This window comes from Nonomuraea deserti (assembly GCF_004348685.1).
In the GTDB taxonomy this organism is placed as follows: Bacteria; Actinomycetota; Actinomycetes; order Streptosporangiales; family Streptosporangiaceae; genus Nonomuraea; species Nonomuraea deserti.
In genome coordinates this window covers 1-45,339 of the sequence record NZ_SMKO01000065.1, presented here as the reverse complement: position 1 = coordinate 45,339, position 45,339 = coordinate 1, and the positions used below count along the sequence as shown (strand labels likewise).

Sequence of the window (45,339 nt, the reverse complement as noted above, 5' to 3'; positions counted from 1 at the left end):
GCCCTCGGGGAGCGCCACGGAGGCGGCGGTGATGGGCAGCGGCGCGCCGCCGAACGCGTTGGAGAAGCGCACCCGCAGCCGCGACCCGCCCGCCGACACCCGTACGCTCTGCCGCAGCGTGCTGCCGGCCAGCACCAGGCCGTCCTTCGTGTACGGCGGGGGCGGCATGTTACCGGGCTCGGTGAGCTGCGGCATGGCCGTCCACGTGCTGACCCAGCGCCCGGGAGAAATGTTTCTCGACGACACCGAACGTTTCTATCGGATCCGTGCCTGCCGGGCGAAAGCATGATCGGGAAGCTACTTTTACCCGGGCTTGCGGATCAAGTGATGGGCCGGTCGGCGCACCGCGCCTATGGTCGCGTCCATGGACACTCCAGAGACCGGCGAACGGGAGGCGATCCTGGGGGCGGCGATCCGGCTGTTCGCCGCCCTCAGCTACGACGCGACGTCGATGGGGCAGGTGGCAGAGGCCGCCGGGGTGGACGTGGCCACAGCGACCCGCTATTTCCCCACCAAGAGAGGGCTCTACCTGGAGGTCATGGAGGACGCCCAGCGGGCGCTCGCCGCCGCGGTCGAGCCGCCGGCCCGCGACGCGCAGACCGGTCCGCCGGGACGGAGCCTGGAGGCGCTGCACCGCTTCGTCGACGCCTACATCGACCTCTGCGCCGAACATCCCGAGATCCCCGCCTTGTGGACGCACCGCTGGATGTCGGACGCCAGCGACATCGACCACCTCGAAGCGCACAGCCTCCAGCCGCTGACCCAGCAGTTCGTCGACGGCTTCGCCACGCTCGCGGAGCCGGCCGAGGCCGATCCGTCGATGATCACGTACACGATCGTGTGGTGCATCCACGGCTTCACGCTGAGCGGGATCCTCGACGGGACCGGGCACCGGGTCGGCATGAGCGATCCCGCGCTGCTGCGGCGCTTCCGCGCTCACATGCACCAGCTGCTCGACCGCGCCCTGCGCCGGCCGGATTGACGACCGGCCAGGTCCGGGACATGATCATCCGCATGGCTGATTCCGGGGACGCCCTGAGCGAGCGGGCCGAGCAGGCGATGCGACTGGCGGTCTCGGCCGGGCGGCGGCTGGGGCTGCGCGCGCTCGAGCCGCGCGTGCTGCACGACGTGTTCAACGTGCTGGTGCACCTCGCGCCCGACCCCGTGGTGGTCCGCGTGCCGACCCTGGCCCTGGCGCCCGCCGCGGAGCAGGCCGGCCGGCAGCGGCGGGAGCTGGCCGTGGCGGGCTGGCTGGCGGACCGGGGCGCTCCCGTGGTGCCGCCGAGCCCTCTGGTGCCGCGCGAGCCGGTGGAGTGCGGCGGGATGTCCCTCACCTTCTGGCAGTACGTGGACGAGCGCGACCCCATCGCCACCGCTCCCCCGGACGAACTGGAGGACAGGTTCGTGGAGCAGACCGGATGGGTGGCCGAGCTGCACCGGTTCATGGCCGGCTACCCCGGCGAGCTGCCGGTGCTGGCACCGCTGGTGCCGGGCACGGCGCTGTCGCTGGCCGAGCTGCGCAGGAGGCCCGGCATCCTGACCACGGCGGACCTGGACCGGGCCGAGCGGGAGAACGCCGTGGTCGAGGCCCTGGCCCGTGACCTGCCCGGTTCGTTTCCCGGTGCCCGCCTGCAGGCCGTGCACGGCGACTCGCCGCCGTACAACGTGCTGCTGACGGCCGGGGGACACCTGTTCAGCGACTTCGAGGACGTCACGCTGGGGCCGGTCGAGTGGGACCTGGCCGGTGCGGGGCCGCGCGCGGTGGAGGCGTACGAGCGGGCGGGCGGCGGGCCGGTGAACCGCTCGCTGCTGGCGTTCATGGAGGGAGCCCGGCTGCTCCAGGCGGTGGCGGCCCTGGCTCTGGCCGGGCGGATGCCGGAGCTGACCGCCATGCTGGAGCCCCTGGTCATCCAGTGGCGGGCCCAGCCGCCGCTGGAGCTGCCGTCCTCCTAGCGGGGCGCCTGGAGCGAGCTGGTGATATGCCAGATCGTAACCATCCCCTCACACTCAAAAGTGTATTCTGCCCGTATGTGGCGTTTTGTCCGATTGTCACCCTCCTCGCTCATGAGCGAGGCGTGGTGAGGCCATGCACGGCGAGCACCTCCCTGGCCTGGGCGGGACGAGCGAATCGTCCCGCTTCGACAACCTGCTGATCGAGGCCGTCAGCGCCGCGGGGGCGCACATCGGCATGGCCTACGTGCTGGACAAGGGCGGCCACGTCCTCGAGATGGAGTCGGCCGTGGGCATACCAGGCTCGATCGCCAAGGCGTGGGCGAGGATCAGGGTCAAGACGGACTGTTCCATGCCGATCGCCGTGTCGGTACGCGATCAGCGGCTCATCTGGGTCGGCGGCAGGGAGGAGCTGGCCCGCGCGTTCCCGGCCGCGGCGCTGGCCCTGCCGTACCACTTCGCGGCCGTTACCACCCCCGTCTGCTCGGGCGGCGCCGTGTGGGGCGGGCTCGTGCTGCTGTGGCCGTCGGGACGCGCCTCCGGGCTCACCCCGCGCCAGCGCGACGTCATCGACCACGCCTGCAACGAGATCGGGGACCTGCTCCGGCAGGCCGCCGAACAAGGCCGCCCCATCACCCCGCGACCCCAGCCCCGGCTCCTGGACCCGCGTCCCTTCACCGACCCGGACCGGCGCGCCCGCGGGCTCGCGCTGGACTGCCTCAACCGCCTGCCGGAGGGATACTGCTGCCTCGACACCGAGGGACGGGTGAGCCTCGTCAGCGCCCCGGCCGCCGAGCTGCTCGCACGGAGCCCGTCCGAGCTGCTCGGGCGGCCGCTGTGGGAGTCGCTGCCGTGGCTGAACGACCCCGCGTACGAGGACCGCTACCGGGCCGCGGTCGTCAGCCGCCAGACCACCCACTTCACCGTCCGCGGCCCCGGCGCGCGGCAGTTGACCTTCCGCCTCTATCCGGGCCTGACGGGCATCACCGTGCGCGTCGCGCCCGCCAGGGCCGCCCGCGGCGTCGAGCCGAGCCTCGTCGCCGGCCCGGTCGTGAGCTCGGTGACCGGGCCGGTCGTGGACCCAATAGCCGGCCCGGCGGCCGGCCCGGTCGTGGGCCCCATGGTGGACGCTGCCCGGCAGCCGCGCGTGATGGCGCTGCACGAGATGCTGCACCTGGCGACCGCGCTGGCCCGTGCCGTGACCGCGCAGGAGGTGGTCGACCTCGTCGCCGACCACGTCATGCCCGTCTACGGCGCCCAGGCTCTGGCGATCCTCACCTGGCAGGACAACCGGATGCGCGTGGCCGCGTCGCGCGGCTACAGCCAGGAGGCCGTCGAGCGGTACGACAGCCGCCCCGTCATCCACCAGACCGGCCCGCCTGACCACTACGAAGCCAACGGACCGGCGTTCTTCGGCACGTGGGACGAGCTCCGCCGGCATCGTCCCAACTCCATCCGCGCCGACGACATGAACGCCTGGGCGTTCCTGCCGCTCGCCACCTCGGGCCGGCCCTTCGGCACGTGCGTGCTCGCCTACGCCCGCCCGCACCGCTTCAGCGGCGAGGAGCGGGCCACGCTCACGGCACTCGGCGGGCTGATCGCGCAGGCGTTCGAGCGCGCCCGGCTCTACGACAACAAGCACCAGCTCGCCCAATGCCTGCAGGCGAGCCTGCTGCCGCACCAGCTGCCAGAGATCCCCGGCCTGGAGGTGGCCGCCCGGTACGTGCCCGCCCTGCCCGGCATGGACATCGGCGGCGACTTCTACGACCTCATCCGCCTGAGCCCCACCATGGCGGCGGCCGTCATCGGCGACGTCCAGGGGCACGACATGAACGCCGCCGCCCTCATGGGCCAGGTGCGCACCGCCATCCACGCCCATGCGTCCGCCGGGGCGCCTCCCGGCGAGGTGCTCGCGCACACCAACCGGCTGCTCGCCGAGCTGTCCCCCGACCGGTTCACCAGCTGCCTCTATCTCAGCATCGACCTGGAGGAGCGCACCGCGTGCCTGAGCAGCGCCGGGCACTTCCCGCCGCTGCTCAGCCGTCCCGGCGCCGCCACGCAGGTCATCGACGTCTCCCCCGGGCCTCTGCTCGGCGTCGACCCCGACGCCAAGTACGCCGCCACGGACCTGGTCCTGGATCCCGGCTCTATCCTGACCCTCTACACCGACGGCCTGATCGAGGTGCCCGGCCTCGACCTGGGCGACGCCATCACCGGGCTGGCCCGCCGCTTCGCCCCCTCGCGGGGCCGGCCGCTGTGCGACCTCGCGGCGGACCTCATCGACACGGCCGCCGCCGACCAGCGCACGGACGACATCGCCGTACTGCTCCTGCGCGACACCGGCGCCCCGTGACGGCCATCGGAGCCCTCTGCCAAAACACTGCGTGACCGATCTTTCACTCGATACATTCTTCTGGTGCGTTCCCTGCGACGGCCCTTCCGCCGGTGGGTGAGGGCGGCGGTCATGGCCCGGCTCGGCATGAGGGTCGCCGGACGCTACCGCCTCGACAGAAACCTCTCGCGCGGGCGGATCGGCGAGGTCTGGCTGGCACACGATCTCGAGCTGGGCCGGGACGTCGTGCTCAAGCGGCTCGCGGCGGCCGGCGCCGCCGGCTTCGACCGGCTGTGGGCCGAGGGGCGGGCGCTGGCCCGCTTCAGCCATCCGCACGTCGTCACCATCCACGACCGCGTGCGGAGCAAGCGCCGCGGCGCGGCGTCGTGGCTGGTGATGGAGTACGTGCCGGGCGGGAGCCTCGACGGCAGGCCGCCGATGTCCCCGAGCCTGGCGGCCCGCCTGGGCGCCGAGATCGCCGGCGCGGTGGCCGCCCTGCACGCCGAGGGCATCGTGCACTGCGACATCAAGCCGGGCAACATCGTGGTCACGGGCGACGGGGCCGCCAAGCTGGCCGACTTCGGCGCGGCGTACCGGGTCGGCGACGTGGAGACGATCACCCCCAACGGCCCGAGCGGCTTCACCCCCGCCTACGCGGCCCCCGAGGTCATGCGGGGCCGGCCGGTCCCCGAGTCGGACGTCTTCTCGCTCGGGGCCACGGTCTACGCGCTCATCGCCGGCGAGGCGCCCCGCCGGGGTGCTCCGCCGCAGCAGGAGACGTACCCGCCGGAGGGCGAGCCGCGCGGGTGGGACGACACGGACGCCTACGTCGCCGCCCGCGAGGCGGCGCGGGCCTCGATCCTGCTGGAGGCGGACGTCGGCCCGCTGGCCGGAGCCCTGTCGGCGATGACGCGGCCCGACCCGGCGGACCGGCCGGACGCGGCCGGGGCGCGGCGGCTGCTGGAACAGGTGGCCGGAGCGCACGAGCCGGTCCCCGGGCCCGTGGACGCCGACGGGGCGGAGCCGGGCAGCCCGCCCGGTCCCCGACGCCGGTGGCGGCCGGCCGTGGCGGCGAGCGCGGCCGCCCTCGTCCTCATCGCCGTCGCCGCGTGGCTGTACTTCCCCCGCGACCGCCCTCCCGCGACCGCCGCGCCCTCGCCGGTGCGCCAGGCCGACCTCCGCGCCGCCGACCCCTGCGCGCTGCTCGACCCCGCGTCACTTCGCGGTTTCGGCCGCGCGGAGCTCGACCGCCAGTACGGGAACTTCGACAGGTGCGACGTCATCGTCCATCCGCCCGGCGACGACACCGAGGTCGACGTCCTGGTGGACTTCGACCTGGATCCGCCGCCCGAAGGGATCGCCCCGGCGCGGACCGTGGGCATGGTCTCGGTCGTCGAGAACCCGGAGGAGAGCGACGCGTGCTACCGGACGCTCGTGCTGTCCGGCATCCTCGACAGCACCGTCAGGGTCATCGCGAAGCGGTACGACCCGGGCAGGGCGTCGTTGTGCGCCATCGCCGACGCCGCCACCGCCACCGCGGTCCGCGCCTTCAACGGGGGACCGCTCGAGCAGCGTTCCCCGCCCTCGAACTCGCTGATCCATCAGGACGCCTGCACGCTGCTCACCGCGAAGGCGCTCGCGGTCGTCCCCGGCGTCGACGCCGCCGATCCGGATCCCGGCTTCGGCAACTGGGACTGCGACTGGGAGAGCACCACCAGTCACATGGACGTGAGCCTCCGGTTCGACCAGGGCCGGCCGCCCAGCGCGGAGGACGGCACGTCGACCCGGCTGAACGGCTACCGCGCCTTCCTCGTTCCCGAGGGCGAGGGCGACGGCACCTGCCTGGTCCAGGTGGTCTACCGCTTCTACCGTGCCCTGCCGGGCGGGCAGGGCGCCGAGACGGTGCGCCTCCTGGTCAAGGGGGCCCATTCCATGGACCGGCTCTGCAAGGTGGCGACCGATCTGGCCCGCGCCGCCACAGTCCGGCTTCCGCGCGCCTGAAACCGTCCGGCGGAAAAGGCCGCGAATAATGCGTGGCGCGTGCCGGGCGTCCTGGTTATCGTGTTTCACGTGAAAGGCGGAAAATCCGCCGATCAGCAGGCCACGACATCGCCGGAGGAGGAGCCATGGGTCGCGCAGCCGCCGCGAAATGGCCGCAACGCCAGGCCGGTCAGGCCGTGGTCCGGCGTGCTCCTGGGTGATTGCAGCAAGCTTCGCTCACGAGCCGCCTGGACATCCAGGTGGCTTTTTCTTTTCGCAGGACACGGGCTGATGGTGAAAAGGCATCATTTCTGCCTTGCAAGCAGAAGTTCAGGGTTCGAGTCCCTGTCGGTCCACCGTTCTCCTTTCCATGCCAGATCGTCTAACAGGTAGGACGCCCGGCTCTGAACCGGGTAGGTGCACGTTCGAATCGTGCTCTGGCAGCTTCGCGAGGACCCCGCCGTCCTCGCCACACCGCTCGCGCCCGGCTGGTCGGGCACCGGCCTTTTAAGCCGGATTGGCAGGGTTCGAGCCCCTGGGGCGGTACGTCACACGCCTCCGCTACCATGGCCGTCCTCGATCACGTGAGGAGGCGCCGTGGCGGAGCTCCGCGTGTTGTGCGTGCACGCGCACCCGGACGACGAGGCGATCTGGACGGGCGGCACCCTGGCCAGGTACGCCGAAGAGGGCGCCGTCACCGCGGTCGTGACGTGCACCTGGGCCGAGGGCACCCAGCGGGCCGGCGAGCTGGAGCGCTCCCTCGCCATCCTCGGCGCCGGCGAGCCGCTGCTGCTCGGCTACGCCGACGCGCGCAAGCCCGAGTCCGCGCCCGGGGCGCCGCGCTTCGTGGACGTGCCGCTCGACGAGACGGTGGGGCGGCTGGTCGAGCACATCAGGCGCCTGCGCCCCGACGTCGTGCTCACCTACGACGGCTACGGCGTCTACGGCCATCCCGACCACGTGCACGCCCACCGCGTCACCATGGCCGCCGTTGAGGCGGCCGGCTACGACCAGCTCCACCGCGACGCGGGCGAGCCCTGGCGGCCGCGCGCGCTCTACCTGGCGACCATCCCGCGATCCGTCGTGCTGTCGCACTGGCGGACCGTCTTCGGCGCCGATCCCGACCCGGCGCAGACGCTGCCCGGCGTGCCCGACGACCAGATCACCACCCACCTCGACGTCTCGCGATGGGGCGAGCGCAAGTGGGCCGCGATGCACGCGCACGAGTCGGAGGTCGGGCGCGGCGCGTCGATGACCATGCTGACCGCGCTGCCCGAGCCGGCCCGGGCCCTGATGTTGGCGAACGAGTGGTACCGCCGCGTCCCTCTCACCGGCGGGTCTCCCTTCGGCGGATCTCCCACCGGCGGATCTCCCACCGGCGGATCTCCCACCGGCGGATCTCCCACCGGCGGATCTCTTACCGGCGGTTCCCTCGCCAGCGGCTCCTCTGCCGGCGACGTGGAGACCGCCCTCGGGTGACGCGCGTCGTCCCGGCGGCCGGGCGGCGGCGTGCCGCTCACGGCCGTGGGCGGAGTTCGCCGTTCATGGGGCCTCCAGCCCGGCGGAGCCGGACGGCTCCCGCGCGGAGGACACGACGTCGGCCAGGGTGATCTCACCGAGCAGGACCTCCTCGTGGCTCTGCAGCCGGGCCCAGATCCCGGCCAGCGGCGCCGCGGCCTGCGGGAAGGGCCTGGCGGCCTGCTCGACGCCCTCGGTCACGCGGATCACGTCGGCCAGGGCGATGACCTCGGCCGGGCGGGCGAGGTCATCGCCCGCCCGGCCGAGGCCGGGCGGGCGAGCCAGTATCCGCCGTCGGGGCCGCGCTGACTGTGGATGAGGCCGGCCCTGCGCAGCTGGAGCAGGATGTTGTCGCAGAAGCGGCGGGGGATTCCCTGGGAGCCGGCGATCCGTTCCGCGTGGACGGGGCCGTCCGCCGCGCGAGGGCGAGCATGGCGCCGAGTGCGTACTGGGTGCGCGCAGAGATTCTCATAGGCGTGTCAGCGCCGCGGGCCCGGCCCTCGGACGAGGGCCGGGCCCGGATGCGCGGGCCTCAGGCGGAGGCCGTCTCCTCCTCCGTGTCCCCGCTCTTGCGCCGCGGCTCGCTCTCGATCGCCTCGACCGACTCGTTGACCTTGTCACGACGGTATTCGCGGACCGAGTAGGCGATCGCCGCCGCCCAGATGACGGCGATGACCACGTAGGCGACCGTCTGCACGGAGCTGGAGGCGTCGATCCAGTCGCTGCGCAGGAGGGTCCGGGCGTTCGTCAGGACGATGATCCCGCCGACGGAGGAGCCGAGCACGCGGGGCGGGATGTGGCGGACCAGCCAGGCGGCGATGGGCGCGGCGATGACGCCGCCGATCAGCAGCACCACCACCCAGGAGAAGGTGATGTTCTCCGAGCCGAGGCCGACGAAGAAGCCGGCGCTGGCGGCGATGGCGACCAGGAACTCGCTGGCGTCGATGGAGCCGATCACTTTACGCGGGGCCAGGCGGCCGCTGGCCAGGATCGCCGGCGTACCGACCGGCCCCCAGCCGCCACCACCGGTGGAGTCGACGAAGCCGGCCAGCAACCCGAGCGGCGCCAGGAACCTCTTGCGCAGCGGCTTGCCCAGGTTGCCACGCGGCAGCCCCAGGGCGGTGAAGCGGACCAGAATGTAGGCGCCCAGCACCAGCAGGATGATCGACATGACCGGCGCGGCGACCTCGGTCGACAGGCTGGACAGGAACGTCGCCCCGGCGAAGGCGCCGACGGCTCCAGGGACACCGATCTTCGCGACGACCTTCCAGTCGACGTTGCCGAAGCGCCAGTGGGACAGGCCCGAGACGAGCGTGGTGCCGATCTCGGCCAGGTGCACGGTGGCGGAGGCTGCGGCCGCGTTGGTGCCGATGGCGAGCAGCAGCGTGGTCGAGGTGACACCGTAGGCCATGCCCAGGCTGCCGTCGACGAGCTGGGCCGCGAAGCCGACCAGCCCGAGCAGGATTAGCGCTCGCACGATCCCCTCTTTCCCTATCATTCCTACTATACAAGTAGGATTAGTGTCTACGAGGTTCAGGATCGCGTCAAGATGTGACAGGTCAGCGACCCGACAGCACGGCCGGGTCACCTGCGCGGCCGGCCGGACGGCCGCGCAGGTGAGCGGACGGAGCGGGCGCCGGAGCCCGCTACGCGGGTGAAGGGATCTCGGGGCGAGCGCCGGAGGCCAGGCGGTGGCCGCGATGCGAGACGGCCGCGCGCCACTCGTCCGGTGTCACGACGAAGCGGCCGTCCCGGACCGCCGCGAGCGCCGCGTCCGCGATGACCGCCGGGTCCTCGCCTTCGGGCGACATGGCCGTCCGTACGAGCGCGGGGCAGAGCAGCGTCACCCCGACCGGCGTGCCCTCCAGCGCCAGCGCGGCCTGCTCGGCCAGGGTTACCACGGCGTGTTTCGAGGCGGCGTAGGCCCCGCCGCCGGGGAACGTCACCAGCCCCGCCAGCGACGCCGTGACCAGGATGTGCGCCGGCCGCCCCGCCGCGAGCAGCCTGGGGACGAAGGCGCGCAGGCCGTTGCGCACTCCGCCCACGTTGACGGCGAACACCCTGCCCCAGTCGTCGTCGCTCGCCTCCCACGGCGTTCCCAGGTCCTGGCCGACGATGCCCGCGTTCAGGCACACCAGGTCGGCGCCGGGCGCGGCGGCGGCGAGCGCCTCCATCGCCGCTGGATCGGCGACGTCGGTGGGCACGGCGTCGGCTTCCAGCTCGGCGGAGGCGGCGGCGAGCCCGGCCGCGTCGACGTCGGCGAGCACGACGTGCGCCCCTGCCGCGCGCAGGCCGGCGGCCAGGGCCCTGCCGATGCCGCCCGCGGCACCCGTGACGACAGCGTGGGTGATGTTCATGACCTTCTCTCGAAGTTGCTCGTGATGCTCATGGCCTTCCCGCCGGCCCGGCGGTGACCAGGCACGTGGACCTCACGCGCCCCGCCACGACCGGGCACGTGAGGCTCACGGCTCTCGCACCGGCCGGAGCAGGAAGGTGACGAAACCGAGGACGTCGCGGTAGCCGCGGAGCCACGCGGCGCGGTGCTCGCGGGCCGTCGCCAGGGCGGCGTCACCGTCGGCGCCGGGGTGGTCGAGCGCCCAGTCGGTCAGCGAGCCGGTCCAGGACCATTCGTACTCGTCCCACTCCGCGCGCGTGCTGGTGTGGGCGTGGACGGTGGCGTAGCCGGCGTGCTCGGCCCGCTCCACCGTGCCCGCGAGGTCGGCGTACTCGTCGAGGCCCGCGTCCAGCAGGGTCAGGGTCTCCGGCGAGGGCGTCGTCTCCCAGAAGCCCTCCCCGAGGAGAGCCCGCCCGGCGGGACGCAGGTGGCGGCGCACGGCCCGCAGCGACTCCGTCAGGCCGCCGAAGGCGTGGGTGGAGCCGACGCACAGGACGAGGTCGTACGGCTCGGGGTCGGTGAAGTCGGCGGCGGTGGTGTGGTGCAGGCGGAGCCGGTCGGACACGCCGCGGGCCGCGGCGTGCTCGGCGGCGCCGGCGAGCGCGGCCTCGGAGACGTCCACCCCGTCGGCCGTCGCCTTCGGATGGAGCTCCAGAGCTCTGATGATCCATCCGGCCTCGCCGCAGCCGAGGTCGAGGATGCGCGCGTCCGCCGGCAGCCGCGCCCGCCGGAGCAGGCGTTCGAGGGCGTCGTCGCTGATGGGGGCGGCGATGGGGTGGTCACGATGGGCGAGGTGGCTGAGCAGTTGTCGATTCATCCCGGAGGATTATGCCGGAGCCCTCCGGCGACCCGCGCGCCCTTTTCAGGTGATGTCCCTGCGCAACGAGACCGCGACGGCGGCGAGCGCGGCCAGCGCCGCGTAGCCCACGAGGACGGCGCCGCCCAGCGGGGCGGGCAGCAGGGCGCCTGCCGCCCCGCCGGTCTGGGCGGCGACGGCGTCGGCCAGGTAGGTGAAGCCGGTCAGGGCGGCGGTGGCCCCGCCGGGCAGGTAGGGGTAGAGCGTGTTGACCCCGGGGACGAGCATCAGCGCGGTCTCCACGACGTAGAAGTACGAGCCGAGCACGACGAGCGCGGCCACCTGGTTGCGGAGCAGGGCGCCGAAGCCCACGCCGAGCAGCGTGTAGACGCCCATGGTCACCGCGATCCTGGCCAGCAGCCCGAGCACCTCGCCTGCGGGCAGCCCCAGGGTGACACCCTTGGCGGCGGCGGCCGTGAAGAGCCCCGCGGCGGCCACGGCCGCGGTGATCGCCCCGTAGGCCAGGCCGGCCGCCGTGAACGTGACGATCTTGGCGACCAGCGGGGTCCATCGCCGGGGCGCGTACAGCACCGTGGTCGTGATGGTGCGGTGGCGGTATTCGGCCGCCACCGCCGACGTGCCCAGCAGCGCGGGCACGAACGCGAGCAGCCCGAGCAGGCCGAGCACCACGCGCGTGCCCTCCGTCGTGTGCAGGCCGGGCAGCGGCGGATCGAAGTTCTCCGGCCCGATGAGGGCGAGCAGCGCGGTGAACGCGCCGCTGCAGATCGCCGCCAGCACCCCCCACCGCCAGAGTCTGGCGCTGATCAGGCGGCGCCACTCCGCCAGGACGAAAGCGGTCATGCGGGCCCTCCGGTGAGGTCGAGGAACGTCTGTTCGAGCGTGGGGCGTACCGGGGTGATCTCGTGCAGGGGGATGCCGTGCGCGCTCGCCTCCGCGGCGATGCGATCGGCGGGCAGCCCGTGGACCAGCAGCGCGTCCTCGGCCGTGCGCTCGACGGTGACCCCCTCCCCCAGGCCGGGCAGGAGCGCGTGCAGGGTGTCGGCGCCGGGCGAGCGGATGAGCACTCCGGGGTCGCCGTACAGGTCGGTCACCGGGCCCGCGACGGCGAGCCGGCCCTCGCGGATCACCACGACCCGGTCGGCGAGCTGCTCCACCTCGCTCAGCACGTGGCTGGAGACCAGGACGGCGCGGCCCTGCGCGGCCAGCTCGCGCAGGAAGCCGCGCAGCCAGGCGTTCCCCTCCGGGTCGAGGCCGTTGGCGGGCTCGTCGAGCAGCAGCACGCGCGGGTCGCCGAGCAGCGCGGTCGCCAGGTGGAGGCGCTGGCGCATCCCCGTGGACAAAGCCCGGGTGAGGCGCCCGGCGAACGGGGTCACGCCGGTCAGGTCCATGACCTCCTCCGTGCGGCGGACGGGGAAGCCGCCCATCCGCGCGTACACCTGCAGGTGGGCGCGGGCGGTGTGGTCGGGGTGGAACCCGGAGGTGTCCAGGACGGCGCCGACGGTCGCGGCCGGGCGGCGCAGGCCGGCGTAGCGCACCCCGCCGATGGTGGCGCTGCCGGTGTCGGGGGCGACCAGGCCCAGCACCATGCGCATGGTGGTGGTCTTGCCCGCCCCGTTGGGACCGAGGAAGGCCGTGACCCTGCCCGGCGGCACGTCGAAGCTGAGGTCGGTGACGGCGGCCACGGGGCCGTACGCCTTGCCGAGCCCGCGCACCTCGACGGCGGTCACGCGGCCGCTCCCGCCAGCCTGCGCCGGACGTCTTCCGCGCCGGCCAGGCTGAGCACCAGCTCGTCGACGCCGTCGATGCGCCGGTCGAGCACGATGCGCAGCCCGGGCTCGCCGCGCCGGGCGCACACCAGCCGCCTGACGCCGTCGAAGCCCGTCCACGTGCCGGCCTTGAGCACGCCGCTGACGACGATGCCCGCACGCAGGCCTTTGGCCTGGGCCAGGGGGCGGGCCACGGGCACGACCTCGCGGATCGCCGCCAGCGGGATGTCGGTGCGCGCCCTGCGGACGTAGAGCCGCGTCCAGCGCTCGTACCGCACGGTGAGCGTGGTCGGGGTGATGTCGAGGGTGAACATGGCCGGGCTCCCATCGTCGGTGAGTTCCATCTGTTCTATTAGTTGTATATCAGATAAGCTGTGGGCGTGAACCTGCACATCGATCTCGACAGCGAGGTCCCGATCTACCAGCAGATCCGGGACCGGATCGTGGAGGCGATCGCCGCGGGCGAGGCCGTGGAGGGCGACCCGCTGCCGTCCACCCGCCAGCTCGCGGCCGACTTCGGGATCAACTTCCACACGGTCAACAAGGCGTACGACCTGCTCAAGCGCGAGGGCGTCATCCGCGTCAACCGCAAGAGCGGCGCGGTCATCAGGCGCGACCCCTCCTCAGGACCACCCGAGCCCGGCTTCGTGGCGGGCTGGGACGAGCGCGCCCGCGTGCTGCTGGCCGAGGCCACCGTGCACGGCCTCGACCGCGACGAGGTCCTGCGCCGCTGCCAGGCCGTGCTGTCGGAATTCCGAGCCGAGGAGAAGACGACCTCATGACGCTGCCCATCGCCACCGTGCTGGCCACGATCGCCCTGGTGAGCGGGGTGTCGCTGGCCATGCCGGCGCTGACCAGGCCGACGATGCCGTTCGGGGTGCTGGTGCCGCACGCGTACGTCGCCGACCCCGAGGTGATCGGGCAACGCCGTGCCTACACCAGGCTGGTGCTCCTCGCCGCCCTGAGCGCCGCCGCCGTCGGCGTGCCGCTCGTGGCGGCCGGCCGGGGCGCCGGCTTCATCAGCGGCGTCTGCGCCGTGCTCGGCGTCGCCGATCTGGCGCTCTACGTGCGGGCCGGCCGCGGGGTCCGCGCGGCCAAGCGCGACGGAGGCTGGCAGGAAGGGCTGCGCCAGCGCGTCACCGTGGACACCACGTTCCGCACCGACCCGGTGCGCGTGCCCTGGGCGTGGGCGCTGCCGGCGCTCGTGATCACGCTGGTCACCGCGGGTGTGGGCGGGTGGCGGTACGGCTCGCTGGGCGCCCTGCCGTCGTTCCGGGGGTACGGCGTCGACCCGGCCGCCCCGGCGCGGGCCCTCACCCCGTGGGCCGCGTTCGAGCCGGTGCTCATCCAGACCGGGATCACCCTGTTCGTCCCCGTGATGACGCTGCTCGTCCTGCGCGCGCGGCCGGACCTCGACGCCGCCCGTCCCGCGGGATCTGCCCGGAGGTACCGGGTCTACCTGCGCGGCGTGGCCCGGCTGACGCTCGCCGGGGCGGCCTGCCTCAACCTGGGGCTGCTGGTCACGTCCCTGCAGTTGTGGCAGCTGGTCCCGCCGTCACTCGTCTGGCGGATCGCGACGTACGTCCCGCTCGTCGCGCTGCTGGTGGCCTTGATCGTCCGCGAGATCCGCGTCGGCCACGCCGGGCACCGCCTGCCGGCCCTGCCGGGAGAGGACGCCGAGGAGACCGGGGCGACGCAGCGTGACGACGACCGCCACTGGTTCCTGGGCGGCACCGTCTACCTCAACCGGCACGACACGGCCCTGCTGGTGCCCGCCAGGATCGGCGCGACCTGGACGCTCAACCTCGGCCATCCCGTCACGTGGGCCGTCCTCGCCGCGCTGGTGCCGCTGGGGCTGCTCGCCCTCACCGGAGTGATCGACCTGCCCCGGCGGGAGAGCCTCTTCTGACCGCTGCCCCGACACCTGAAAGGTGCAAGAACGTCCAATCCCCATCTCTGCCCGATTCCCTACCGTCTCGGGACATGACCACCCAGCAGGAACGCCACACCGCACTCCCCCTGGACCTCGCCCCGCACACCGTCGCCGAACTCGGCCGCCAGGCCGTCGACCTCATCGTCCGGCAGGTCGCCGAGCTGCCGGACGAGCCCGCCAGCGACTACCGCGACGCCGGCCGGCTGGCCGCGCTGCTGCGCCGCCCGCCGGCCGGCGAGCCGGGCGACTTCGGCACCCTGATCGAGACCTTCCGGCAGGCCGCCGGGCAGGGCGTCAACACGGCGGGACCCGGCTACCTGGCCTACTTCCCCGCGGGCGGCCTCGTCTCGTCGGCCCTGGCCGAGCTGCTCGCCCAGGTGGCCAACCGCTACACCGGCGTGGCGCAGACCGCGCCCGCGCTGGTCGCGATGGAGGAGAGCGTGCTCACCTGGATGGCGGGCCTGTTCGGGCTGCCGTCCGGCGCGGGCGGGCTGATCACGACCGGCGCCTCGGCGGCCACCCTGTCCGCGGTGGTGGCCGCCCGGCACGACCGGCTCGGCGCCGCGTTCGGCGACGGCACCGTGTACGTGACCGAGCACACGCACTACAGCCTGGCCAAGGCCGCCCAGATCGCCGGCCTGCCCGCCGAGCGGATCCGGACCGTCCCCACCACCGCGGACCTGCGCATGGACGTCCGCGAGGCGGCCCGCATGATCGCTGAGGACCGCGCCGCCGGGCTGCGCCCCTTCCTGCTGGCGGGCACGGCGGGCAGCACCAGCACCGGCACCGTCGACCCCCTCGCGGACCTGGGCCGGCTGGCTCGCGCGCAGGGGCTCTGGTACCACGTCGACGCGGCCTACGGCGGCGGCTTCCAGCTCACCCGGCGTGGGCGGGAGCGGCTCGCCGGGATCGAGGAGGCCGACTCGATCACGTTCGACCCGCACAAGAGCCTGTTCCTGCCGTACGGGACGGGCGTGCTGCTCGTACGCGAGCCGGCCGTGCTGCGCGCCGCGCACGCGGGCGGCGGCCGGTACCTGCAGGACATCCACGAGGTGGACGGACTGCCCGACTACGGGCACCTGGGCGTGGAGCTCACCCGGGAGTTCCGCGGCCTGCGGCTGTGGCTGCCGCTGCACCTGCACGGCGTGCGGGCCTTCGAGGAGGCGCTGGACGAGAAGCTCGACCTGGCCGGGGTGGTGCACCGGGAGCTGTCCGCGGATCCGCGCCTGGAGGTGCCGTGGCAGCCGGACCTTAGCGTGGTGCCCTTCCGCCTGCGGGGGTCCGACGACGCCAACCGGCGCCTCCTCGACCGGATCAACGCCACGCGGCGGGTCTACCTGTCGAGCACCACCCTGGAGGGTGCGTTCTACCTGCGCCTGTGCGTGCTCAGTGTCCGCACCCGCGCCGACCGCGTGGAGGAGGCGCTCCACGCCATCCGCGCCTCCTGCTGACCGGGCGGCCTGCCGGCACCATGCTCCGCGTCATCCGCGCTCCCTGCTGACCGGGCCGCCTGCCAGCACCCCCCGCTGGTAGGCGCCCGGTGTCACCCCCACCATGCGCCGGAAGTGCCGTGACAGGTGCGACTGGTCGCAGAACCCGGCGGCCACCGCCGCCTCCGCCGGCGGCGTCCCCCGCTCCAGCAGTGCGCGGGCGCGCCTGACCCGCAGCTGGACGACGTAGGCGTGCGGCGGCAGCCCGTACGCGCGGCGGAAGGAACGCAGCAGCGCGAACGGCGCCGTGCCCGCGGCCGCGGCCAGCTCGCCCAGGTCGGGCGGGTCGGTCAGGGACTCGTGCAGCAGCTCGCGCGCCCTGGCGGCGACGCCCCGGCCGGCCGCGGCGGGCCGGGACGGCCGGCCGGAGCGTGGCCCGCGGGCGCCGTACGCGCCGATCAGCCGCGCCATGACGACGCGCAGCAGCGAGTCGGCGGCCAGCCGCTGCCCCTGCTCGGCGGCGCGGTGCGCGGACAGCAGCAGCGCGGAGGCTCGCTCGTCGGCGGCCGACCAGGTGGTGAACGCCGGAGGCCCGCCGGCGGCGCCGGCCTCGTCGGCGATGGCCGCCAGCTGCTCCGGCCTGGGGTACAGGACGCGGTAGGTCCAGCCGTCGGGCGTGCGCGCCCGTCCGGTGTGCACGACGCCCGGGTCGATCATGACGACCTCGCCCGCGCCGGTGCACCGCGGCCCGTCGGGGAAGGCGATCTCCTCCAGGCCCTCCTCGACGACTCCGATCGCGTACGTGTCGTGGCTGTGCCGGGCGAACGGGTCGCCCGTGAACCGGGCCCGCATCAGGTCCACTCCGCCCCACAGCGGGTCACGCCAGTACCGCACGCTCATGCGCACACGGTAACGCGCGCACCCCGCATGCTCAGACGCGCACCCCGGCCCGCCACGGGAGCGCCGCGGCGGCCGCCACGACCGACATGACGATCGCGGAGACCGCCAGCGCGTGGGTCGGCCCGTAGTTGTAGGCGGCCGCGTTCAGCATGCAGTGGAAGAGCACGGCGGCCGGCCCGGCCCGGCCCGCCTCGAGGTAGAGCCACACGATCACCACGCGAGCGGCGACCGTGCCGAGGAACCACCAGGCGATCCACACCACGGAGTGACCGGCCTGCGCCAGGGGCACGAAATGCCACACCCCCCAGATCACGCCCAGGAGCAGGCCGGTCCTGAGCGGGCCCAGCCGGTCGTTCAGCGGGTCGGTGGCGAAGGCCGTCCAGCCCGCCTCCTCGCAGGCCGCGGCGAGAAGGAAGACCACCACGAGCAGCGGCGCGGTCAGCAGCGGCATCGCTGTCAGCGCGTTCGGCGGCCCGAACGGGAGCGTGACGGCCGAGCACACGACGGCCAGCGCGGGCGGCAGCAGCGCGGCGGCCACCGGCCAGGCTCTCCGCCCGCGCTCGCCGGGTCCGAACGTGCGCGCCCACAGTCGCCTCACCCCGCCGGCGCCCGCCCGCCGGTAGGTGATGATCGCGGCCGCGACGGCGGGCACGACGAACATGAGCGCGCTGAGCGGGAGCCCTCGCGCCAGCGTCGTCCCGGTCAGCGCCCCGGCCACCCAGAACGGCACGGCCAGGACGACCAGCAGGACGAAGAAGCCCGCGAGCGCCCTGCCGCCCGTGAATTCCCAGCTCATGGGAGAGCATTCTCCAGGTCATGGACCCGCCGGGGCCGGCCGGGGTGGCCTGCTCAGCGCAGGCCGGCGAAGAACGCGCGCACGTCGGCGACGAACGTCTCCGGCTGCTCCAGGGCGGCGAACGTGCCGCCCCGCTCGTGCTCCACCCAGCCGACGATGTTGTTGTCGCGCTCGGCGAAGCGCCGGATGGGCCGCAGGATGTCCTTCGGGAACACCGAGATCGAGGTGGGCACGGTCGCGGGCTTGAGCTCCCACTCGACGCCGGTGTCCGTCTCGGTGTCGGGCGTCTCGACGAAGGAGCGGGCGGCCGAGCCGGCGGTGTTGGTCAGCCAGTAGAGCATGACCGTGGTGAGCAGCCGGTCGGCGTCGATCTCGGCGTCGCTCCACTCGTGGTAGACGCCGGCGAACCAGGCCAGCAGCGCCACCGGCGAGTCGGCCATGCCGTAGGCGAAGGTCTGCGGGCGGGCGGACTGGATGAGCTTGTAGGCGTACTGCTCGGTCATGTAGCTCTCGCGGAAGGCCAGGCGCTCCCGCTCGACCTCGCTCAGCCCGTCGAACTCGCCGGGCGCGCCGATGGGGAAGCAGATGATGCCGTTGCCGTGCATCCCGGCGACCCGGTCGGGGGCGAGGACGCCGGCCTCGCGCGAGATCCACGTGCCCCAGTCGCCGCCCTGCACGCCGAAGCGCTCGTAGCCGAGCCGGGTCATGAGCTCCAGCCAGGCGCGGGCGATGCGGGTGGAGCCCCATCCGCTCTCGCGCGTGGGCCCGGACAGGCCGTAACCCGGCAGGGACGGGATGACCAGGTGGAAGTCGCGGCTGAGCGGCTCGATCACGTCGAGGTATTCGACCGGGGAGCTGGGCCAGCCGTGGGTGATCAGCAGCGGCAGCGCGCCGGGGTTCGCGGAGCGGACGTGCAGGAAGTGCACGCGCTGCCCGTCGATCTCGGTGACGAACTGGTCATGCCGGTTGAGCTCGGCCCGCGCAGCCTCCCAGTCGTAGCCGGTGCGCCAGTGCTCGACCAGGCGCTTGAGGTGGGCGAGCGGCACGCCGTAGCGCCAGCCGTGGCCGGGCACCTCGTCCGGCCAGCGCACCCGATCGAGCCGCGCGCCCAGGTCGTCGAGGTCGGCCTGGGCGGTTTCGAGGCGGAAGGGCCGGATGTCGGTCAAGAAATCCTCCAGGGTTGTCGTACGTCGTACCGTACGACATACGGTTCACAAGGCGCAAGAGTCCTGGAGCGTTCCACAATGATCCGCGCGGGCGGGAGAGCCTTCGCGCCCGTGCGGATCACCGCAGGGGTGGTGTCACGCCGGGATGCTCGCGCGCAGCTTGGCCAGCGCCTCGTCATCGTTGAGCGCCGACCCCACGGCCACGGCGCGGCACCCGGCGGCCATGAAGTCGGCCGCGTTGGTGGCGTCGATCCCGCCGGTGGCGACGAACCGGACGGAGGGGAACGGCGCCAGCTGGGCGGCGATCCAGCCGGCCCCCAGCTGCTTGGCGGGAAACGCCTTGAGCCAGGTGAAGCCGTGCGCGAGGGCGGCGGCGATCTCCGTCGCGGTGGCCACGCCCGGCAGGTGCGGCAGCCCGAGGCGGCGCGATTCGGCGACGACCTCGGGGTGCAGGCCGGGCGCGACCGTGAACGCCGCCCCCAGGTCGTGCACCGCCGACAGCTGCGCGGCCGTGGTCACCGTTCCCGCGCCGACGCTCTTCCCCCGCCCCTTCGCGGCCTCGACGGCCGCCCGGAGTGACGGCAGCGCGCCGGACGTCTGCACGGGCACCTCGATGAGCTCGACCCCGAACTCCCAGGCCCGCTCGCACATCGCCACGGTCGCCTCGGGGTCGAGGTTACGGAAGATGCCGAGGATCGGGATGCGGTCGAGGTGCCGGTCGAAGAACTGATCGGCGTCCATGGATGTCTCCTCCTCGCCCTGGTGATCACGGCATTTCGCAATATATCGGACGGCCCGGCCCGACCAGGCGCGCAGCCCTACTCCTCGACCGCCTTGAGCACCGCGTCCGCGATCGAACGCGGGTCCACCCCGAAGTGGCGGCGTACGTCCTCGCGCGGGCCGGAAAGCCCGAACCCGTCGGTGCCGAGCGACGTCCACGGCCGGTCGATCCAGGGCCGGATCTGGTCGGGCACCGCCCGCATCCAGTCGCTGACCGCGATCACCGGCCCGCTCGTCCCCGCCATGGCCTGCCGCAGGTAGGGCACGCCCGTCGCGGTCATGGCCTCCCTGCGCAGCTCGCTCCACGAGGTCACCGACCACACGTCGACGCCGACGCCGTACTCCTCCTCCAGCAGCCGCTGCGCCTCCAGCGCCCAGTGGATCGCGGTGCCGCTGGCCAGCAGGTGGGCGGCACCACCGCCGGCGGAGTAGCGGTAGATGCCCTTGACGATGCCCTCCTCGATGCTCCCCTCGGGGCCCTCGGGCATCTCGGGCTGCGGCTTCGGCTCGTTGTAGAGGGTCAGGTAGTAGAACACGTTCTCGGCCGCGGGGCCGTACATGCGCCTGAGCCCGTCACGCACGATCACCCCCACCTCGTACGCGAAGGCGGGGTCGTAGGCCAGGCACGCGGGGTTGGTCGAGGCGAGCAGCTGCGAGTGCCCGTCGGCGTGCTGCAGCCCCTCCCCCGTCATCGTGGTGCGCCCGGCGGTCGCGCCGATGAGGAAGCCGCGGCCGAGCTGGTCGGCCAGGGCCCACATCTGGTCGCCGGTCCGCTGCCAGCCGAACATCGAGTAGAAGATGTAGAAGGGGATCATCGGCTCGCCGTGGGTGGCGTAACTGGAGGCCGCGGCGGTGAACGACGCCATTGACCCCGCCTCGGTGATGCCCTCGATGAGGATCTGCCCGTCGACCGCCTCCTTGTACGACAGCAGCAGCTCCCTGTCGACGGCGTCGTAGCGCTGGCCGTGGGGCGAGTAGATCTTCGCGGTGGGGAAGAGCGACTCCATGCCGAACGTCCTGGCCTCGTCGGGCACGATCGGCACCCAGCGCCGCCCGGTCTCCGGCTCCCTCATCAGGTCTTTGACCAGCCGGACGAACGCCATCGTGGTGGCCACCGGCTGCGCCGAGCCCTTGGCCAGGCCGCGGAAGGGCCGCTCGCCGGGCTGTGGCAGGAGGTGGTGGGAGACCGTGCGCCGGGGTATCGGCCCGCCCAGGGCGGATCGCCGCTCGGCGATGTAGCGCGCCTCGGGCGAGTCAGGGCCGGGGTGCAGGTAGGGCGGCAGCTCGCCGTCGAGCGCCCCGGCGGGAACGGGCAGGCCGAGCCGCTCGCCCATGATGCGGAACTCGTCCTGCGTGAGCTTCTTCATCTGGTGGTTGGCGTTGCGCGCCTCGATCCCGGCGCCGAGTGTCCAGCCCTTGACCGTCTGGACGAGGATCACGGTGGGCGCGTCGGTGTGCTCCAGCGCCTTGCGGTAGGCGGCGTACACCTTGCGCGGCTCGTGGCCCGCCCGCGACCCGCCGACGACGCGCCGCAGGTCCTCGTCGGAGTGGGGCACGTCCAGGCCGTGGAACAGGTGCTCCCTGATGTAGGCGCCGGACGAGGCGGCGTACGTCTGGAACTGGCCGTCGGGCACCTCGCCGAGCCTGGCCACCAGCTCGTCGGAGCCGAGCAGGTCGTCCCACTCACGGCCCCACAGCGCCTTGACGACGTGCCAGCCGGCTCCCCTGAAGACGCTCTCCAGCTCCTGAACGACACGGGTGTTGCCGCGGACGGGGCCGTCGAGCCGCTGGAGGTTACAGTTGATCACGAAGGTGAGGTTGCCGAGGCCCTCCCGTGCCGCCAGCGTGAGTGCGGCGGTGGCCTCGGGCTCGTCCATCTCTCCGTCGCCGAGGAAGGCCCAGACATGACCGCGCGAGGTGTCCTTGATGCCGCGGTTGTGCAGGTAGCGGTTGAACCTGGCCTGGTAGATCGCGTTGAGCGGGCCGAGCCCCATCGACACGGTGGGGAACTGCCAGAAGTCGGGCATGGCCCTCGGGTGCGGGTAGGACGGCAGGCCTCCCTCGGGCTCGCGGCGGAACAGGTCGAGCTGCTCCTCGCTCAGCCGTCCTTCCAGGAAGGCGCGGGCGTAGACGCCGGGAGAGGCGTGCCCCTGGAAATAGACCTGGTCGTGGCCGGCGTGGAAGAAGTGGTTGAACCCCACCTCATAGAGCCAGGCGGCCGAGGCGTAGGTGGCCAGGTGACCGCCGAGCCCCAGCTTGGCGCCCCGGGTGACCATGGCCGCGGCGTTCCACCGGTCGTAGGCCGCGACACGTTCCTCCAACGCGAGGTCGCCCGGGTAGGCGGGTTCCTCCGCCGTGGGCACCGTGTTGAGATAGCGCGTGCTCGTGGCCAGCCTGCGCAGCAGGTAGTCGGCCCGATCGGGACCGGCCTCCCGCCGGACCGCCTCGAGCGATTCGAGCCACTCGGCGGTCTCCTGAGGATCCAGATCTCTCTGCATGCTTCCATTAAACACCCTATGATCGATCATATGATGAGAGGATTACTCCGTGGAGCCTGTGGCGCGGCCGCCACTGCGTGACGAGATCCGCGATGTGCTGGTCGAGGGCATGATCAGCGGTCGCTGGGGGCCCGGCGACCGCATCGTGGAGCGCCGCCTGGCCGCCGAGCTCAAGGTCAGCCAGGCACCCGTACGCGAGGCGCTGCGCGAGCTCGAAGCCCTCAGGCTGGTCGAGTCCTCCCCCAACAAGGGCGCGCGGGTCCGCGGTTTCACCCCGGCCGACCTGCGCGAGGTCTACCAGGTGCGGGCGGGCCTGGAGGAGACGGCCACCCGCCTGGGCAGCCCCTCCGTCCCCGCGCTGCGGGCGCACGTGGCCCGCATGCACGACGCGGCCGCCGCCGGCTCGCTCGACGGCCAGGTGCGCCACCTCGTCGGCTTCCACCGCGAGATCGTGGCCGCGTCCGGCAACGCGGTGCTGGTCTCGGTGTGGGAGTCGCTGGGCATCGAGGTGTGGACGCACGTGTCGATCCGGCTGTTCAGGATGCGGCCGCACGAGAACGCCGCCGACCACGAGCCCCTCGTCGAGGCCTTCGACCGCGGCGACCCGGAGGTCGGCCGCCTGCTGCGTGACCACGTGCTCGGATACGCCCCCTGAGCGAACGGGTCAGGCGAGGGCATCGCGGACGGCGCGCAACATCCGGGACAACTCCGCGGCCTCGGCGGCGGACAGCCCGATGGCCTCCGGTTCGTTGAACTCCTCGACCTTGGGCTGCGCCCGGGCGAGGAGCTCGCGGCCCGCCTCGGTGATCCGCAAGCCCGCCCTGCGCCCGCGACCCCCCGGCCCGTCGCGCTCGACCAGGCCGCGCTTGAGCAGCGACACGAACAGCTCGTTCATGCTCTGCGGACGCACCATGACCGCGCGGGCGAGCTCGGCCTGGCTGAGGTCCTCGCCGGCGGCGAGCGTGGCCAGCACGCCGAACTGCGTCGGGGTGAGCCCGACCGAGGCGAAGAGCACGGTGAAACCCCTGGCGACCACATGGGAGGTCTGGATCAGCTCCCACAGCGGCAGGTCCGGCTCCCCGTCGGGCCAGGCCCCGTAGCCGGGCCGCCGCTCAGGCAACGCGGGCTCCCGCCACGCGGCGGCCGAGCCGGGCGGCCGTGGCCACAGCGGGCAGGCCCAGCCGTGCCAGCCCCGTCCCGACCGGGCCGGCGAGCCGGTGCACCCACCCCAGCGGCTGCATCGACGTGCGGATCGCGTCGCCCGCGTAGGCGGCCATCCCGCTCTGGTAGCGGTGCACGGCCATCGGGATGGTGGACTCCCCCGCGTGCGCGCGGGCCAGCTCGCCGGCCAGGAGGTCGGCGTCGCGGATCGCGGTGGCCGCGGCTCGTCCCCCCGTGGGCGGCATGGCGTGGACGGCGTCGCCCAGCGCGGTGACGGCACCGGCCGGCCAGGGCGTCAGGTCGGCGGCGGGGTCGGCGGCGTGGAAGCGGAAGAACGCCACGGTGTCCGGGTCGCCGGCGCGGACGAGCGCGCGCAACCGCCCGTCCCAGCCGTCGAGCAGCGCGCCGGTGACCCGCATCAGGCCCGCGCCGTCGAGCTCGCGAGGCCGGCCGGGGAAGCGGCCGTCGGGCGCGAGGAGACCCCAGATGAGCGCGGGCTCCTCGAGCACGGCGGGCACGCCGGTGCAGGCGGAGGGGTCGACCACGGCGCCTCCCGCCGGGTCGTGGACGGTGACGAACATCCCGATCCCGCCCGGCCCGAAGGCCAGCGCCGGGCCCTCGGCCAGCAGGCCGGGGACGAGCGGGCGGGTCCGGCCGTCCAGCGGGGTGCGGCCGGCGATGCCGCTCACCCCGGCGGGGGCCGAGGTCGGTCGGCCGGCCAGCGCCGCGGCGACCCGCGAGCCCACGCCGTCCGCCCCGACGAGGAGATCGCCCCGGTCGGTGCTCCCGTCGGCGAAGTGCGCCGTGACCGTGCCGTCGGCGTGTGCCCGGTGGCCGGTGAACTCGGCGCCGAACCTCAGCGCGCCGTCCAGCCCGTGAGCCAGGAGCCGGCGCAGCGGGATGCGGCCGATCATGAGCGTCTCCTGCCCGCGTTCGCGCGGCTCGGCGAACAGCAGCCGCATCCGGTGGTCGGCGACGGCGAAGCGGCGGAACGCCTGCCACCCCGCCGAGCTGCCCAGGAGCGCCTGGTAGTGGTCGGGCGCGAGGTGGCGGCGCAGCGCCGCGCAGGCCAGGTCGTCGAGGTGGAGCCGGTAGCCGCCGGTCGCCTCCACGGCCGGGTCGCGCTCGTGGACCGCGACCTCGATCCCGGCGTGCCGCAGCGCCTGGGCGAGGGTCAGGCCGCCCATGCCGGCTCCGATGATCAGCACCTTCATGCCCGCTCCTCCCTATCAGGCACCTGATTTCATTAATAAGGTACCTGATACTTGAGCTCATCCGGGTCGCCGATACGTCCACCGTCCGCCGAGCAGCGTGCCGACCACCTCCATGTCCCGCAGCGCGCCCGGGGCGACATCCGAGGGGTCAGTCGCGGTGATCATCAGATCGGCCGGTTCGCCCGGCCGGACACGGTGCCGCCCCCGGGCGGCGGCGGCGAGCACCGCGGGCAGCGGGACGGCCTGCTCCGGATGCCACGGCGGGCGCTCGTCGTCGGTCCTGGCGACCGCGGCGGCCATGCCGTCCCAGGGGTCGAGCGGCGCCACCGGGGCGTCGGAGCCCAGCTCGAGCGCGGCGCCCGCGGCGAACAGAGCGGCGTAGGCGAAGGCGCGGTGCGTCCTGCCCGGCCAGTGCCGCTCGGCCACATCGCGGTCGTCGGGCGCGTGCGCGGGCTGGACGCCGGCGACCAGCCCCGCCCTGGCGAACCTGGCGAAGTCGGCCGACCTGACCAGCTGCGCGTGCTCGATCCGTCCCGGGCAGCCGACCTGCTCGAACGCGTCGAGGGCGATGCCGGTCGCCAGGTCGCCGATGGCGTGCACGGCCGGCCGCACACCGTGCTCGAAGGCCAGCTCCATCGTCGCGCGCAACTCGTCGGGCGGGGTCTCCAGCAGGCCGCGCGCCTCGGTGCCGGGATAGGGGTCGTCACAGTACGCGGTCCTGGTGTTGAGCGAGCCGTCCACGAACATCTTCACCGGCCCCACCTCCAGCAGCCCTCCGGACCCCGCGACGGGATCCCCCGTACGCAGGCCGCGCCCGACGGCCTCCTCCAGCCGGTCCTTCGGGATGGAGCAGGCGACGCGCACGTCCACCCGCTGCTCGCGGACCCGGCGCGACCAGTCGGTGACGTTGTCGGCGAACTCGAAGTCGAGCACGCCCACCACGCCGCGCGCCGCCGCCGCCGTCGTCGCCTCGGCCACCCAGCGGTCCAGCTCCCGCTCCGGCGGCGACGGCAGCGCGGCCATCGCGGCGAAGCACTCGCGTTCGCGCAGCACGCCCGTGGGATGGCCGGGCACACCGACGGCGGCCAGCGCCGCGGAGCTGAGCCACGCGGTGTGCAGGTCGTTGCTGAACAGGGCGATCTCCCTGCCGGGCGCCACCGCGTCCAGCAGCGCCTTGTCCGGCGTGTCCGGCCACAGGCCGTCGCGGAAGCCGTATCCGACGGTGAAGCCGCTGTGCGCGGCGGCGAGGCCGGCCGCCTCGCGTGCGCTGCGGGCAGCGCTGAGGTCCACCCTGCGCCGGGTCTGCGCCCACTGCGTCATGTGCACGTGCGCGTCCCACAACCCCGGCAGGAGCGTGCCGCCCTGGACGTCGGCCGACTCTTCTGCGGGCGGCTCCTCTGTGGTCACCGCCGCGACCACTCCATCACAGATCAGGACATTACGGATGGGTCCGCGCAGGCCCACCCGGGCATTGCGCAGCAACAGTGAAGACATGCGATGACGTTAGGCGGACGGGCCGTGGATGCGCGAGCCTCATCCCGACGATGGCCAGTGGGACGTGACCCTCCGGGGACGGGCGCGTTCCGGAGGCGACCTCAGCCGTCCTCGTTCAGCAGGGCCAGGTCCCGTGGCGTGAGCGTCGTGGTCTCCAGCAGCTCCACGATGAGGTTGTGGTTGAGCGCGTTGCCGACCGGCTCGCCCACCTCGTCGCGGGTCAGCCCCCTCACCTCCTTGCCGGACAGGGAGGCGCGCACCCGTTCCACCACGTTGGCCGCGCGATGCGGTGTCCAGCGGGCGCTCCCGGACAGGGCGTTCAGCTCCTCCGCCACCTGCTTCCACGACAGCGGCTGCGCGTACTCCTCCTGGCGCAGGTAACGCTGGGCCAGCGAGGTCAGGACGAGCCGCTCGCCGGGCTCCAGCTCCCACGCCTGGCGCGGCCCGGTCGAGTCATGCGGCTCGGCGCGCGGCCGGTCCGCCGTGCCGCTCACCACCCACACCTCGAGCAGGTGCTCGACGCGCGGCCCCGTACGGATGAACAGCGGGCTGTAGCCCGGCTCCAGCGGCACCTCGGCGCCTTCCACCAGCAGGTTGGAGCGCGGCAGCCGGATGGGCAGGCGCCCCTCGTTGCGGATCCACCACTCGGTGCCGTAGCAGGTCAAGCGGCCGTGACAGCGGCTCACGCACGGGTCCCCCGCGCCCACGCACAGGTGCACGTCGGGCTCGTTGCGCCCGAACAGCAGGGGGTGGCCGTACCTGGGCGGAGCCACCAGCCCTCCCTTGGCGGCCATGAGGAAGAGTGTGCCGACAGGCGCCCGCGGCACGCCCGACGCCAGGCCGCCCACGGACACCGGAAGCAGGTGCACCCGGGATCTGTCGGTCATGGTCCGAGAATGGCAGGCGCCCGGTCACCCCGCACCCGATCCTCGTGGATCGCCCGGGTGACTCTTCCTGCTCGTACGAGGACGGCGTTCTCCGCAAACAGGTCCCGAAGGAGGACGCGAGCGAGGCGAGCTCCGTGAGATGATCAAGATCATGACTGATCTGCCTGGCTCAGAGACCTCCGGTCGAGCACAGAGCACCCCACCGGCGGGCAGGGCCTTAGGTTCCGGCGACGGAGGCCCCGGCCCGGGCGCGAGCGCGGCCGCGACCAGCATCGGGCAGATCGCCGGGCTGCGCCCGCGCCGCGGCCCCCAGGACGCGGGCGATGTGCCGGGCGACGATGTCGACCTGCTCGACTCCCTCGACCCGCTGACCTGGCGCACGGCGGCGGCCTGGCTGCGGGAAAGGCCGTCCGCGGCCACCAGGCAGGTCCGCCTGCGGGTCCTGGCCGCGTTCCTGCGCTGGCTGCGCGAGGCCGAGCCGTCCGTCGAGCTGCTGGCGGTCACCGGATCCCACCTCGACACCTACTGCGACGCGGCGCGCGCCGGCGCCCTCACCATCGGCGTACGCGTGCCCGGCAAGCCCCTGGCGAACGCGACGGTGAGCAGGAAACGCGGCGTGCTGTCCTCCTTCTACGCCTTCGCCTGGCGTTCCGGCGCGGTACGCCACGACCGCGTCGCCGGCTCCGGCACCGGTGCGCTCACCCGGGACGACCGCCGGCTGCTGCGCCAGGGCGTCGCCCGGCTGGCCGCCGACGGCAGGCAGGCCGAGGCCGCTGCCGTCGCGCTGCTGGACGCCACCGGCGCCGCCGCCGACGCCCTGGCCGAGCTGACCCTCCAGGACCTCCACCCGATCGCCGGCGCGGAACTCGCCATAGTCACCGTGCACGACAGCCGCGGCGACATCGTGGCCTTCCCGGTGCCGCCCCCGGCCCGGCCGCTGCTGGAGGCGCTGTCGTCGGGCAGGGCCCCCGGGGAGCCCCTGCTCAGGCGGGACGACGGCCGGCCCGTGGACGTGGAATGGCTGAGGGACGCGCTGGCCGAGGCGGCCCTCGCCGGCGGCATCCCGCGGCAGCGGGCGAAGCTGCTGCACCCGTACATGCTGCGGGCCATGACGGCGGCCGACCGCGCGCGCCGATGATGGTGTACGCGCTCTGATAGGAAGACGGAAACAGCCGAAGAAAGGGCGCACATGACCGCGGAGCGGGTTCAAGCCAGGGTGTTCGGCGAAGTGGCCGACGAGTACGACAGGATCCGCCCCGCCTACTCTGACGCTCTGGTGGACGACGTCCTGGCCTACGCCAGGCTCGACGGCGCGCCGGCCGTCGAGGCGGGCGCGGGCACCGGCAAGGCCACGGCGATGTTCGCGGCCCGCGGCATCGATCTCACCGCCGTCGAGCCCGACCCCGCGATGGCCGGCGTCCTGGACCGGCGGCTGGGCGAGCACTCCGACGTGAAGGTCGTGATCTCCTCGTTCGAGGACTTCCGGCCGGAGCGGGCGTTCGGCCTGCTGTACAGCGCGCAGGCCTGGCACTGGGTCGACCCCGACGTCAGATGGCGCAAGGCGGCCGAGGTGCTCGCCCCCGGAGGCGCCGTCGCCCTGTTCTGGCACGTCGACATGATCAAGGACGCCGCGGTGCTGGACGCGGCGCTCGCCGTCTACCGGGCGCACACACCGCACATCGTCCCGGACACCGAACTGCCCACCGAGGCGTCGATCGAGACGTCGGGGTGGTGGCTGGAGCTGGAACGGCAGCCCGCGTTCCAGGACCTGTCGGCCCGGCTCTACCCGTCGGAGCGCACGCTCTCCACCACCGACTACCTCGCGCTGCTGACCACGCGCTCGGTCGTCCGGATGCTCGGCGACGACGTGCGGGCCGGCTTCCTCGGCGCGCTGCGCGACGCCCTCGGCGACCAGGTGACGCTGAGCATGACGACGGCCCTCTATCTTGCCCGCCGCACCCCGTGACGCGGATCCCCGCCCTGCCGGGGCACTCCGTTTGACGGAGCCGGCGAACCCCTCCTGGACGGACGTCGATCGCGCGCCGGACTGGGTGCCGCTCCAGGGATTCGAACCCTGACCCTCCGCCCCCTCAGGACGGCGCCTCTGCCGGTTGGGCCACAGCGGCTTGGACCCCGGGCCCGGCTGGCGTGGGCCGGCCCGGGGTGAGGGCGTGGTCCGGCCGGGGGTCGCCAATCCCTCCGGTCAGGCCGTGGCCCGCGGCCCTGTTCTTTCAGGGCCGCTCGTCCGAGTGGCAGGATTCGAACCTGCGTCCTCCTGCACCCAAAGCAGGCGGGCGGCCAAACTGCCCCACACTCGGTCGTGCATGAAAAAGCCGCCTCGATATCTCGAGGCGGCTTTCTGGAAATCCCGGGAAAGGATTATCCGGAAAGCCTTCGCGGCAGCCCGGGAAGGGCCGCCGACGGCCGGATGGTGCCCGGTTCGCGCATGTCGCCGCCCTTTCTGCCGGTCGTCAGCCCGTCGTTGTGCTTTTCACGGTAAACCCGTGATCGGCGCGGCTGCCACCTATTTATCGCCGGTCGCGGTCGTCGGTCCAGTGCATGCCGGCGTGCGTCTCCGGGGTGTCGACGCGGAAGCGGGGCAGCGCGTCGGGGTAGTTCTCGCGGACGTGCTCGACGAGGAACTCGCGCACGTCGCACTTGAGGTCCCAGGACGACGGCGAGTCGGCGGCGCTCATCAGGGCGCGCAGCTCGACCAGCCCGTTCGGGAGCACGTCGGTGACCTGGAGGGTCCAGTCCTTCTGGTCCCACAGCGGGTTGTCCTGCAGGAACGCGTACAGCGCCTCCCGCAGTTTGGGCACCGGCACCGACCAGTCCACCCGCAGGAACACCACGGCGAGCACCCGGCTGCCGTGCCTGGTCCAGTTCTCGAACGGGTTCTGGGTGAAGTACGACACCGGCAGGACCAGCCGCCGCTCGTCCCACAGCCGCAGCACGACGTAGGTGAGCGTGAGCTCCTCGATCCTGCCCCACTCCTTCTCGACCACGACCACGTCCTCGAGGCGGAGCGCGTCGCTGAAGGCGAGCTGGAGCCCGGCCAGCGCGTTGCCGATGGTCGGCTGGGCGGCGATGCCGACGATGGCGCCGGCGATGCCCGCCGAGGCGAGCAGGCCCGCGCCGAGCGCCCGCATCTGGGGGAAGGAGAAGAGCATGGCGCCGAGCGCGATCACGATGAAGGCGGCCGAGGCGATGCGGCGGACCAGCGCGATCTGCGTCATGATCCGCCGTGCCCGGCGGTTGCGCTCCCCTTCGACCTGGACCAGCCGGTCGAGCACGACGTCCGTCAGCGCGTACGTGGCCTGCACGATCAGCCAGGTGACCGCGGCGATCGTGACCAGGCCGAGCGCGTGCTCGATGGATGCGGCCAGGCCGCGCTCGGCACGCGACGGGCCGAGCATGCCCGGCCCGACCACCAGGTTGCACGCCACCACGACGGCCACCGCGAACGCGGCCCACGTGCAGTGCTCCACGAGGTGCCGGGCGAGCGCCCACTTGCGCCCCACCCGGTTCAGCACCCGCCGGACCACTTCCACCAGGAGGACCGAGCCGATCACCGCGATGGCGAGGATGGGCCAGCCCGCCGGAGACTGCACTCGTTGCCCCCTATGTCCTAGAAAGACTCGTCGAAACTCACATTGCCCTCAACCGCCACTTGGTAAGCCGAGACCCGCCGCTCGAAGAAGTTGGCCAGCTCCTGCACGTCCTGCAGCTCCATGAACCCGAACGGGTTCGCCGAACCGTACCTTCTCGGCAGCCCCAGCCGGACAAGCCGCTGATCGGCAACATATTCCAGGTAGTGGCGCATCTGCGTCACCCCCATGCCCATCATGCCGTCCCCGCACAAATCCTCCGCGAAGGCCAGCTCGGCGGCCACCGCCTCCTCCAGCATGCCGGTGACCTGCGCGCCCAGCTCGTCGTCGAACAGCGAGGGCTCCTCGGCCCTGACCGTGTCGACCACGCTGAACGCGAACTCCATGTGCATGGACTCATCCCTGAACACCCAGTTCGTCCCGGTGGCCAGGCCGTTGAGCAGGCCCCGGGAGCGGAACCAGTACACGTACGCGAAGGCTCCGTAGAAGAACAGGCCCTCGATGCAGGCGGCGAAGCAGATGAGGTTGAGCAGGAACTGGCGGCGCTCGGCCGCCGTCTCCAGCCGCTGGAGGCCGTTGATCGAGTCGATCCACTTGAAGCAGAACTCCGCCTTGTCCCGGATCGACGGGATGTGCTCGATCGCGGCGAAGGCCTTCACCCGCTCGTCGGGGTCGGGCAGGTAGGTGTCCAGCAGGGTCAGGTAGAACTGCACGTGCACGGCCTCCTCGAACAGCTGCCTGCTGAGATACAGGCGCGCCTCGGGGGCGTTGACGTGCTGGTAGAGGTTGAGCACGAGGTTGTTGGCCACGATGGAGTCGCCGGTCGCGAAGAAGGCGACCAGGCGGTTGATCAGGTGCCGTTCCTGCGGCGTCATCCTGGCCAGGTCGGCCAGGTCCGTGTGCAGGTCCACCTCCTCGACCGTCCACGTGTTGCGGATGGCCGCGCGGTAACGCTCGTAGAAGTCGGGGTAGCGCATGGGGCGCAGGGTGAGGTCCATTCCGGGGTCGAGCAGCACGACGGGCTCCTTACTGGCAGGCTTCGCAGGTTTCCGGGTTCTCGAGCGAGCAGGCGACGGCGTCAGCCGTCGCGGAGGCGGACAGCGCGGCGAAGCCGCTCCGCGATTCCTGGGCGGTCGCGGCGACCTCCGCGGGGACCGTCGTCTGGGCGATGCGGGTGGCGGGGCGCGAGCGCAGGTAGTACGTCGTCTTCAAGCCCCGTTTCCAGGCATAGGCGTACATCGAGGAAAGCTTGCCGATCGTCGGACCGGCCATGAAGAGGTTGAGCGACTGCGACTGGTCGATGTACGACTGGCGCGCGGCGGCCAGGTCGATCAGCGCCTTCTGCGGCAGCTCCCAGGCCGTGCGGTAGAGGGCCTTGAGATCGTCAGGGATGCCCGGGATCGACTGGATCGAGCCGTCGGCCCGCTTGATGTCGTCGCGCAACCGTTGCGTCCACAGCCCGCGCGCCTGAAGGTCAGCCACCAGATAGCGGTTGACCTGCAGGAACTCGCCCGACAGCGTCTCGCGCTTGAACACGTTGGACACCTGCGGCTCGATGCACTCGTAGCAGCCGGCGATGGAGGCGATCGTGGCGGTCGGCGCGATGGCGATCATGAGCGAGTTACGCAGGCCGGTCGTCGCGATCTTGTCGCGCAGGGCGTCCCAGCGCGGCGTGCTCGCCACGTAGTGATCGGGGTGCAGCACTCCCCCGGCGGCCCGGGTGTCGGCGTACGACGGGTGCCTTCCGCGCTCGGCGGCCAGGTCGGCCGAGGTGTCGTAGGCGGCCAGCGCGATCTCCTCGGCGATCCGCGTGGACAGCTCCAGCGCCGCGGGCGAGTCGAACGGCAGCCGCAGCGTGAAGAACACGTCGGCCAGGCCCATGACGCCGAGCCCGATCGGCCGCCACCGCCGGTTGGCCGCCCCGGCCTCGGGCGTGGGGTAGAAGCCGAGGTCGATGGTGCGGTCGAGGAAGCGTACGGCCGTGCGTACGGTCCGGCGCAGCCGCTCCCAGTCGACGTCGCCGTCCGCGAGGCAGGCGGCCAGGTTGACCGAGCCGAGGTTGCACACGGCCGTCTCCCCGTCGCTGGTGACCTCGAGGATCTCGGTGCACAGGTTGGACAGGTGGATGACGTTGCCGGGGCGTCCGGTCTGGTTGGAGGTGCGGTTGGCGGCGTCCTTGAAGGTCATCCAGCCGTTGCCGGTCTGGGCGAGGGTGCGCATCATCCGGCCGTACAGGGTCCTGGCGGGGACCTGCCGGACGTGGCGCCCCGCCGCCTCGTACGCGCGGTAGGCGGCGGTGAACTCCTCCCCGTACAGGTCCGTGAGGTCGGGCGTCTCCTTGGGGTCGAACAACGACCAGGGCTCGTCGGCCTCCACGCGGCGCATGAACTCGTCGGGCACCCAGTTGGCCAGGTTGAGGTTGTGGGTGCGGCGGGCGTCCTCGCCGGTGTTGTCGCGCAGCTCCAGGAACTCCTCGATGTCGGCATGCCAGGTCTCCAGGTAGACGCAGGCCGCGCCCTTGCGGCGCCCGCCCTGGTTGACCGCCGCCACCGACGCGTCGAGCGTGCGCAGCCAGGGCACGATGCCGTTGGAGTGGCCGTTCGTTCCCCTGATCAGGGAGCCGCGCGAGCGCACCCGGGTCCAGGAGATGCCGATGCCCCCGGCGTACTTGGAGAGCCGGGCCACCTGCCCGTACCGGTCGTAGATGCCCTCCAGCTCGTCGCGCGGCGAGTCGAGCAGGAAGCACGACGACAGCTGCGGCCGGCGCGCGCCCGCGTTGAACAGGGTGGGCGAGCTCGGCAGGTAGGACAGGCTGGACATCAGCGCGTAGAGCTCGGCCGCCTCGGCGACCGACTCCGCCAGCCCGCAGGCCACGCGGAGGAAGAAGTGCTGCGGCCGCTCCAGCACCTTACGGGTCTCGGGATGGCGCAGCAGGTAGCGGTCATGGACCGTGCGCAACCCGAAATACTCGAACCGGTCGTCCGCCTCCGCGCGGATCAGCGCGTCCAGTTCGGCGGCGTGCGCGGCGACGAACTCCGCCAGCCCGTCCTGGATCAGCCCTGCCGCGTGGGTGGCCGCGATCGACTCGGAGAACGAGCGCACCCCGTGCCCGGCCGCCTCGTCGGCGATCTCCTCGGCCAGCAGCCCGGCGGCGACCCGGGAGCTGGCCGGATCGGTGATCACCCGGGCGGCTGCCTCCTCGATGGCCAGGCGGCGGTCAACTTCGACGATCTGCGTCACGTGCTCTCTCCTCGCGAGCTCATCCCCGTGAGGGCACGCGAGAGCACGGCGGCATGGACCCACGGCCGCACCGGCCCCCGGCCCTCCCTCGAGGCCATGGACACTGCGCGCCGGGCGCATCGGAGGACGCGGCCCGGCACGTCGCCGGCAGGTCTTCGGGCTCGCGGGCGTGCTCGTCGGCGCCTACTGGCCGTCGCTTCCCGGATCGCTCCAGTGCATGTGACGGCGGTCGTTCCCGCTCACCGCTGCGGGGCAGCCCCGGAATCGCACCGGGTTCCCTTTTACTCCGCCTCCGGAGAGGCGAACCAGCGACGACCAGGATCCTACATCTAGTGGCGGATCCCGCAACCACCCCTGCATCTTGTGGATTTGGTCGTGTCGACCATCCCGAGGTCCCGCAGCACCTCGCGCGTGCGCCGGGCCTCGGAGGCGAGCCACAGCTCGAAGTCGTCGCCGGTGAGCGGGATCGAGACCCACCCGGCGGCCCGGCACGCCGCCTCCCAGCCGGCCGAGCGGGTCACCTCGTCGCACATGCCGACGGCCGACTCGCGACTCTCGTCCGGCATGTCATGAGCGCCGAAGGCCGCCATCCAGTCCACGAAATCCACCCGTACGCCCGATTCCAGCAGCGTCGGCACGTCAAGGTCCGGCAGCCGCTCGGCGGAGGACACCGCGAGCGCTCTGATCCGGCCGCGCCCGATGATCGTGCGCCACTCCGCGAGCCGGCCCGCGGCGACGACCGCCTTGCCGGACGACAACGCGGCGACGACCTCGTGGCGGCTGGGATAGCCGGTGTAGTCGACCTGCCGGGTGTCGGCGCCGAGCCCTTTGGCGATCAGGCCGAACAGCAGGTGGTCGGGATCGCCCTGCGGACCGCCGGCCAGCGGCGTCTGCCCGGGCCTGGCGCGCAGCGCGGCGCCGAAGTCGCCGAACTCCTTGAACCGCGAGTTCTCGGGCACCACCACGACCTCGACCTCGCCGGCCAGCCTGGCCAGCGGAGTGGCGGAGTCGAGCAGGCTCTGGCCCTGGTTGAGCTCGGCGGCGGCCAGCGCCGGCAGGCCGGTCACCGTGACCTGCGGGCCCTCGCCCGTCTCGAACCCGGCGGCGCGCGCCACGCCGGCGAACACGTGCCCCGCGCGGGCCCACCGGCGCCCGCCCGGGTTGATCGAGAACCGGGTGCGCAGCACGGACGCGCCTCCGGTGAACCGCTGCGTGCCGCAGCCGGCCGCGCACGCGGCCACGCCCAGCCCCCAGGCCAAGAACCGCCGTCGCCGCATGCGCCCTCCCCGAGCCTCCCCGTAACCCAAGGTTATTGACCCATCGCGGAGCGTCACGCACCGGGGCCGCATCGGCGCGCTGCGTTTCGCCGGTACGGGCACGGCCCCGGGCGGGGCCGTCAGCGGGGTCGCGCCAAGCCCGCCGTCAGCCGGGTCGCCTCTCCAGGCCCGCCGTCAGCCGGGGGCACCTTGCCCGGCCCGCCGTCAGCCTGGTTTCCTGCCGACCCCCGCCATCAGCGACGACGGCAGCGACCAGTCGCCCACCAGTTTGGGGCGGTCGGGACGCCAGTCGGTGGCCTGCACGAGCCCGGGCGGCTCCAGCGGGAAGTCGCCGAAGAACGCGCGGATCTCGGACGGCGTACGATCGGCCCCCGCCGCGGACGAGCCCTGGGAGGGGAACCTGGCACGATCGCCGTCCTCCATCCGGGCCATCGTCGTCGCGTGGGAGATCACCAGGTGGCTGCCGGGCGCCATCCGCTCGCGCAGCGCCGCCACCGCGCTCTGCGGGTCGGCCGGGTCGGGGATGAAGTGCAGGATCGACACCAGCAGCACCCCGACCGGCTCGGCCAGGTCGAGCAGGGCGCCCGCCCGCGCCAGCACCTCGTCGGCGTCGAGCAGGTCGGCCTCCACGAAGACGGCCCTGCCCGAGTCCTCGAGCAGGGCCCTGGAGTGCGCGGCGACCACCGGATCATTATCGACGTAAACGACCTGGGCCTCGGGCGCCACCTCGTGCGCGCTGCCCTGGGTCGGCAGCCCGCTGCCCAGGTCGAGAAACTGCCGGACCCCCGCGGCGGCCACGTAGCGCACGGCACGCTGAAGGAAGGCCCGGTTCGCGCGGGCCAGCGGGACCGCCTCCGGGACCAGCTCGGCGAGCTGGTCGAGGGCCAGGCGGTCGACCGCGAAGTTGTCCTTCCCGCCGAGCATGTAGTCGTACATGCGTGCGGGATGGGGCCTCTGATGGTCGAACTGCCGCACAGTATCGAATTTATGTCGTTTGAAGCCGGATAACACTACCCTGAGGGGAATGTGGCTGATTTGCGGCTCAATTATTCGACTGTAACGCTCTTGGCGAGATTGCGCGGCTTGTCGACGTCGCGGCTGAGCGCCACGGCGGCATGGTACGCGAGCAGCTGCAACGGGATCGTGAGCAGGAGCGGATCGAGTTCGATCTCGTTCTTCGGAATCACGATGACGTCGTCGGCCAGCTTCGAGCCGGGCTCGCGATGGCCGACCATGAGTACCCGTCCGCCGCGGGCGCGGATCTCGCCGAGCGTGGTGAGGTTCTTGTCGAGCAGCTCGTCGTCGGGGACGATCGCGACCGTCGGCATCTCGGGGCCGATCAGGGCGAGCGGCCCGTGCTTGAGCTCGCTGGCCGGATAGGCCTCCGCGTGGACGTAGGAGATCTCCTTCAGCTTCTGCGCGCCCTCGCGGGCCACCGGGTAGCCGCGCACGCGGCCGACGAACATCATGCCGGCGTGGTCGGCGTACTTCCGCGCCAGCTCGGCGATCTTGTCTCCCTGAGCCAGGATCTCCTCGACGTGGCCGGGCAGCCGGCGCAGGCCCTCCACGATGCGCCGCCCGTCGGCCGGCGACAGGTCGCGCACCCTGCCCAGGTGCAGCGCGAGCAGCGCGAACGCCACCGTGGTCGAGGTGAACGCCTTGGTCGAGGCCACCGAGACCTCGGGACCCGCGTGCAGGTAGATGCCGCCGTCCACCTCGCGCGCGATGGCGCTGCCGACGGCGTTGACGATGCCGATGACCCGGCCGCCCTTGCGCTTGAGCTCCTGCACGGCGGCGAGCGTGTCGTAGGTCTCCCCCGACTGGCTGATCGCGACGTAGAGGGTGTCGGGGTCGACGACGGGGTTGCGGTAGCGGAACTCGCTGGCCGGCTCGGCGTCGGAGGGGATGCGCGCCAGCTCCTCGATGAGCTGCGCCCCGATCTGTCCCGAGTAGTACGCGGAGCCGCACCCGATGATCTTCACCCGGCGGAAGCTCCGCGTCTCGCGGGCGTCCATGTTGAGCCCGCCGAGGTGGGCGACGTGGAAACGCTCGTCGAGGCGGCCGCTCATCGTACGGGTGATCGTCTCGGGCTGCTCGGAGATTTCTTTGAGCAGGTAGTGCTCGTAGCCGCCGGTGTCGTAGTGGCCGGCGTCCCAGTCGACGGTCAGCGGCTCCTTGGCCGTCTCGCGGGCGTCGCTGGCGAAGGTGTGGAACCCGTCGGCCTTCAGCACGGCCAGCTCGCCGTCCTCCAGATGCACGACCTGGCGCGTGTAGCGGACCAGGGCGGCCACGTCGGACGCGGCGAACATCTCCTTCTCGCCGATGCCGAGCACGATCGGGCTGCCGTTGCGGGCCACGACCACCTCGCCGGGGCGCTCGGCGTCGATGACCGCGATGCCGTACGTGCCGACGACGCTCTTGAGCGTCTTCCTGACGGCCTCCTCCAGCGAGTCGTTCTCGTCGGCGGCGTGGGCGATCAGGTGCGCGAGCACCTCGGTGTCGGTCTCGGAGGCGAACTCCACGCCGTCGGCCTCCAGCTTGGCCCGCAGCTCTCCGGCGTTCTCGATGATGCCGTTGTGCACGACCGCGATGCGCTGGTCGGCGGACAGGTGCGGATGGGCGTTGACGTCGCTGGGGACGCCGTGCGTGGCCCAGCGGGTGTGCCCGATGCCCAGGCCGCCCTTGAACCTGACCGGCACGACCTTGGCCAGGTCGGCCACCCGCCCCTTGACCTTGCGGACCTTCAGCCCCTTGCTGGAGACGACGACCCCGGCCGAGTCGTAGCCCCGGTATTCAAGTCGCTGCAGGCCCTCCAGCAGGATGGGGGCTGCGTCCCTGGGGCCGACGTAGGCCACGATTCCGCACATCGAGGTCTCCTGTTCATCCGTAGACGATCCTGCGGAGCTGCCTCAGCGACAGTTCCGGCGCGGCCACCCGGCGGCCGCGTAATTCGGCGGCGATCCTCGGGAAGATCTCGTCGTTCGTGTGGCCGCGCGCCTTCAGCTCGCCATGACGGCGCCGGACGTACTCCTCGGTCGTTTCCGAGAAGTACGCCAGCACGTCGGCGACCACGCGCGCCGCCTCACCGGGGCCGAGCGGGCTCGTCCTCGTGAGGTGAGCGATGAGATCTTCGTACGGAGGCCGTGCCGGTGGCACAGACGAGGACCTTACGGCTCTGGAGCGAGACACGCCATCATCCTGCCCGATATCGGGCAGGAAGTAACTCGAACGCTTGTCGTAGCATCCTCAGGCCCCAGCGGCGCGGCGATCCCGACGCGACCCGAGAACGGGGATGCCTCGTTCGGCGCCGTCCAGGCAAATCCCATCCGTATCATCCGCCCCGTCTGACACATCCCCGTCTGGGAACAGTTACGGTGAGTAGTCGCGTCGTGACATCCATGGGGGAGATGTTCATGCAGCTCTGGCTCGCCGCCGTCCTGGCCGCCACCGCGCTGACCGTGCCCGCCCGGCCTCCGGCCGTGCCCGCCGGCCCGGGGTCCGCCGGCGCCGTCGCGTCGCCGGGGCGGCAGGCCGACTTCGCCGCGGCCGCCCGCGAGCACGGGGTGCCGGAGAGCGTGCTGCTCGGCGTGGCGTACCTGGAGTCCCGCTGGGACGCCAACGGCGGGCGGCCGAGCACGGCGGGCGGCTACGGGCCGATGCACCTGGTCGACACGTTCCCCGCCGAGGCGCTCGACGGCACGGTCGGGGACGCGCTCGGCGACGCCCGTGGCGACGAGGCCCGCCCGATGCCCCGCGCGCGCGTCGAGCCGCTCGCCTCCTCCGCGCTGCGGACCGCGCAGGAGGCGCCGCGGGCGACGCTCCCCGAGGCCGGCCGCCTCATCGGCGTCGCCCCCTCCAAGCTCAGGACCGACCCGGCCGCGAACATCAGGGCCGGCGCCGCCCTCCTCGCCTCCTACCAGGACCACCCCAGCGCCAACCCGGCCGACTGGTACGGCGCAATCGCCCGCTACTCGGGTTCGGAGGATCCGGCCGCCGCCCGCCGCTTCGCCGACGAGGTGTTCTCGGTGATGCGGGAGGGCATGGAACGCCGCACCGACGACGGGCACCTGGTGCGCCTGGACCCCGTGCCCGACCTGCCGCCCTTCATCGGCGACCACGAGAGCGACCTCGACCCCTACCCCGCCGGCGCGCCGCCCTTCACGGACGAGCAGCAGATCGACACCGACGCAGACGCAGACGCAAACGCTGACGCTGACACCAACGCTGACGCTGACACCAACGCTGACGCTGACACCGACGCAGACGCTGACACCAACGCAGACACCATCGCTGGCACCCACGCAGACACCGACGCCGACGCTGGTGCGGCCATCAGCACCGACGAGGTGTACGACAGCGCCAAGGCGGAGTCCGGAGCGCGCCACGCGGAGTGCCCCGCCTCGCTCGCCTGCGAGTGGATGCCCGCCGCGCACCGGCGTTTCGGCAAGAAGAAGCACCGCGACTACGGCAACCACGACCGCCTGAGCCGCACCCGGTCCGTCGACTACATCGTCATCCACGACACCGAGGGCACCTACCGGGGCATCCCCTCCCTGGTACGCAACCCGAAGTACGTGAGCTGGCACTACACGATCCGCTCCCGTGACGGACATGTCGCCCAGCACGTCGCGACCAACGACATCGCCTGGCACGCGGGCAACTGGGACGTCAACACCCGTTCGATCGGCATCGAGCACGAGGGATACCTGGCCAAGGGGGGCACCTGGTACACCGAGGCGATGTACCGGGCCTCGGCCAGGCTGGTGAAGTTCCTCGCCGCCAAGCACCGCATCCCGCTCGACCGCGCCCACATCCTGGGCCACGACAACGTCCCGGGCACCACACCGGCGACGGTCGCCGGCATGCACGAGGACCCCGGCCCGTACTGGGACTGGGCGCACTATTTCCACCTCATGGACCGGCCGTTCAGGGCGGCCGAGAACGGCGAGTCCGTCATCATCCGCCCCTCGTACGCCACCCACCGTCCCCGCTTCACCGGCTGCGACACCGCCAAGCCCGCCAAGGCGTGCCCGCCGCACGGCGCCTCGGCCGTCTGGCTGCACACGGCGCCCAAGGCGTCGGCGCCCCTGGTCAAGGACGTCGGCAAGCACGGGAACAAGGCCGCCACCCACAGCGTGTACGACCACGGCGCCCGCGCCTCCACCGGCCAGCGCTACGCCGTCGCGGAGCGCCGGGACGACTGGACGGCCATCTGGTATCTGGGGCAGAAGGCGTGGTTCCACAACCCGGCCTCGGCTCCGACCGCCATTCCCGCCAAGGGCCCCCTGGTCACGCCCCGCAAGGACAACGTGAAGGTGTACGGCCGGGCGTATCCCGAGAGATCCGCCTACAAGCTCGCCGCCCACCAGCCCTTGCGGCCGCTCCAGTACACGATCGGCACCGGCCAGACGTACACGCTGGGCGACACGGTCACCGGCTCCTACTACGCCGCCAACGCCTTCAAGCCGTCGAGGCACGTCACCACCACCGGCAGGCTGCGCTATCACCAGATCCAGCTCGGGCACCGCGTGATGTTCGTGATGGCCAGGGACATGCGCGTGCTCCATTGAAAACGGGCCTCACCCGCCTCGCGCTGCGCACGGGCACTCCAGGAAGACGATATGGTTTTCCTGTGACCGGGGCGCACGTCGCCCGAGAGTTCACGCGGAAGTGGCTCAGTGGTAGAGCATCACCTTGCCAAGGTGAGGGTCGCGGGTTCGAATCCCGTCTTCCGCTCGGAGCAAGACTCCTGGTGGAGTGGCCGAGAGGCGAGGCAGCGGCCTGCAAAGCCGTCTACACGGGTTCAAATCCCGTCTCCACCTCGGCGACCGGCGGACCCCTCGGGATCCGCTAAAGTAAAGTGCGGCGCACGCGGAAGTGGCTCAGTGGTAGAGCATCACCTTGCCAAGGTGAGGGTCGCGGGTTCGAATCCCGTCTTCCGCTCTGAGTTCACCACTCAATAAAGGACGATTAGCTCAGCGGGAGAGCGCTTCCCTGACACGGAAGAGGTCACTGGTTCAATCCCAGTATCGTCCACCAGGCATATCTGGCAGACCAGGCCCACAGCCCCAGCTCACGGCGCACGCCGGGAGTCTGGGGTACCTTTTCGCCGGTCCTGGCGTTGTGCTCCCTTCTGACAACCCTCGCGCCCGCCGGCTGAGCGCGCTCGTGTGCGCGAACGAGACAGGCTTCCGATATGTAGGAGTTCGACGCCCTGACGGCCCCAGCCGAGACGGCGGGCTCGGTCGGGCTACCTGCCCGACCGGGACGACCGTACGGGAGAGAGCATGCGTGCGACGGCCCTGAGGAGGGCACGAAACTCGGCGCCGTTCGGTCGGACGCGCAGGCCGGCGTACATGAACGCGTCCGCGTATTCGGCCATCCGGACGATCCTGCCGTCTTCGGTGTCGAAGCTGGTCACGTAGCTGTTGCGATAAGGCTGGTCCGTCGCGGGCGACGGACCATGTCTCCCTCTCCGTGGAAGAAGACTCCATCGCCGCCCTGCGAGACGGTCCACTCGTGGTCACGCCAGACGAGCGGGACGAATTTGTGGAAGAGCGCCTCCGTGTAGGCGAGGATCTCCTCCTTTCCCCTGTGAGACAGCGTCGAGGTCCTTCGCCTCGACGGACCGGATGAACTCCTGAGCGAGTTCGAGTACGGCTCGGGGCGCAGGAATTCGTGTCGCGTCAGGCATGCTCGGGCCGCTGCCGGCCACTGGCCGGTACGGGCGCAACATCGTCTACCAGGCCTTCACCGACACGACGCTCCCAGACCTGCTCGGCGAAGAAGGCGCAGGACAACTCGCCCGGGTCGCGGCAGCAGAGCTGCGTACGGCACTCAGCCGGTACCCCGCCGACGAGTACCTCCGATCCCTGTACGCCGAGCTGACGGCGGCCAGCGCGAACTTCCGTGACGACTGGGAAACGGGCGAGGTCGGCGCGTGGCGAGCGGCGAAGCACATGCGCCATCCGACCCGCGGATGGTCGGACTTCGGCGTCGAGATGCTGCACGACTCCGACAGGGACCACTGGATCATGCTCTACACGCCACGCGACAGTGAATAACCGTCACAGCCGAGCCCACCGCCGCCCTCGGATTCGACGGCCATGACAGGTAACTCCGCCCCTCGAAGGGGCTACCCGTGGGTGTCCGGGTCCACGACCACCGTCTCCACGCCTCTCGCCATGAACGGCTTGAGGGATTCCGGGGTGGCCGACGCGTCGGTGACCAGAGTCCAGGTGTCGGGCATGCGGGCCCAGGCGTGGAACGGGCGGCGGCCCAGCTTGGCGGCGTGGACCAGCAGGTAGATGTGGCGGGAGCGCTGCATCATCAGCTCCTTGAAGCGGGTCTGCTGCAGGCTGGCCTCGCAGATGCCGTCCTCGGCCGTGACGCTGTCGGCGCCCAGGAAGACCCGATCGAACGTCATCCTGCTCAGCGCCGCCTCCGCCAGCGGGCCGACGAAGCCCTGGCTCACGTGACGCAGGGTGCCGCCCAGGCACTCGACGTGCACGCCGGTCGCGCCCACCAGCTCCTGCAGGGCGTTCAGGCCCGTGGTGGCCACCGTCAGGTCGACGGCGTGCCGCAACTCGTGGGCCAGCGCGCCCGTCGTCGAGCCCGAATCGAGCAGGATCGTCTCCCCCGGGCGGATCTGCCCGGCGGCCCAGGCGGCGATGGCCCGCTTGGCCTCGAACGCCTCCCCGACACGCTGCCGCAGCGACGCCTCCGGGTGGGTCACGACCGCCATCGCCCCGCCGTACGTGCGCGCCAGCAGCCCCGCCGCCTTCAGGTGGGCCAGATCACGGCGGATGGTGGAGGCCGTCACACCCAGCTGGCGCGACAGCTCATCGACGCTGGCCAGCCCGGTCGTGGTGGCCAGGCGGACGATCTCGTCACGGCGATCCTGCGCTGCGCGGCCCATCGGTCGCCCCCTCCCGTCACACGCCCCGAGCGGACGACAGCTCTGCCGCCTGGCGGAGGGCCTCGATCATGCTACCGGCGTCGGCGACACCCTTCCCCGCGATGTCGAAGGCGGTGCCATGGTCCACCGACGTCCTGATCACCGGCAGGCCCACCGTGATGTTCACCCCGGCCTCCAAGCCGAGGATCTTCACCGGGCCGTGCCCCTGGTCGTGGTACATGGCCACGACCAGGTCGTAGTCGCCACGGCCCGCCAGGAAGAACGCGGTGTCGGCGGGGAGCGGGCCGTGCACGTCCATGCCCTCCGCGCGCAGGAGCTCGATCGCCGGGACGATCTTCTCCTCCTCCTCACCGTACCCGAACAGGCCGTTCTCCCCCGCGTGCGGGTTGATCCCGCACACGCCGATCTTGGGACGCGGCACGCCCGAGCCGAGCATCGCCGCCTCGCCTCGGCGGATGGTCCGCTCGACCAGGCCGGGCTCGATGCGCGCGACCGCGTCGATGAGGCCGACGTGCGTGGTGACGTGGATGACCTTCACCCTGGGCGTCGACAACATCATCGACACCTCCGCCGTCCCCGTCAGGTGCGCCAGGAGCTCGGTGTGCCCGGGGAAGAGGTGCCCGGCCGCGTGCAGCGCCTCCTTGTTCAGGGGGGCCGTGCAGATCGCCTGTACGTCACCGGACGTCGCCAACTCGCCGGCGAGCCGTACGTACTCGTAGGCCGCGTGGCCCGCGACCGGCGACACCTGGCCCCACGGCAGGTCCTCCGGCAGCAGTCCCAGGTCGATGACGTTGATCCGGCCGCGCGCGAAGACGGCCTCGCCCACACGCTCCACCGTGACCACCTCCGGCCGCAGGCCGCGGAATCCGGCGGCCCTGCGCAGGCGTGCCGCGTCACCGATGACGACCGGGCGGCAGAACGCGGAGGTCTCGGGGGCAAGGAGCGCGCCGACGACGACCTCCGGCCCCACGCCGGATCCGTCCCCCATGGTGAGGGCGATGAGAGGAGAGCTGCTCATGTCGGCCTTTCGTCGATGGTGGTGCCGCTTACGGTGGGGAAACGCCCGGGCCGGAGATGGGCGGCGATCAGCAGGAGGCTGTCCCGGCCGCCGAAACTGCCCGGCCTGGTGACCACGGAACGGCCGTCGGGGGTACGGCTGTGCACGGCGCCGTGGTGCACCTGGCCCACGGGGATCAGCTCGCGCACGTCCAGCGCGTCGAGGACCCTCCTCGCGGTCTCCCCGCCGGTCAGGACCAGGTCGGCACGGGTCGTTCCGAGCGCCTCACGTACTATCCGGCCGAGGATGGTGGTCAGGGCGGGCGGCGCCGATCCTCGTACGGTCAGCACGGCGACCCCGCCGGCCAGCGCCCGCCGCACCCGCCCCGCCACCGGCTCGCACCCTCGGCCCGCCCGGGGGCCCGCCGCCCCGGGATCCTCCGCGTCAGGGTCTCTCGCGTCGAAGTCTGCCGAGTCGAGATGTTCCGCGTCGAGGTCTGTCGCGTCGAGGGTTACGGGCTCGGCACCGTGCGCGACGAGCAGCCTGGCCTGCTCCGCCGCCGCCGGTTCCGCCGTACCGACCACGACGAGCAACGCGTCCGGGGACGATTCGCCGTCCTGGGGAGACCGCCGCCCAGCGAACGGCACGCCCTCGAACGATCGACCGTCCTGAGGAGACGGCGGCCCAGCGAACGGCACGCCCGCAGGCGGCCCGCCGTCCGGAGGAGGCGGGGGCCCGAGCGGCGTGGGGCCGGGGGCGGCGTTCATGGCGCGGCCGAGGGCGGCGGCCAGGCCGCCGGCGCCGATGAGGCGGGTCGCCGGGTCGTTGGCGAGCGCGGCCGCGACGATCGCGTCCAGGTCGGCGTCCGTCTCCGCGTCGCACACGGCCACCCGCCCGCTCGCTCCCGCCTTCGCCAGCGCCTCCATGAGAGCGGCCCGCCCGGCACGGACGGTGGCCAGCCCGATGCCCGCCGACGGCACCCCGCCCAGAGCGCCGGCCACGGTGGCGGGAACAGCGGCGGGCCCGACGGCGGGCCCGACGGCGGATCCAGCAGCGGGCCCGGTGGAGGGCCCTGCGGTGGCCACGCTGGAGGACACGGCGGAGGACCCGGCGGAGGACCCGCTGGAGGACACGGCGGAGGACACGGCGGAGGACACGGCGGTGGGCACGCTGGAGGACCCAGGGGCGGGTCCGGCGGAGGACCCTGAGGTGGTCCCGATGGAGGACCCGGTGGAGGCCCTAACAGAGGACCCGGTGGCAGGACCGGGGGTGGGTCCGGGGG

Annotated in this window: 42 protein-coding genes, 9 tRNA genes, 1 pseudogene and 1 riboswitch; of the genes and pseudogenes, 21 read left to right on the top strand and 31 right to left on the bottom strand. The window is 72.5% G+C overall.

The genetic code is table 11. The features are described 5' to 3' along the window. A pseudogene (locus E1292_RS23675) lies at positions 1-246 on the bottom strand (hypothetical protein); the annotation flags it as partial. 118 nt (positions 247-364) lie between these two features. Between E1292_RS23675 and E1292_RS23670 the strand changes: the two are divergent. The 8 genes from E1292_RS23670 to E1292_RS23635 all read left to right on the top strand — a co-directional run bounded on the left by E1292_RS23670 (position 365) and on the right by E1292_RS23635 (position 7,741). Beyond that, entirely contained in the window at positions 365-982 is a 618-nt protein-coding gene (locus E1292_RS23670; RefSeq protein ID WP_165974703.1) for a TetR/AcrR family transcriptional regulator, read from the top strand. Positions 983-1,014: 32 nt separating this feature from the next. Continuing rightward, positions 1,015-1,953, top strand: a complete 939-nt coding sequence (locus E1292_RS51320) for an aminoglycoside phosphotransferase family protein (protein WP_165974702.1) — start codon at positions 1,015-1,017, stop codon at positions 1,951-1,953. Positions 1,954-2,086: 133 nt separating this feature from the next. Continuing rightward, positions 2,087-4,303, top strand: coding sequence for a SpoIIE family protein phosphatase (locus E1292_RS23660; RefSeq protein ID WP_246090288.1), 2,217 nt, complete (start codon positions 2,087-2,089; stop codon positions 4,301-4,303). 63 nt (positions 4,304-4,366) lie between these two features. Next, positions 4,367-6,283, top strand: a complete 1,917-nt coding sequence (locus E1292_RS23655; protein ID WP_220447021.1) for a serine/threonine-protein kinase — start codon at positions 4,367-4,369, stop codon at positions 6,281-6,283. 264 nt (positions 6,284-6,547) lie between these two features. Further along, positions 6,548-6,618 (top strand) — tRNA-Ala (locus E1292_RS23650). A 15-nt stretch (positions 6,619-6,633) separates the two neighbouring features. Then, a tRNA-Gln gene (locus tag E1292_RS23645) sits at positions 6,634-6,706 on the top strand. A gap of 29 nt (positions 6,707-6,735) precedes the next feature. Then, a tRNA-Lys gene (locus E1292_RS23640) sits at positions 6,736-6,808 on the top strand. 51 nt (positions 6,809-6,859) lie between these two features. Beyond that, the gene (locus tag E1292_RS23635; protein ID WP_132597402.1) at positions 6,860-7,741 is read left to right on the top strand and encodes a PIG-L family deacetylase; all 882 of its coding nucleotides are present in this window, start codon (positions 6,860-6,862) and stop codon (positions 7,739-7,741) included. Positions 7,742-7,804: 63 nt separating this feature from the next. Here E1292_RS23635 and E1292_RS53975 read toward each other — a convergent pair whose 3' ends face one another. From E1292_RS53975 to E1292_RS23600, 8 genes are all read right to left on the bottom strand, one after another. Further along, positions 7,805-7,990 (bottom strand): hypothetical protein, encoded by a 186-nt coding sequence (locus E1292_RS53975; protein WP_246090287.1) that lies wholly within the window; start codon positions 7,988-7,990, stop codon positions 7,805-7,807. Further along, the gene (locus E1292_RS53970; RefSeq protein ID WP_246090289.1) at positions 7,987-8,151 is read right to left on the bottom strand and encodes an Rrf2 family transcriptional regulator; all 165 of its coding nucleotides are present in this window, start codon (positions 8,149-8,151) and stop codon (positions 7,987-7,989) included. Before E1292_RS53970 ends, E1292_RS53975 begins: the two co-directional genes overlap by 4 nt. 161 nt (positions 8,152-8,312) lie before the next feature. Next, positions 8,313-9,257, bottom strand: a complete 945-nt coding sequence (locus E1292_RS23625) for a sulfite exporter TauE/SafE family protein (protein WP_132597401.1) — start codon at positions 9,255-9,257, stop codon at positions 8,313-8,315. A gap of 169 nt (positions 9,258-9,426) precedes the next feature. Further along, entirely contained in the window at positions 9,427-10,137 is a 711-nt protein-coding gene (locus E1292_RS23620) for an SDR family NAD(P)-dependent oxidoreductase (RefSeq protein ID WP_132597400.1), read from the bottom strand. Between the two features lie 105 nt (positions 10,138-10,242). Further along, positions 10,243-10,992, bottom strand: coding sequence for an SAM-dependent methyltransferase (locus E1292_RS23615; RefSeq protein WP_132597399.1), 750 nt, complete (start codon positions 10,990-10,992; stop codon positions 10,243-10,245). A gap of 45 nt (positions 10,993-11,037) precedes the next feature. After that, positions 11,038-11,832, bottom strand: a complete 795-nt coding sequence (locus E1292_RS23610) for an ABC transporter permease (protein ID WP_132597398.1) — start codon at positions 11,830-11,832, stop codon at positions 11,038-11,040. After that, a complete protein-coding gene (locus E1292_RS23605; RefSeq protein WP_132597397.1) occupies positions 11,829-12,719 on the bottom strand; it encodes an ABC transporter ATP-binding protein in 891 nt (296 codons plus the stop codon). The genes E1292_RS23610 and E1292_RS23605 overlap by 4 nt, the downstream gene beginning before the upstream one ends. Further along, complete coding sequence (locus E1292_RS23600; protein WP_132597396.1) at positions 12,716-13,102, bottom strand: hypothetical protein; 387 nt, start codon at positions 13,100-13,102, stop codon at positions 12,716-12,718. Before E1292_RS23600 ends, E1292_RS23605 begins: the two co-directional genes overlap by 4 nt. A 36-nt stretch (positions 13,103-13,138) precedes the next feature. Between E1292_RS23600 and E1292_RS23595 the strand changes: the two genes are divergently transcribed. The 3 genes from E1292_RS23595 (at position 13,139) to E1292_RS23585 (ending at position 16,142) form a co-directional block, all read left to right on the top strand. Beyond that, positions 13,139-13,540 carry a GntR family transcriptional regulator gene (locus E1292_RS23595; protein WP_132597395.1) on the top strand — a complete coding sequence of 134 codons (402 nt, stop codon included), beginning with the start codon at positions 13,139-13,141 and terminating at the stop codon, positions 13,538-13,540. Further along, a complete protein-coding gene (locus E1292_RS23590) occupies positions 13,537-14,667 on the top strand; it encodes a DUF1648 domain-containing protein (protein WP_132597394.1) in 1,131 nt (376 codons plus the stop codon). The genes E1292_RS23595 and E1292_RS23590 overlap by 4 nt, the downstream gene beginning before the upstream one ends. 74 nt (positions 14,668-14,741) lie before the next feature. Beyond that, positions 14,742-16,142, top strand: coding sequence for a pyridoxal phosphate-dependent decarboxylase family protein (locus E1292_RS23585; protein WP_132597393.1), 1,401 nt, complete (start codon positions 14,742-14,744; stop codon positions 16,140-16,142). Between the two features lie 30 nt (positions 16,143-16,172). Here the strand turns inward: E1292_RS23585 and E1292_RS23580 are convergent, their stop codons facing one another. The 5 genes from E1292_RS23580 to aceE all read right to left on the bottom strand — a co-directional run bounded on the left by E1292_RS23580 (position 16,173) and on the right by aceE (position 22,261). Continuing rightward, positions 16,173-17,021: an AraC family transcriptional regulator gene (locus E1292_RS23580; protein ID WP_132597392.1), complete on the bottom strand. Its 849-nt coding sequence runs from the start codon at positions 17,019-17,021 to the stop codon at positions 16,173-16,175. A 31-nt stretch (positions 17,022-17,052) separates the two neighbouring features. Beyond that, complete coding sequence (locus E1292_RS23575) at positions 17,053-17,817, bottom strand: CPBP family glutamic-type intramembrane protease (protein ID WP_132597391.1); 765 nt, start codon at positions 17,815-17,817, stop codon at positions 17,053-17,055. Positions 17,818-17,870: 53 nt separating this feature from the next. Further along, on the bottom strand, positions 17,871-18,983 hold the full coding sequence (locus E1292_RS23570) for an epoxide hydrolase family protein (RefSeq protein WP_132597390.1): 1,113 nt from the start codon (positions 18,981-18,983) through the stop codon (positions 17,871-17,873). A gap of 135 nt (positions 18,984-19,118) precedes the next feature. Continuing rightward, the gene (locus tag E1292_RS23565) at positions 19,119-19,724 is read right to left on the bottom strand and encodes a bifunctional 4-hydroxy-2-oxoglutarate aldolase/2-dehydro-3-deoxy-phosphogluconate aldolase (RefSeq protein ID WP_132597389.1); all 606 of its coding nucleotides are present in this window, start codon (positions 19,722-19,724) and stop codon (positions 19,119-19,121) included. Between the two features lie 77 nt (positions 19,725-19,801). Next, on the bottom strand, positions 19,802-22,261 hold the full coding sequence (aceE, locus tag E1292_RS23560; RefSeq protein ID WP_132597388.1) for a pyruvate dehydrogenase (acetyl-transferring), homodimeric type: 2,460 nt from the start codon (positions 22,259-22,261) through the stop codon (positions 19,802-19,804). Positions 22,262-22,370: 109 nt separating this feature from the next. Here aceE and E1292_RS23555 point away from each other — a divergent pair, with 109 nt between their 5' ends. Continuing rightward, on the top strand, positions 22,371-22,916 hold the full coding sequence (locus E1292_RS23555; RefSeq protein ID WP_132597406.1) for a GntR family transcriptional regulator: 546 nt from the start codon (positions 22,371-22,373) through the stop codon (positions 22,914-22,916). 9 nt (positions 22,917-22,925) lie between these two features. Here the strand turns inward: E1292_RS23555 and E1292_RS51315 are convergent, their stop codons facing one another. The 4 genes from E1292_RS51315 to E1292_RS23535 all read right to left on the bottom strand — a co-directional run bounded on the left by E1292_RS51315 (position 22,926) and on the right by E1292_RS23535 (position 27,017). After that, complete coding sequence (locus E1292_RS51315; protein WP_165974701.1) at positions 22,926-23,381, bottom strand: MarR family winged helix-turn-helix transcriptional regulator; 456 nt, start codon at positions 23,379-23,381, stop codon at positions 22,926-22,928. Beyond that, the gene (locus E1292_RS23545; protein WP_132597386.1) at positions 23,374-24,636 is read right to left on the bottom strand and encodes an FAD-dependent oxidoreductase; all 1,263 of its coding nucleotides are present in this window, start codon (positions 24,634-24,636) and stop codon (positions 23,374-23,376) included. Before E1292_RS23545 ends, E1292_RS51315 begins: the two co-directional genes overlap by 8 nt. Positions 24,637-24,693: 57 nt before the next feature. Further along, the gene (locus E1292_RS23540) at positions 24,694-26,130 is read right to left on the bottom strand and encodes an amidohydrolase (protein WP_132597385.1); all 1,437 of its coding nucleotides are present in this window, start codon (positions 26,128-26,130) and stop codon (positions 24,694-24,696) included. 101 nt (positions 26,131-26,231) lie between these two features. Continuing rightward, complete coding sequence (locus E1292_RS23535; RefSeq protein ID WP_132597384.1) at positions 26,232-27,017, bottom strand: FHA domain-containing protein; 786 nt, start codon at positions 27,015-27,017, stop codon at positions 26,232-26,234. Positions 27,018-27,168: 151 nt separating this feature from the next. On the opposite strand from E1292_RS23535, the gene E1292_RS23530 reads away from it, so the two are divergent. Further along, positions 27,169-28,155 (top strand): site-specific integrase, encoded by a 987-nt coding sequence (locus E1292_RS23530; RefSeq protein ID WP_132597383.1) that lies wholly within the window; start codon positions 27,169-27,171, stop codon positions 28,153-28,155. Positions 28,156-28,206: 51 nt separating this feature from the next. Beyond that, complete coding sequence (locus tag E1292_RS23525) at positions 28,207-28,983, top strand: class I SAM-dependent methyltransferase (RefSeq protein ID WP_132597382.1); 777 nt, start codon at positions 28,207-28,209, stop codon at positions 28,981-28,983. Positions 28,984-29,069: 86 nt separating this feature from the next. Here E1292_RS23525 and E1292_RS23520 read toward each other — a convergent pair. From E1292_RS23520 to E1292_RS23480, 9 genes are all read right to left on the bottom strand, one after another. Further along, positions 29,070-29,143: transfer RNA gene (locus tag E1292_RS23520), tRNA-Leu, on the bottom strand. A gap of 118 nt (positions 29,144-29,261) precedes the next feature. Continuing rightward, a tRNA-Pro gene (locus E1292_RS23515) sits at positions 29,262-29,335 on the bottom strand. Between the two features lie 210 nt (positions 29,336-29,545). Continuing rightward, positions 29,546-30,628 carry a mechanosensitive ion channel family protein gene (locus E1292_RS23510; protein WP_132597381.1) on the bottom strand — a complete coding sequence of 361 codons (1,083 nt, stop codon included), beginning with the start codon at positions 30,626-30,628 and terminating at the stop codon, positions 29,546-29,548. Positions 30,629-30,645: 17 nt separating this feature from the next. Next, entirely contained in the window at positions 30,646-31,641 is a 996-nt protein-coding gene (locus tag E1292_RS23505; protein WP_132597380.1) for a ribonucleotide-diphosphate reductase subunit beta, read from the bottom strand. 10 nt (positions 31,642-31,651) lie between these two features. Next, a complete protein-coding gene (locus E1292_RS23500; protein WP_246090286.1) occupies positions 31,652-33,865 on the bottom strand; it encodes a ribonucleoside-diphosphate reductase subunit alpha in 2,214 nt (737 codons plus the stop codon). Positions 33,866-33,994: 129 nt separating this feature from the next. Continuing rightward, positions 33,995-34,190: riboswitch (cobalamin riboswitch) on the bottom strand. 4 nt (positions 34,191-34,194) lie between these two features. Beyond that, on the bottom strand, positions 34,195-35,142 hold the full coding sequence (locus tag E1292_RS23495; protein WP_132597378.1) for a tripartite tricarboxylate transporter substrate-binding protein: 948 nt from the start codon (positions 35,140-35,142) through the stop codon (positions 34,195-34,197). Between the two features lie 204 nt (positions 35,143-35,346). Next, positions 35,347-36,117, bottom strand: a complete 771-nt coding sequence (locus E1292_RS23490) for an SAM-dependent methyltransferase (protein WP_246090285.1) — start codon at positions 36,115-36,117, stop codon at positions 35,347-35,349. Positions 36,118-36,188: 71 nt separating this feature from the next. Further along, complete coding sequence (gene glmS, locus E1292_RS23485; RefSeq protein WP_132597377.1) at positions 36,189-38,009, bottom strand: glutamine--fructose-6-phosphate transaminase (isomerizing); 1,821 nt, start codon at positions 38,007-38,009, stop codon at positions 36,189-36,191. A gap of 13 nt (positions 38,010-38,022) precedes the next feature. After that, entirely contained in the window at positions 38,023-38,298 is a 276-nt protein-coding gene (locus tag E1292_RS23480; protein ID WP_132597376.1) for a hypothetical protein, read from the bottom strand. A 257-nt stretch (positions 38,299-38,555) separates the two neighbouring features. Here E1292_RS23480 and E1292_RS23470 point away from each other — a divergent pair, with 257 nt between their 5' ends. The 5 genes from E1292_RS23470 (at position 38,556) to E1292_RS23450 (ending at position 41,181) form a co-directional block, all read left to right on the top strand. Beyond that, entirely contained in the window at positions 38,556-40,712 is a 2,157-nt protein-coding gene (locus tag E1292_RS23470; RefSeq protein WP_246090284.1) for a peptidoglycan recognition protein family protein, read from the top strand. A gap of 94 nt (positions 40,713-40,806) precedes the next feature. Next, a tRNA-Gly gene (locus tag E1292_RS23465) sits at positions 40,807-40,878 on the top strand. Between the two features lie 15 nt (positions 40,879-40,893). After that, a tRNA-Cys gene (locus E1292_RS23460) sits at positions 40,894-40,964 on the top strand. Between the two features lie 49 nt (positions 40,965-41,013). Continuing rightward, positions 41,014-41,085 (top strand) — tRNA-Gly (locus tag E1292_RS23455). A gap of 21 nt (positions 41,086-41,106) precedes the next feature. Continuing rightward, a tRNA-Val gene (locus E1292_RS23450) sits at positions 41,107-41,181 on the top strand. Between the two features lie 211 nt (positions 41,182-41,392). On the opposite strand, the gene E1292_RS53965 is transcribed toward E1292_RS23450, so the two are convergent. Beyond that, entirely contained in the window at positions 41,393-41,563 is a 171-nt protein-coding gene (locus tag E1292_RS53965; protein ID WP_246090283.1) for a hypothetical protein, read from the bottom strand. 271 nt (positions 41,564-41,834) lie between these two features. Here E1292_RS53965 and E1292_RS23440 point away from each other — a divergent pair, with 271 nt between their 5' ends. Further along, positions 41,835-42,206, top strand: coding sequence for an MmyB family transcriptional regulator (locus E1292_RS23440; RefSeq protein WP_132597375.1), 372 nt, complete (start codon positions 41,835-41,837; stop codon positions 42,204-42,206). A gap of 71 nt (positions 42,207-42,277) precedes the next feature. Here the strand turns inward: E1292_RS23440 and E1292_RS23435 are convergent, their stop codons facing one another. From E1292_RS23435 to E1292_RS23425, 3 genes are read right to left on the bottom strand one after another with little or no spacing between them, the layout of a single operon-like run. Further along, entirely contained in the window at positions 42,278-43,060 is a 783-nt protein-coding gene (locus E1292_RS23435; RefSeq protein WP_132597374.1) for a DeoR/GlpR family DNA-binding transcription regulator, read from the bottom strand. Between the two features lie 16 nt (positions 43,061-43,076). Next, complete coding sequence (gene pdxA, locus E1292_RS23430) at positions 43,077-44,078, bottom strand: 4-hydroxythreonine-4-phosphate dehydrogenase PdxA (RefSeq protein ID WP_132597373.1); 1,002 nt, start codon at positions 44,076-44,078, stop codon at positions 43,077-43,079. Next, positions 44,075-45,142 (bottom strand): nucleotide-binding domain containing protein, encoded by a 1,068-nt coding sequence (locus E1292_RS23425; protein ID WP_165974700.1) that lies wholly within the window; start codon positions 45,140-45,142, stop codon positions 44,075-44,077. Before E1292_RS23425 ends, pdxA begins: the two co-directional genes overlap by 4 nt. Between E1292_RS23425 and E1292_RS51310 the strand changes: the two genes are divergently transcribed. Continuing rightward, positions 45,135-45,339: hypothetical protein (locus E1292_RS51310; RefSeq protein ID WP_220447019.1), on the top strand; the 205-nt coding region annotated here is incomplete at its 3' end. The genes E1292_RS23425 and E1292_RS51310 overlap by 8 nt on opposite strands.

Excerpts from the sequence above, each read along its gene's own strand:
- E1292_RS23580 (WP_132597392.1), bottom strand. The coding sequence starts at position 17,021 with ATGAGCGTGCGGTACTGGCGTGACCCGCTGTGGGGCGGAGTGGACCTG.
- E1292_RS23545 (WP_132597386.1), bottom strand. The coding sequence starts at position 24,636 with ATGAAGGTGCTGATCATCGGAGCCGGCATGGGCGGCCTGACCCTCGCC.
- aceE (WP_132597388.1), bottom strand. The coding sequence starts at position 22,261 with ATGCAGAGAGATCTGGATCCTCAGGAGACCGCCGAGTGGCTCGAATCG.
- E1292_RS23585 (WP_132597393.1), top strand. The coding sequence starts at position 14,742 with ATGACCACCCAGCAGGAACGCCACACCGCACTCCCCCTGGACCTCGCC.
- E1292_RS23435 (WP_132597374.1), bottom strand. The coding sequence starts at position 43,060 with ATGGGCCGCGCAGCGCAGGATCGCCGTGACGAGATCGTCCGCCTGGCC.
- E1292_RS23470 (WP_246090284.1), top strand. The coding sequence starts at position 38,556 with ATGCAGCTCTGGCTCGCCGCCGTCCTGGCCGCCACCGCGCTGACCGTG.
- E1292_RS23495 (WP_132597378.1), bottom strand. The coding sequence starts at position 35,142 with ATGCGGCGACGGCGGTTCTTGGCCTGGGGGCTGGGCGTGGCCGCGTGC.
- E1292_RS23660 (WP_246090288.1), top strand. The coding sequence starts at position 2,087 with ATGCACGGCGAGCACCTCCCTGGCCTGGGCGGGACGAGCGAATCGTCC.
- E1292_RS23670 (WP_165974703.1), top strand. The coding sequence starts at position 365 with ATGGACACTCCAGAGACCGGCGAACGGGAGGCGATCCTGGGGGCGGCG.
- E1292_RS23565 (WP_132597389.1), bottom strand. The coding sequence starts at position 19,724 with ATGGACGCCGATCAGTTCTTCGACCGGCACCTCGACCGCATCCCGATC.
- E1292_RS23530 (WP_132597383.1), top strand. The coding sequence starts at position 27,169 with ATGACTGATCTGCCTGGCTCAGAGACCTCCGGTCGAGCACAGAGCACC.
- E1292_RS23525 (WP_132597382.1), top strand. The coding sequence starts at position 28,207 with ATGACCGCGGAGCGGGTTCAAGCCAGGGTGTTCGGCGAAGTGGCCGAC.
- E1292_RS23575 (WP_132597391.1), bottom strand. The coding sequence starts at position 17,817 with ATGAGCTGGGAATTCACGGGCGGCAGGGCGCTCGCGGGCTTCTTCGTC.
- E1292_RS23590 (WP_132597394.1), top strand. The coding sequence starts at position 13,537 with ATGACGCTGCCCATCGCCACCGTGCTGGCCACGATCGCCCTGGTGAGC.
- glmS (WP_132597377.1), bottom strand. The coding sequence starts at position 38,009 with ATGTGCGGAATCGTGGCCTACGTCGGCCCCAGGGACGCAGCCCCCATC.
- E1292_RS23620 (WP_132597400.1), bottom strand. The coding sequence starts at position 10,137 with ATGAACATCACCCACGCTGTCGTCACGGGTGCCGCGGGCGGCATCGGC.
- E1292_RS51320 (WP_165974702.1), top strand. The coding sequence starts at position 1,015 with ATGGCTGATTCCGGGGACGCCCTGAGCGAGCGGGCCGAGCAGGCGATG.
- E1292_RS23555 (WP_132597406.1), top strand. The coding sequence starts at position 22,371 with ATGATCAGCGGTCGCTGGGGGCCCGGCGACCGCATCGTGGAGCGCCGC.
- E1292_RS23615 (WP_132597399.1), bottom strand. The coding sequence starts at position 10,992 with ATGAATCGACAACTGCTCAGCCACCTCGCCCATCGTGACCACCCCATC.
- E1292_RS23440 (WP_132597375.1), top strand. The coding sequence starts at position 41,835 with ATGCTCGGGCCGCTGCCGGCCACTGGCCGGTACGGGCGCAACATCGTC.
- E1292_RS23600 (WP_132597396.1), bottom strand. The coding sequence starts at position 13,102 with ATGGAACTCACCGACGATGGGAGCCCGGCCATGTTCACCCTCGACATC.
- E1292_RS23535 (WP_132597384.1), bottom strand. The coding sequence starts at position 27,017 with ATGACCGACAGATCCCGGGTGCACCTGCTTCCGGTGTCCGTGGGCGGC.
- pdxA (WP_132597373.1), bottom strand. The coding sequence starts at position 44,078 with ATGAGCAGCTCTCCTCTCATCGCCCTCACCATGGGGGACGGATCCGGC.
- E1292_RS23540 (WP_132597385.1), bottom strand. The coding sequence starts at position 26,130 with ATGTCTTCACTGTTGCTGCGCAATGCCCGGGTGGGCCTGCGCGGACCC.
- E1292_RS23610 (WP_132597398.1), bottom strand. The coding sequence starts at position 11,832 with ATGACCGCTTTCGTCCTGGCGGAGTGGCGCCGCCTGATCAGCGCCAGA.